Raw genomic sequence first — 45,873 nt, forward strand, 5'->3', positions numbered from 1 at the left:
CGTCACCGTTGTGGTCGGCGCGGTGGTCGTAGTCGTCGCTGCCGGACTATGCGCGGGCGAACCGGCCACCAGCTTGACCACCGCAAAGGCCACGAGCGCAAGCACGATCACCCCGATCGCGCCGGCCGCCACCAGCGCCGCGGGGCGGCGGTACCACGGAGTGGGCGGCTCGGGCTGGGGCGCCGGCTCGTCGTAATACCCGCCGCCATACCGCGCGGCCTGGGTGGGCTCGGAGTAGTAGTCGGGTTCCTCGGGATAAGGCGGCACGAACGGAGATGTTAGTGGATCAGCGCTGGCCCTCGATCATGCCCAGCGCGCGCTCGAACAGGTGCACCGTCGCGGCGTGCAGCTGGTCGCCGACCTCCTTTTCGGCCTTGCCCGCGCAGGCCCGGGCGAGTGTCCCCTCGATGACGATGCCCAGCTTGAAGCAGGCCAGCACCGTGTACCAGGTGATATTCGACAAGTCGCGGGTGGTGTTGGCCGCATAGCGCTGGAAGAGTTCGTCGGTGCTGGCCAAACCGTCCTGACCGCCCAGGGCGTGGCTGAACACAGTGGAACCGTCGGGCTGGCGCCAAGTGGCCAGCAGCCAGCCCAGATCCAGCAGCGGGTCGCCGATCGTGCACATCTCCCAGTCGACGATGGCGACCACGTCCGGCCCAGTTCGGGAGAACATCACGTTGGCGGCGTGGTAGTCGCCGTGCATGATGCCGGGCGTCCACGTCGCCGGCCGATGGCGCTCCAGCCAGGCCGACACTTCCTCGATGCCCGGGATGTCCGGTCCCGGGTAGCCGTCATAGTCGCTGTAGGACTCCAGCTCCGAGAGCCAGCGCGGCACCTGGCGTTCGAGGAAGCCTTCCGGCTTGCCGAAGTCGGCGAGCCCCACCGCGACGTGGTCGACGGCGGCCAGCTTGGCCAGCGCATCGGCCATCGACAGGCCCATGCCGTGCCGGACGGCGGCATCGCCCGCATGCAGCGGCAGCAGTCCCTCGCCGGCGTTGAACCCGTCGACTGGGTCCATCAGGTAGAAGACGGCGTCGCCCAGCACGGCGGGATCTTCGCAGGCGGCGATCAGGTGTGGGTGCGGAACGTCGGAACCGGCCAGTGCCGCAAGGACTTTCGTTTCCCGCAGGATGACGCTGTTGCTCCGCGGACGCAGGTGTCGCGGCCCCCGGCGCAGGACATAGGGCCGGCCGGCCCGGGTGAACCGGACCATGACGTTCTGCGTTCCACCGGTGACGGCGGAAACATCCTCCAACGGGCCTTCGCCGAGTCCCTGCTCGGACATCCACGCCGCGACGGCGTCCAGGTTCACCGCATCCACGCGGGGCCCGTGCCGATCGGGGCAAACACTTCCGTCATGCCAGCGCTCCTCTGCAACCCTGTGGGCCGTCTGGGAAAAAGCGTAGGCCACCCTCGCGAAGGGGCCCCGGGCGGCGGAGGCTGGAACAATAGTGTGCGGAACTAACTGACTCGCGCGTGAAGGGAACTGGCGATGCCGCGTACCGACAACGATTCCTGGGACATCACCCAAAGCGTGGGAGCCACCGCACTGGGCGTCGCGGCGGCGCGGGCCGCCGAGACCGAGAGCGCCAACCCGCTCATCAAAGACCCGTTCGCGCGCGTGTTCGTCGACGCCGCGGGCGAAGGCATGTGGAGCATCTACGCCGATCCCGCACTCCTGGCCAAGGCGGTGGAGCTTGAGCCGGAGGTGAGTACGCGCATCCAGCTGATGATCGACTTCATGGCCACGCGGACAGCCTTTTTCGACGAGTTCTTCCTGGGCGCGGCCGACTCCGGCGTGCGGCAGGTGGTGATCCTGGCCGCCGGATTGGACGCGCGCACCTGGCGGCTGCCGTGGCCCGACGGCACGGTCGTTTACGAGCTGGATCAGCCAAAGGTGCTGGACTTCAAATCCAACACGCTGCGCGAGCACGGTGCCCAACCGAAGGCACGCCTGGTGAACGTGCCGATCGATCTGCGGCAGGATTGGCCGAACGCGTTGCAGGAGGCAGGATTTGACCCGACCAAGCCCGCCGCCTGGTCGGCCGAGGGTCTGGTCCGTTACCTGCCCGCCCAGGCCCAGGACTTGTTGTTCGAGCGCATCCATTCCCTCAGCGCGGACGGCAGCTGGCTGGCTTCGAACGTGCCGGGCGCGGGATTCACCGATCCCGAGCTCGTCCGGCGCCAGCGCGAGGACATGCAGCGCATGCGAGCCGCGGCCGCCAAGCTGGTCGACTCCGAGATCACCGACTACGACGACCTCTGGTATCCCGAAGAGCGCACCGCCGTCGACGGCTGGCTGCGAGACCGGGGCTGGGACGTCGCCACGGCGACGTTTTCGGAGTTGATGGCTCGTTACGGCCGCAACGTTCCGCAGGAAGCGGAACACACGATGCCGCCCACGCTGTACGTGTCCGCGCAGCGACGCGGCTAGGGTGTCACGGCCGCTACCCTCGCCGGTGTGGCCGATCGACCCGCCCGAGTGAGCGACGTGCACAAGATCGCCGCGTCGATGCCGCACGTTCAGCGCCTGGAGGGTCCGAAGGGCAACGCCATCTATCAGGTGGGCGGTAAGTCGTTCGTGTTCTTCCGCACGCCCCAGCCCGACGCGATCGATCCGGCCACCGGCGAGCGCTATGCCGACGTGATCATGCTCTGGGTGGAGTCGGAGAGCGACAAGTTGGCGCTGACCCAGGATCCCGATTCGCCGTTCTTCACCACCGACCACTTTGCCGGACATCCATCGGTACTTGTGCGGGCCGCCCGGCTACCCGAAATCGGCAGGACCGAACTGGCCGAGCTCATCCAGGACGCGTGGCTTTCGCGGGCGTCGAAGAGGCGGGCCACGGCGTGGCTCGCCGACCGCACTTAGTCCCCGGGCTCCGCTGGCACACTGCCGAATTCACCCTCACGAAGGTTTAAACACAAGTCGAATGGGTAACTATGGTCCACGAGAAATTTTTCTCGACCACATTGGAGGTCACCATGCGTGGCAGCGGAATCATCGGCACCATTGCCCTGGTATGGCTGCTCATCGGGGTGTTTGCGGCATGGCAACGCGACTACTTCAAAGGTGACTCAACCAGTTGTGTAACGGCGGGAAACATTGCGTTGACCGTCATCGCGGGGCCTTTGAATTACGGGGGCGTCAACCCGAAAGTCAAGGACTGCCATGTTCCGCAGCCCAGTTCAATGCCTGGTGTCCTAGTGCCCCTCACCTAAAGGAGTCGTCATGATCGTCCTCGGCGTAGTCCTACTTATTCTCGGGTTTGTGTTCAGCGTCCCCCTGCTTTGGGAGATCGGCGTCGTCGTGCTCGTCATCGGCGCCGTGCTGTGGATTATGGGCTCGATCGGCCGCCCAGTCGCCGGCCGGCGCTACTGGTATTAGCCACTTCGCCGGGAAAACGGGATCGCGCGACTGCTCAGCGGTCGCGCGATCCCGTTCACAGGGTGTGCAAAGGTAGGCCATAGCGGCGGCTCAGGGCGGTGCGCATACTGGAACGTGTGACGCATCCCCGATCCTCCGTCGAGCGGGTCGTGATGTGTCGTGCCGATGGGAACCCGATCAACGTATTGGTCGTGGACGACGAGTCGGTGCTTGCCGAAATGGTGTCGATGGCGCTGCGCTACGAGGGCTGGAACATCGCGACCGCGAGCGATGGGGCATCCGCCATCGCCGCCGCCCGCGCCCAACGCCCCGACGTGGTCGTCCTCGATGTGATGCTGCCCGATATGAGCGGGCTCGATGTCTTGCACAAGCTGCGCGAAGAGACCCCGCAGCTGCCCGTGCTCTTACTGACGGCCAAGGACGCCGTGGAAGACCGCATCGCCGGGTTGACCGCGGGCGGCGACGACTACGTCACCAAGCCGTTCAGCATCGAAGAGGTGGTGCTGCGGCTGCGGGCGTTGCTGCGACGCACGGGAGTGACGACGGTGGACAGCGGCGCGCAGCTGGTGGTCGGTGATCTGGTGCTCGACGAGGACAGTCACGAGGTCACCCGGGCCGGCGAGCCAATTGCGTTGACCTCCACCGAGTTCGAGTTGCTTCGATTCATGATGCGCAACTCCAAGCGCGTGCTGAGCAAGGCCCAGATCCTCGACCGGGTATGGAGCTATGACTTCGGCGGCAGGTCCAACATCGTCGAGCTCTATATCTCGTATCTGCGCAAGAAAATCGACAACGGTCGCGACCCCATGATCCACACGCTGCGTGGCGCGGGTTATGTCCTCAAGCCGGCTCGCTAGAAGCGATCGCAAGCGCGGCGAAGCCGGGCGAAGCGGGTCGCGACCGTCGGCCAGAAGCGATCGCAAGCGCGGCGAAGCCGGGCGAAGCGGGTCGCGACCGTCGGCCAGGAGCGATCGCAAGCGCGGCGAAGCCGGGCGAAGCGGGTCGCGACCGTCGGCCAATGCGCGGCGGACCTGGTCCCTGCGGCTGCGGTTGCTGGTCGGGCAGATCGTCGTGCTGGCCATCGTGTGTGTCGGCATAACCGCGGTGACCGAGCTGGCGCTGAACCACCACCTGGTCAAGCAGCTCGACGGGCAACTCGCGGGCACGTCGTTCCGTTCGGCGCTGATGTACCCCGAACCGAACCGCCCGCGGCGCGAGCACTCGTACTATCCCCGCCCCGGTCCGGGCCCACGATTCCTTGACGCCCCCGGTCAGCCGGCGGGCATGGTGGCCGCGGTGGTCAACCATGGCAAGACTGTGGACGCCGGCTACCTCACCAGCAGCGGCACCCGGGCCGCGCTGACCCCGGCCGCCCAGGCGCAGCTCGAGCAAATCGCCGGCAGCCGTGCGCCGGTCACCCTGGACCTGGACGGGCTCGGCCGGTATCGGGTGGTCGCGGCCCCGAGTCGCAATGGAGGCGACACCATCGTCACGGGCCTGTCGATGGCCAACGTCGACGCCACCCTGATCCGGATGCTGGTCATTTTCGCGATCGTCACCGCGGTCGCGCTGGCCGCCGCGACGATCGCCGGGGTCGTCATCATCCGGCGGGCGCTGGCTCCGCTGCGCCGCGTCGCGCAGACCGCGAGCAGGGTGGCCGACCTGCCGCTGGATCGCGGTGAGGTCGAGCTGCCGCTGCGGGTGCGCGAATCCGACGCGAACCCCTCCACCGAGGTGGGCCAGCTGGGGTCGGCTCTTAACCGGATGCTCGATCACATCGCGGCCGCGCTGTCGGCCCGGCAGGCCAGCGAGACCCGTGTCCGCCAGTTCGTCGCCGACGCCAGTCACGAACTGCGCACGCCGTTGGCCGCGATCCGCGGATACACCGAACTGACCCAGCGCATGGGTGACGACCGGGAGGCGGTGGAGCACGCGATGAGCCGGGTGGCCTCCGAGACCGAACGGATGACGCGCCTGGTGGAGGACCTGCTGCTGCTTGCCCGGCTGGACTCCGGCCGGCCGCTGGAACGCGAGCCGGTCGATCTGTCGCGGGTGGCGGTCGACGCGGTCAACGATGCGCACGTCGCCGGGCCGGACCATCAGTGGGAGCTCGACCTGCCCGAGGAACCCGTGATCGTCACCGGTGATGCGGCCCGGCTGCACCAGGTGCTGGCCAACCTGCTCGCCAACGCCCGCCTGCACACCGGCGCGGGCACGGTCGTGACCACCCGGTTGAGCACCGAGCCGGCGAACACCGTGCTGCAGGTCATCGACAACGGCCCCGGCATCCCGGCGGCGCTTCAGTCGGAAGTGTTCGAGCGGTTCGCCCGTGGTGATACCTCGCGTTCCCGCAAGGGTGGGAGCACCGGGCTGGGTCTGGCGATCGTCTCAGCCGTCGTCAAGGCCCACGACGGAACGATCACCGTGGACAGTTCACCCGGCCACACCGAGTTCACGGTGCGGTTGCCACTCAACGGGTGGCAACCGCCCGCGTCCTCAGCTAGCTAGAGCAATTGACGTCGATTTCGAACGGCTTGTTCACCGGTTGCATCGGGTTGGCCATGTCGACCCCGGTGGCTGTCCCGGTGATCTTGTAGCTGTTGCCGTTCTTCTCGGCGGAGGCGTTACCCTGGCCGGTCCCAGAGGTGTAGCCCAGCGTCACACCGTTGACGTTGCCCAGCCCGACCGACTTCACCTGGGGCGGGTTGGCGTCGGTGACCACGGCGGCGATGCCGGTCGCGGCGCCACCGATCGCGATGTTGGTGTTACCGCCGGCCGTGGTGCAGACGACGGAGCCGCTCACGTTCTGGTCCTTGCCGTCGATGATGACCTTGGTTCCGCTGGCAGCGCCCGCCGAGGTGTTCACCGCGGAGCTGGTGCCCGAACCGCCCGAACTCGACTTATTGCTGGAACAGCCGGAAATACCGGCGGCCAGAACTGCCGCTCCGACCACCGCGACCATCAGTCCACGCTTCACATGTTCTCCTTTGCCCGAAAGTTGCGACCCTCGGCATTGAGGGCCGTCTGGGGCAGTATGCGGTTTAACTGAGCCGAACATCTAGGGTTCCGGATAATTGTTTGAGTCTTCGTTGGCCGGTCGACAATATGCGCCGCAACGCCTCGCGAAATGGTGCGTTGGTGGCACTGTATTGGCGTGGAGCGCACACCCCCCACCGCAGTCATCGAGGCGGCGCATCGCGCGCACACGCTGCCATTCGATGACGACGCGGATTTTCACAACGCCGATCGCGGATTCATCGCCGCCCTGTCCCCGTGCGTCATCAAGTCGGCCGACGGACGAGTGGTCTGGGACAACGACGCCTACTCCTTCCTCGGTGGTCCCGCCCCACCGTCGGTGCACCCCAGCCTGTGGCGGCAGTCCACGCTCGCCGCCAAACAGGGCCTCTACGAAGTGGTTCCGGGCATCTACCAGGTCCGTGGCTTCGACCTTTCGAATGTCACGTTCGTCGAGACCGACACCGGCATCATCGTCATCGACCCGCTGGTGTCCACGGAGGTCGCGGCGGCGGCACTGGCGCTGTATCGCGCGCACCGCGGGGGCGACCGGCCCGTCGTCGCGGTCATCTACACCCACAGCCACGTCGACCACTTCGGCGGCGTGTTGGGCGTCACCTCACAGGCGGATGTGGACGCGGGCGCGGTGGCCGTGCTCGCACCGGAAGGCTTCGTCGAACATGCGGTCCAGGAGAACGTCTACGCCGGTCCGGCCATGACGCGCCGGGCGACCTACATGTACGGCACCCTGCTGTCCCGCGGACCGCGGGACCAGGTGGGATGCGGGCTGGGCCAGGCGACCTCCACCGGCGAGGTGGCGATCATCGTCCCCACCCTCGATGTCCGCGAGACCGGCGAGAGACACACCATCGACGGTGTTGAGATCGAGTTCCAGATGGCGCCCGGCACCGAGGCGCCCGCCGAAATGCATTTCTACTTCCCGCGTTTCCGCGCGCTGTGCATGGCCGAGAACGCCACCCACAACCTGCACAACCTGCAGACCCTGCGCGGTGCCCTGGTGCGCGACCCACACGCCTGGTCTGGTTATCTGACCGAGGCCATCGACGTCTTCGCCGACCGCGCCGATGTGGTGTTCGCCTCCCATCATTGGCCGATCTGGGGGCGGGAGAGCATCGTCGAATTCCTGTCGCTGCAGCGCGACTTGTATGCCTACCTGCACGACCAGACGTTGCGACTGCTCAACCGCGGCCACACCGGGGTCGAGATCGCGGAGATGTTCCAGATGCCGCCCGCGCTCGAGCGCGCCTGGCACACCCACGGGTATTACGGGTCGGTCAGTCACAACGTGAAGGCCGTCTACCAGCGTTACATGGGCTGGTTCGACGGCAACCCGGCCCGATTGTGGCCGCATCCGCCCGAGACGCTCGCGCCGCGTTACGTCGAGGCGATGGGCGGAATCGACCGGGTTGTCGAACTGGCCCAGACCGCATTCGACACCGGTGACTTCCGTTGGGCGGCAACGCTGCTGGACCACGCCATCTTCACCGACAGCGCGCACACCGTCGCCCGCGCGCTGTACGCGGCCACGCTCGAGCAGCTGGCCTACGGCGCCGAGAATGCCACCTGGCGCAACTTCTTCCTCAGCGGCGCAACGGAATTGCGCGGTGGGAACTTCGGCACCGCGACTCAGGTCACCTCGCCCACCATGCTTTTGCAGCTGACCCCGGAGCAGATCTTCGACAGCCTCGCCATCCGTGTCGACGGGCCGCGCAGCTGGGATCTCGACCTCGCCATCGACATCGCCTTCGCCGATCTGACCGCCAACTACCGGCTCACCCTGCGCAACGGGGTGCTCGTGTACCGCAGGGTGGCGGCCGACCCCGCGACCGCGACGGTCACGGTCGAGCTGGCCGGCAAATCCCGGCTGCTGACGGCGGCGCTGGGCGACTTCGCCTCGCCCGGCCTACAGGTATCCGGCGACCAGGCGGCACTGCGGGCATTTCTGGATGCGCTCGATCAGCCGGACCCGAGCTTCGACATCGTCACGCCGTGACGTCGATGACGACCTTGCCCAACACCTTCCGGTCGGCCACATGCCGCAGCGCGGCGGCGGTTTCGGACAGCGGGAACCGCGCGCCGATGTACGGCCGGATCGTGCCGGCGGCGAACATCTCCGACAGCTCCCGCATGTCGCGGACGGCCTCGTCGGGGTGGTCGGTCATGAATGTGCGGATCTCCATGCCTCGCACGCAGATGTCCTTGAGCAGAACGAGATTGAGGGGGATCGCGGGTATCGTGCCCGCCGCGTAGCCCAGGGTGACGAAGGTGCCGCCGCGCGCCAACCCGCGCAGCGCCGGCTCCGCGTACGGCCCGCCGACCGGGTCGATGATCACTCGGGCGGCGTCGCCCGTGAGCTCGCGGATGCGCGACTTCAAGTCTTCACGGTCATAGTCGACTGTCGCCTCGGCGCCCCGCCGCCGGCACAGCTCGAGCTTCTCCGGGCTCGAAGCGGCCGCCAGCACCCGGGCCTTCATGGCGACGGCCAGGTCGACGGCGGCCAGCCCCACACCGCCGGCGGCGCCCAGCACCACGACCCAATCACCTTCTGCCACCGCGGCGGTCGAGCGCAGCGCGTGGTAGGCGGTGCGGTAGGTCACGCCGAAGGCGGCGGCCGACCCGAAGTCGGCGTCGTCGGGCACGAGCGCCGCCTGGCTCGCGTCCAGCAGCGCCAGTTCGGCGAACGCGCCGAAGGTGGTCCCGGAAACCCGCTGCCCCGGTTCGAACGGCGCGCCTGCGCCGGCGGCGATCACTTCACCGGCGATCTCGTTGCCCGGTATGAACGGCGGCGGAATCTTCACCTGATACTTGCCGGCGATGAACAGCACGTCGGGAAAATTGACCGCGGCGGCGTGCACCCGCACCAGCAGCTGCCCCGGTGCCGGAACCGGGTCATCGACGTCCTCGAGGACAAGGTCTTCCGGAGTGCCGTAGGAACGGCAGACGACGGCGCGCATCAACCGACCCCCAGGCCGCGCAGGCAAAAGCCCACCAGGTGTGCGATGTCGTCGGATTCAGGCCGGTCGGCCGACCCCACATATCGGCGCATGTTCGCGGCGGTGCAACTGAACACGGCCTCGACGTCGCGCTCGACATCGCTACTTCCCAGCGCCGCAACGGGTTCGACGAGCAGATCGCGTAGCGGTCGCAACATCTCCTGATCGGCCGCACGCCAATTCGCGCCGGCCGACATCTGTCCGACGGCCGCCCGGCTCAGGCTGCTCAGGTGCGGGTCGGCCACTTGCGCGAGCGCGCCCTCGATCCAGCGGGCGACCCGATCGCGCGGCTCGCGCTCCTTGGCCATCTGGTGCTCGAGGTAGGACACGACGATGGCCACACCGCGTTCCATGACGGCCAGGATGAGATCGTCCTTACCGGCGAAATACCGGTAGAACGCCTTGTTGGAGGAACCGGCCTCGGCGACGATATCGCTCACCCGAGGTGGCTCCGGCGCGACCCGTTCCATGACACGGACCGCCGCGGCCAGGATGCGCTCCACCTCCTCGGTAGCCTCCCGCTGGCGGTCGTCGAGCGCCCGTTCGACCGCCGCGGTCACCCTGCTGCTCACGGCGAATCAGGCAGCGCCGGCACACGGTTGACGAGGTCGCCGTACTTGGTGCGTGCGGCCTCCCGCCGGATGTCCAGCAGTTCGCTCGGCCACTCGGCGTCTTCGGACTCGTAGTGTTTGAGCAGCAGCCGGGCCAGGTTGACCTTGTGGGCCTCGGTCGGCCCGTCGGCCAGGCCGAGCGCCACCCCGCCGAGCAGCACGTTGACCAGCGGCAGCTGGTCGGTGGTGCCCAGCGCACCGTGCACCTGGATCGCCCGCAGCCCAATCGATTTCAGCACCTGGGAGGCCAGGATCTTGCAGGCGCCGATCTCGGCGCGGGCCGCATGCTCCCCGGCGGTGTCGATCAGCCACGCCGCGTGCAGCACCGCAAGCCGGAACGGCATCAGCTCGGTGTAGGAGTCGGCGATGAATGCCTGAACCAGCTGCTTATCGGCCAGCGAACTGCCCTGCGTGAAACGGCTTTTCGCGCGGCGCGCCATCATCTCCACCGCGCGCTGGGCCACCCCGATCGACCGCATCGCATGGTGCAGCCGCCCGCCGGCCAGCCTGGTCTGCAAGATCATGAAGCCTTGGCCCGGTTCACCCAACAGCGCGTCCGACGGCACCCGGACGCCCTCGTAATGCACCAGGGAGTGCCCGGGTTCGTGCGGCAGCGCGCCGACCAGGTGGTGGGTGGCCTCGATGGTCAGCCCGTCGGTACCGGCCGGCACCAGGAACGTCGAGGCGCCCCGATGGACGGGCACGTCCGGGTCGGTGATCGCGACGACGATGAAGAACGAGGCGACGGAGGCGTTGGAGGAGAAGTACTTTCGACCGGTGATCACCCAGTCGTCGCCGTCGCGGAAGGCGCGCGTCCGAAACACCCGCGGGTCGGCGCCACCCTGCGGCTCCGTCATCGAGAAGCACGAGAAGATCTCCCCGGACAGCAGGCCGGCGAGGTAGCGGTCCTTTTGTTCCTGCGTTCCGAAGCGCGCGATGATTTCGGCGTTGCCGGTGTCGGGCGCCTGCGTACCGAAAACGATTGGCGCCCAGGGACTGCGGCCCAGAATCTCGTTGATCAACGTCAGCTTGACCGCGCCGAAGCCCTGGCCCCCGAGTTCGGGGCCCAGATGCGGTGCCCACAAGCCTTGGTCGCGGACCTGCTGCTTGAGCGGATCGACGATGCGACGGCGTTCTTCATTCAGTGGCAGAAACTCGCAACCCGGGAACAGCACCTCGAGCGGCTCGACCTCTTCGCGGACGAAGTCGCGGACCCAGTCGATTTTCCGCTGGAAGTCCGGTTCGGTGGAGAAGTCCCAAGACATTCGAATGCTCCTACTCTTTTGTTGGCGGCGACCCGCCGCCCGGCTCGCCACGCTAGGGAATTCCACCGTCGGCGCGCAGGATCGAACCGGTGGTGAAACTGGAGGCGTCCGATGCCAGAAACAGTGCGGCCCCGACGATTTCGGCCGGTTCTCCGGCGCGCTGCAGTGCCAGGTGCTTGAACGGCGTGCCCTGGGCGGCGTCGAGATTCCACGCTTTGCTCACGTCGGTGAGGAAGGGGCCGGCCATCAGCGTGTTGACCCGCACCGACGGCCCGAACGCCTTCGCCAGCGCCTCGGTCATGGCATTGAGCCCGGCCTTGGCGGCGGCGTAGGGAACGATGTCGGGAGTGGGGCGCAACGACCCGGCCGTGCTCACGTTGATGATGGACCCGCGGCCGGCCGCCACCATCCGCTGGCCCACCAACGCCGACAACCGGAACGGCCCTTTGAGGTTGAGGTTGAGAACCGCGTCGAACAGTTTCTCGGTGACGTCGGTCAGCTTGTCGTACAGCGGTGACATGCCGGCGTTGTTGATCAGCGTGTCCACCTTGCCGAACCTGTCGTAGGTCGCGTCGACCAGGCCGTCGAGTTGGTCCCAGCGCCCGACGTGCACCTGGTACGGCATAGCGGAGCGCCCGGTTTCTGCCTCGATTTCTTTGGCCGTGCTCACGCAGTTGTCCATGTTGCGGCTGGCGATCACCACGTCGGCGCCGCAGCGCGCGGCGGCGAACGCCATCTCGCGGCCCAGTCCTCGGCTTCCGCCGGTGATCAGCACGACCCGGTCGGTCAGATCGAAAAGCCGGTCGGCATAACCCATCTCAATGGCCCCTGGTCAGTTCGGCCGCCGTGGCGATCAGCTGCGGGATCATCGTCCCGAAGGCGTCCTGGATCTTGGGGTCGACCTTCCCGGACTTCACTCCCGCAGCGTAGGTCTTTTCCAGCACGATGCCGAGCTTCCAATTCGCCAGCACCAGGTAGTAGTCGATGTTTTCGGTGGAAAGCCCGCTGACCGACTCGTAGTGCCGCAGCAGTTCGCTGCGGGTGGGCATGCCGGTCATGTCGAGATAGAACCCGTCGGCGCGCGGCTCTTCGCCGTCGTAGCCCAGCAGGCACCACCCCAGGTCCAGCAGCGGGTCGCCGACCGTCGTCATCTCCCAGTCCACGATCGCGGCGAGCCGCGCCGGCTCCCCATGGGCGAACATCACGTTGGCGAATTGGTAATCGCCGTGCATGATGCCCGGTCGGTAATGCGCGGGCCGATTGTTGCGCAGCCACTCCGAGGCCTCGTCGAGGCCCGGTAGGTCGCGCACCTTGTAGGCGTCGAGGAAGGTCAGCCAGCGGTCGACCTGTCGCTCGTGAAATCCGTCCGGGCGGCCGAAGCCGTCCAGACCTTGAGCCCGCCAGTCCACCCGCCCCAGCTTCGCCGCGCCCTCGACGAGCTGAAAGGCCAGCCCGCGCCGGGCGTTCAGGTCGGTGTCGAACGGTGGTTGCCACCCGCCGTCCATAGGGCTCCAGCCGTCGATGGCCTGCATGACGTAGAACGGCATGCCGAGCACGGTGCCGGTGTCGTCGGCGGCGATCAGCGCCGCGTGCGGGACGTCGGTGCCGGACAGGGCACGCACCAGCCGGATCTCGCGCAGCAAGCCGTCGATGCGCGCCGCATCGGCGCGGGGGCCGGGCATCCGCAGCACCATCCGCTCGCCGCCGCGGTCGAGCAGATACAGCGTGTTCTGCGAACCGCCCTTCAGCTGCTCCAGCCGCGGTTCCTCACCGGCGCCCGGCGCACCGTTCGCATCCAGCCAGCGGGCAAGAACCCCCGCGTCAAGCCGGTCCTGATCCATCGTCGTCATCCGCACACCCCGCTCTCTGTGTGGAGAATAGCATTCTCCACGCGGGCCGCTGCCCCTTTCGTTCAGTCCGGCTTGTGCGCGGTGAGCAGAAACCCGGGCGCCATGAAGTGGCCGTCGTCGTCGCGTTCCAGGTGTGCCAACGGACCATCGGAAACCGCGGGCGCGTTGCCGTACACCTTGGCCGGGCGCAGCTCGTCGACCCGCCAGAGCGCCGAGACGGCGTCGCGCAACTCGGTTTCGGTGAAGCCGCGCGGCCCACCGTGATCGACGTCGCCCAGCGCGCCGGCGGCGAAGGCAAGGATGTAGAGCGCCGCCCCGGGGGCGGCCGCCCGGAGGATCGACTGCAGATAGTCCTGGCGCTTCTCCGGCGGCAGCGCATGGAACAGCCCGCTGTCCATGATCGTGGCGAAGCGGCCGTCATAACCGCGGAAGTTTGTGACGTCCGCCTGCGCGAAAGTCACCGTCGTCAGTCCTTGTTCCGCGGCCGCCATGGCGGCGGCCTCGATCGCGGTGGCGCTGCTGTCCAGGCCCACCACGGTGTGCCCCCGCGCGGCCAGGGCCAGCGACAGCGCCGCATGGCCGCAGCCGGCGTCCAGCACATCGCTTCGGATACTGCCCGCGTCGATCAGCATGGCCAGCTCGGGCTGCGGCCGCCCGATGCTCCATGGCGGCGGCGTCTCCTGCCGGTACGCCACGTCCCAATCCCTGCTCGGCTCGGTCATTCGCCCTCCTCGCGGTCGGCCTCCTGCTGAGCCTCATTTTGCGCGGACCGGTCCGCATGCTTTGAATGAACACGTCGCGCTCAACCACAGACAGGGACACACCCATGCAATTGCTTCTGGTCCGGCACGCCCTGCCGCTGCGCAGCGAACACGGCGAGGGCTCCGACCCGGACCTGTCGGACGAGGGGCTGGCGCAGATCGAGCGACTTCCCAAGGCGCTGGACCGGTTTCCCATCTCCCGGGTGGTGAGCAGCCCCCAGCGGCGCGCCATCCAGACCGCCGAGCCGGTCGCGGCGGCGCGGGAGCTCACGGTCGAGATCGACGACCGATTCGCCGAATATGACCGGGATCTGCCGCTGTACATCCCGGTCGAGCAGATCCGCCAGGAAATGCCCGAGGAGTGGGCGCGCCTGGCCCAGGGGCACCTGCCCAGCGCGGTCGACGAGGACGCGTTTCTGGCCCGGGTGCGCGCGGCGGTCGACGACCTCGTCGCCTCCGTCGATCCCGAGGACACCGTCGCGGTGTTCAGCCACGGCGGGGTGATCAACGTCCTGCTGCACCAGATTTTGGGGACCTCCCGGCTGTTGTCGTTTCCCGTCGACTACGCGTCGGTCACCCGGTTGCTGTACTCGCGATCCGGTCAGGCGACCGTGGCGGGGGTCAATGGAGTCGAGCACGTGTGGGACCTGCTGCCGCGAAATCAGAGGTGGTAAACAAGTCCGGTGACTTCAGCTGACCAACTTGAGGGCCTCGACCTGGCCTCGCTGGATCGGTACCTGCGTTCACTGGGCATCGGACGCGACGGTGAGCTGCGCGCGGACTTCATTTCCGGTGGCCGTTCCAACCTGACGTTCCGCGTCTACGACGACGCCACCAGCTGGCTGGTCCGGCGCCCGCCGCTGCACGGCCTGACCCCGTCTGCGCACGACATGGCCCGTGAGTACCGGGTCGTCGCCGCGCTGCGGGACACGCCCGTCCCGGTGGCGCGCGCGATCGCGCTGTGCGAGGACGACTCGGTGCTGGGCGCGCCGTTCCAGATCGTCGAATTCGTGGCAGGCCAGGTGGTGCGCCGTCGCGCCCAGCTCGAAGCCTTCAGCCACACCGTCATCGAGGGCTGCGTCGACTCGCTGATCCGGGTCCTCGTCGACCTGCACAACGTCGACCCCGAGGCCGTGGGACTGGCCGATTTCGGCAAGCCCAGCGGTTACCTGGAGCGCCAGGTGCGGCGGTGGGGTTCCCAGTGGGCGTTGGTGCGGCTGCCCGACGACCGCCGCGACGCCGACGTCGAGCGCCTGCATTCCGGTCTGCAAGAGGCCATCCCGCAGCAGAGCCGCACGTCGATCGTGCACGGCGACTACCGGATCGACAACACCATCCTGGACGCCGACGACCCGACGAAAGTGCGCGCCGTGGTCGATTGGGAGCTGTCCACCCTCGGGGACCCGCTCAGCGATGCGGCCCTGATGTGCGTGTACCGCGACCCGGCGCTGGATTTGATCGTCAACGCGCAGGCGGCCTGGACGTCACCGCTGTTGCCGACGGCCGACGAGTTGGCCGACCGGTACTCGCTGGTCGCCGGCCTGCCGCTGGCGCATTGGGAGTTCTACATGGCCCTGGCTTACTTCAAGCTGGCCATCATCGCCGCCGGCATCGACTTCCGCCGGCGGATGTCGGACCAGGCTCGCGGGATGGACTCCGACCACATGCCGGAGGTCGTGGCCCCGCTGATCTCCCGCGGGCTGGCGGAGCTGGCCAAGCTCCCCGGTTAGGCCCTAGCGCGCCGCCGCGTGATGCTTCTTGGCCGCGCGGCGCAGTTGCAGGATTCGCGCGGTACCGACGGCCACCGTGATCAGCCCGCCGACCACCGCCGCCAGCAGGATGGCCACGCCCAGCGGCAGGCGCCAGTGCCAGCCCAAGAACGTAAAGGGCGTCTCCGCCGTGTTCTGGGTGATGAAGATCAGCAGCAGAATCAGAATCAGGAAGCCGCCGATCAGGGACGACCACAGCGCGCCGGCGCGGGTGAACCCGATCGCCGGCTCCTTGGGCGCCGCGCCCGGCTTGGGTGCCGCTGCGGGCTTGGGGGGCGGCTGGCTGGGCGAGGCAGGGGGATGGCTGCTCATAGGGTCATCTTTGTCCCATCCGGCACAGAATGAAACCAAACCGCGCAACCGGCCCGCTGGGTCCCGGCGCGCGGGCGACTCTGAGGTTAGTGTCGGCGGTATGGGGATGCCGTCGCGCGCGCACCGCGCGGTCATCCAAGCGGCCGTGTTGTTCACGGTGATCTCCGTTCTGGTGGCGTGCAGCAGCTCCGACCCGCTGGGCGCCCAGGTCCGCAGCCCCAAATCCATCGTCGTGGGGTCCGGCGACTTTCCGGAATCGCAGATCATCGCCGAGATATATGCACAAGCGTTGCAGGCCAACGGATTCGAGGTGGGCCGACGGATGGGGATCGGCAGCCGGGAGACCTATATCCCGGCGCTGAAAGACCATTCCATCGACCTGGTGCCGGAGTACATCGGCAACCTGCTGCTCTACTTCGCGCCCGAGTCGACGGCGACCATGCTCGACGCCGTCGAATTGGAACTCGACCGCAGGCTGCCCGGCGACCTGGCGGTCCTGACGCCCTCGCCGGCCACCGACACCGACACCGTGACGGTGACGGGCGGGACCGCTGATTCGTGGAAGCTGAAGACGATCGCCGACCTGGCAGCGCATTCGGCGGACGTGCGGTTCGGGGCGCCGTCGGCCTTCGCGAACCGGCCGTCCGGCCTGCCCGGGCTGCGGCAGAAGTACGGACTCGACATCAGGCCGGGCGACTTCGTCGCCATCAACGACGGCGGCGGCGCGGTGACGGTGCGGGCCCTGGTGGAGGGAAGGGTCAACGCCGCAAACGTTTTCACCACGTCCCCCGCGATCCCGCAGAACCATCTGGTGGTGCTCGAGGACCCGGAGCACAACTTCGTGGCCGGCAACATTGTGCCGCTGGTCAATTCGCAGAAGAAGTCGGACCGGCTCAAGCAGGTGCTGGACGCCGTGTCGGCGAAGCTGACCACCGCCGGGGTGGCCGGACTCAACGCCGCGGTTGCGGGAAACTCCGGTGTCGACCCCGACCAGGCCGCCCGGGACTGGCTGCGGGACAACGGTTTCAACCATCCGGTCGGCGCATGATCGTCTTCGACAAAGTCAGCAAGGCCTTCGCCGACGGGACCACCGCGGTGGACCAGTTGAGTCTGGTGATCCCGAACGGGAAGTTGACCGTCTTCGTCGGCTCGTCGGGAAGCGGCAAGACCACGGCCCTGCGCATGGTCAACCGCATGATCGAGCCCACGTCCGGCACCATCACCATCGACGGCGTGGACGTGTCCACCCTGGACCCGGTGCGGCTGCGCCTCGGGATCGGCTACGTCATCCAGCACGCCGGCCTGATGCCGCACCTGCGGGTAATCGACAACGTCGCAACGGTTCCGGTGCTCAAGGGGCAGTCCCGCCGGACGGCTCGTGCCGCCGCCTACGAGGTGCTCGAACGTGTCGGGCTGGACGCCAAGCTGGCCACCCGCTACCCCGCGCAGCTGTCCGGCGGTGAGCAACAACGCGTCGGTGTGGCGCGTGCGCTGGCGGCCGACCCGCCCGTCTTGTTGATGGACGAGCCGTTCTCGGCCGTCGACCCGGTGGTTCGGCTTGACCTGCAGAACGAAATCCTGCGTCTGCAGAGCGAATTGCACAAGACCATCGTCTTCGTCACCCACGACATCGACGAGGCGCTCAAACTCGCGGACAAAGTCGCGGTCTTCAGGGCCGGCACGTTGCAGCAGTACGACGAACCCGCACGGCTGCTGTCACGCCCTGCCAATGATTTCGTCTCGAGGTTCATCGGTCTCGGCCGCGGCTATCGATGGTTGCAACTCATCGACGCGGCCGGCTTGCCGGTGCATGACGTGCAACGCATCAGGGCGTACGACCTCGCCGACACCGGCCCGGCGGACGGCTGGGCGGTGGTGGTGGACGGCGATGGCGCTCCGCTGGGCTGGATCGATTCCGAAGGCCTGCGCCGGCATCGTGCGGGAATGCCGTTGTCGGACAGCATGAGTGGCCTCGGCTCGTTGTTTCGTCCGCGCGGGAACCTCAGCCAGGCGCTGGATGCGGCGCTGTCGTCGCCGTCGGGTGTGGGCCTCGCCGTCGACGAAGGCGGAAAAGTCGTCGGCGGTGTGCTGGCCGACGACGTGCTCGCCGCGGTGGAAACCCGAAGAAAGACCTGACCGGGGAACCGACATGCACTACCTGCTCACCCACCTCGACGACGCCTGGGCGCTGACCATCGTCCATCTGCGGTTGTCGTTGGTGCCGGTGCTGATCGGCTTGGCCCTCGCGATCCCGCTGGGCGCTGCGGTGCAACGCGCACCGGTTGCCCGCCGGCTGACGACGGCGACCGCGAGTGTCGTGTTCACCATTCCGTCGCTGGCGCTGTTCGTGGTCTTGCCGATGGTCATCGGGACCCGCATCCTCGACGAGGCCAACGTCATGGTCGCGCTTACGGCCTACACCGCGGCGCTGCTGGTGCGGGCGGTGCTCGAGGCACTGGACGCGGTGCCGGCCCAGGTGCGCGACGCCGCCACCGCCGTCGGCTACTCGCCGATCGCCCGCATGCTGAAAGTCGAATTGCCGCTGGCCATTCCGGTCCTGGTCGCCGGGTTGCGGGTGGTGGTTGTCACCAACATCGCGATGGTCTCGGTGGGGTCGGTGATCGGCATCGGCGGCCTGGGCACCTGGTTCACCGAGGGATACCAGACGAACAAGAGCGATCAGATCCTTGCCGGCATCATCGCGCTCTTCGTGCTGGCTGTCGTCATCGACGCGTTGATCGTGGTGGCCGGCCGCCTGGCCACGCCGTGGGAGCACGCCGGGCGTTCACCACGCCGGCGGTCGGTGGTGGCCCCGATAGTGGGTGGCGCGCGATGAACTTCGTCCAGGGGGCCATCTCCTACCTATTGACCGCCGACAACTGGACCGGCCCGGTCGGGCTCGCGGCGCGAGTCCTGGAGCATCTCGAGTACACGGCGGTCGCGGTGGGCGCCTCGGCGCTGATCGCGGTTCCGGCCGGGCTCATCATCGGGCATACCGGCCGCGGCACGGTGCTGGTGGTCGGCACGGTCAACGGGTTGCGCGCCCTGCCGACGCTGGGTGTGCTGTTGCTCGGGACGTTGCTGTTCGGGTTGGGGATGGGGCCGCCGCTGGTCGCCCTGATGCTGCTGGGCGTCCCGGCCCTGCTGGCCGGCACGTACGCGGGAATCGCCAACGTGGAGCCGACCGTGGTCGACGCGGCCAGGGCGATGGGCATGACGGAGGCGCAGGTACTGTGGGTGGAGGCGCGCAACGCGCTGCCGTTGATCCTCGGTGGGCTGCGCAGCGCGACGCTTCAGGTGGTCGCCACCGCCACGGTGGCGGCCTATGCCAGCCTCGGCGGGCTGGGCCGATACCTGATCGACGGAATCAAGGAACGCGAGTTCCACCTTGCCCTGGTCGGTGCCTTGATGGTGGCCGCGCTGGCGCTGGCGCTGGACGGGCTGCTCGCGTTGGTGGTGTGGGCGTCGGTGCCGGGCACCGGACGACTTCGCCACACTTACCCGACAGGCCTGCCGCGGTTCGCCCGCACGTCTTACGGTAGGTGAGTGAACGCAGACCCCTCTGATGGCCCTCGGCGCGTGTGGCAGGCAATGTTGACCTGGCGTGCCCAGGACGTCTCCCGGATGGAATCGGTACGAATCCAGGTGTCCGGCAAGAGGATCAAGGCGAACGGCCGTATCGTCGCCGCCGCCACCGCCACCAACCCCGCGTTCGGCGCGTACTACGACCTGCAGACCGACGAGACCGGCGCCACCAAGCGGCTGGGAATGACGGTCACCCTCGCCGAACGGGAACGCGTGCTGTCCATCGCCCGGGACGAAGAGAACATGTGGCTGGTCACCGACCACCAGGGCGAGCGGCGAGCCGGGTACAACGGCGCGCTTGACTGCGATGTGGTCTTCAGCCCGTTCTTCAACGCGTTGCCCATCCGGCGGCTCGGCCTGCACGAGCGGGCGGACTCGGTCACCTTGCCGGTCGTCTACGTCAACCTGCCCGACATGGCGATCACCGCGGACCTCGTGAGTTACACCAGCACGGGCGGCCACGACGGGATCAAGCTGCACTCCCCGGTCGCCGACACCGTCGTGAGCGTGGACGACGAGGGCTTCATCGTCGACTATCCAGGCTTGGCAGAGCGGATCTGATCACGCCGCCCGCCCGGCCCGCGGCGGCCAATTCCTCGCGCCAGTTCTCGTCGCCGATGATGACGTGGAAGATGTCGGAACGCGGAAAGCTGTCGTAACGCGTGCGGGCGGCGTGGCCGGCCTCGACGAGTTCGGCCACCGAATCGTTCGCGACCAGCGACTCGCGGGCCCGGCTGAGCAACTGGATCACCCGGTCGACCGTCGGCACCAGCTGGTCGGAGTTGCCCTCACACATCGCCCGCACCAGGTCGGGGGCGGTGCCGGCCACCCGCGTCCCATCGCGGAACGACCCGGCGGCCAGCGCGAACGCCAGCGGCACGTCCCCGGCGATGACCGCCAGCGCCTCGGCGAGCAGGTGCGGCAGGTGCGAGATCGCGGCCGCCGCCGCGTCGTGGTCGTCGGACTTGGCCGGGACCAATACCGCACCGCAGTCCAGGGCCAGCGTCATGACCATCGACCACACCACCGGGTCGACGTGGTCGTCCACGCTGATCACCCACGGCGCCCGGGTGAACAGGCCCGGGTGGCCGGCGGCCCAGCCCGAATGGGCGGTGCCCGCCATCGGGTGGCCGCCGACAAATTTTTCCTGGAGGCCGGCCGCGACAACCTCGTCGAGCACCGCCCGTTTGACGCTGGTGACGTCGGTCAACGGGCAGGTCGGGGCCAGTTCGGCGATGTGGGCGAGCATGCCGGCCAGCGCCGGCATGGGCACGGCCAGAACGATCAATGCGCCGGCGTCGGCGGCGCGGGTGAGCGTCGCCGTCAGGTCGGTGGTCGCGTCGAAGCCGTCGGCGGCGGCTCCATGCGCGCCTTCGACCGACCGGTTGTAGCCGAACACTTCCCGGCCCGCTGCCGTCGCGGCCCGCATTATCGACCCCCCGATCAGCCCCAGCCCGAGCACGCACACCGGTGGTTGAGAAACAGGGCTAGCCACAGACCTAAGGTTGGCACAATCCGGCGTCGGCGGTGCGTCAAGATGTCGCCGCGGTTCGCTCCATCTGGTCAGGGGGCCTGGTCTGCGACTACCGTAAGCGGCCATGGGAGCACAACGGGCCCCAGCCCAAGGCCTGTCCGCGGATACGCCGGACGGTTTCGGCGTAGCGGTCGTGCGTGAAGAAGGCCAGTGGCGGTGTTCCCCAATGGCCCGCAAATCGCTGATGAGCCTCAAGGCCGCCGAGACGGAGCTGCGGGAATTGCGCAGCGCGGGCGCCGTGTTCGGGCTGCTCGACGTCGATGACGAGTTCTTCGTGATCGTGCGCCCCGCGCCGTCAGGTACCCGGCTGCTGCTCTCCGACGCCACCGCCGCCCTGGACTACGACATCGCCGCCGAAGTGCTGGACAAGCTGGACGCCGACATCGACCCCGAGGACCTGGAGGATTCCGACCCGTTCGAGGAGGGCGACCTGGGATTGCTCTCCGACATCGGGCTGCCCGAGGCGGTGCTGGGCGTCATTCTCGACGAGGCCGACCTGTACGCGGACGAGCAGCTCGGCCGCATCGCCCGGGAGATGGGCTTCGCCGACCAGCTTTCGGCCGTGATCGACCGCATCGGTCGGTGATCGCTGACGAAGAGCTGATCCGCGCCGCCTTGTCTGTCGCCGCGACGGCGGGTCCGCGCGACGTGCCCATCGGTGCGGTGGTCGTCGGGCCCGACGGAACCGAGCTGGCCCGCGCGGTCAACGCCCGGGAAGCCTTGGGTGATCCGACCGCGCATGCCGAGATCCTGGCGCTGCGGGCCGCGGCGGGCGCGCTCGGCGACGGCTGGCGGCTGGAGGGTGCCACGCTGGCGGTCACCGTCGAACCGTGCACGATGTGTGCCGGTGCGCTGGTCCTGGCGCGCGTGGGCCGTCTGGTGTTCGGGGCGTGGGAACCCAAGACCGGGGCGGTCGGATCGCTGTGGGACGTGGTCCGCGACCGGCGGCTCAACCATCGCCCGGAAGTGCGGGGCGGGGTGCTCGCCGACGAGTGTGCCGCGCCGCTGGAGGAGTTCTTCGCCCGCCAGCGATTGGGGTAAGGGGCCCGCGGTTCGGTAAGCTGCTCGGCGGTGGCGTGTCCGAGCGGCCTAAGGAGCACGCCTCGAAAGCGTGTGACGGCTAAAACCGTCCGAGGGTTCAAATCCCTCCGCCACCGCCAACGGCGTTCTCCGCACGGGAGACCGCCTCACGCCTTGACGAAGCAGTACATCCGGTATTCCGTCGGTCCCCCACTTCGGAAGCCCTGGTACGTGTTCCACACGAATCGGTAGCCACGGGTTACGGCAAAGCTGCGCGCGAACGCGGGCACGAGTGCATTGACCGCCGCCATCCACCACTGTGAATTGTTCTCCATCCCGCGCATGACCTCTGAATTGATCACTCGTTGCGAGAGGGCCCGCAGCGGCACGTCGGCTAATTGCGCCTCCCATGCGGCAAGCCCCTCGGTGAGACGGAAATCGGCGTAGAGGAAATGACCGCCCGGGCGCAGCACACGCACAACCTCGCAGAGGAAGCGGGGAAACTGCGCGTAAAGGTGCGACGATTCGATATTGATCACCGCGTCGAACGATTCGTCCGGGAAAGACAGGTTCTCCGCGTCGCCTTCCATGAACTTCAGGCCGGCCACATGGTGTCTCTTCCGGCAAAAGGCGATACCGGCCGAGTTCAAGTCCAGCGCGGTGTATGAGGCCGGGTGCAGGGTTCGGGTGAGGTATGAGCTCCCACCGCCGTGGCCGCAACCGACCTCGAGTACCCGCTTACCGCTGAGGTCTACTTGCGTCGCCGTGCGGTGATAGAGCTGGATGAAATACCGGTTCGGCTCGTCGGACGGCGAAAGCGGAATGCCCATCGGTGGGTCTTCTTCGTAGCCATAGTTGAGGAATAACACGTCTCTGGCGGACAGCTTGCGGGTCATGTAGCGGTAGAAGAACTTCTGATAGAAATACTCGTGGATATATTGCGCATACTTCACATTGACTTTGTCCAGGAGTATGCGACCAAAGCCGCGCTGTTGACCCTGCAGCGCCATCGGCGCAGCATAGCAATTGCCGGCGTGGTTTTGATCACATTCGACGCGGTCCCCGGCCGGGTTGTCCGCGTAGTCGGCGACCGTCCTCCGTTGTGAGTGCACCGTTATCCTCGTGATTCTCGGCCATGCCGGGCCGAAAATGGATAGCATTGCCTCACGGAGAACTGCAAGGCGCGCGGCAAGAGGCCACATGACGAAGAAAGTCGAAATCGTCGCCATCCTCGCGTCTTGCTGTGTCCTCTTCGGGATTCCGGTTTCCGGTGCCGAATTCGCCGCGCGTGCAGACGATTCGGGCACGGTGCTGTACAGCGGTGTCAATGGGCTTCGTCAGCCATGCGGGCCACTGCGAGACGACCCACGGTTGAGGGCGGCGGCGCAGCGGCACGCCGACGACATGCTGCGCACCGGTTTGAGCGGCCATATCGGCTCCGACGGCTCTTCGCCGCGGATGCGCATCGCAGAAGCCGGCTACAGCGGAACGGCTGCCACGGGTGAGATCGTGTTTTGGGGAACTGGATCTGCCGCTAATCCCGGCCAGGCCCTCGACTCGTGGATGCAAAGCCCTCCGCATCGAGGGATCATCGGAAACTGCGCTTTCACCGCGGGTGGTTTCGCCACCGCCTGGGACGGCACCAAAATGACCGCCGTGGGGGACTTCGCGGCCGCCTAACTCCCTTGGCATGCAAGCTCTTTCGGTGGTCAACGCCACGGCCGAGACCGGTGACGTAGAGTCGCCCCGTGGCGCCGGTTGGTCGGGGTTTCGTTCGTGCCCTCGCAGGGGTTGCCGTTGTCGCGGGGCTCGTGATGACTGGCGGCGCCTGCACAACCCACAAGCATGGATCGACGTCGAGTCCCGCGGCGCTCACGGCCGCGCCGACCGAGAGCGGGGATTGCGCGCCCGATCGATTGCCACGCTGTGTACCCGGGCTGGCCGGCGGCGAGAACCTCTTCAACGGCGTCAGCGTTTATGAGCCTCATCCAGACTTCGGCGCCGGGCCACCCTTTTCGGGTCAAACGGCCGCTCCCGAAGACTGCCAACGCCTGCCGAGGTTCGGAGCGACGGATAAACCGGAACTGGATGTGGAGTACACCCCCGCTACCGGGGTGCCGGCTGGCAATCGATTCGCCCGTGGCGAACCCGTCCGGGTCCGGTTCACCGTCGCGGGCGACGGAGACGACGTGGCGGGCGCGGTGGCCGCATGGTCTCGCCGGTGTCCTGGGTGGGCGATTGCCCACTCCAGGGACAGCGACGGCATTCAAGGTTGGCTGGTCGGTGAATCCAGCGAAAAGCTGACGCAGTATCAGTCAGGCGACACTGGCGGGCAATGGTTCTCGGTCGTCAACATGGCGGCGAAGGTGCTTCCCAACAGGGTGGCCGTGCAGGCCTGGTATCGCACACCCGATCCGTCGTCGGCTTCGCGTAACCAAGTTCTGTCCCAATTGATCGGCGCTGCAGGACGCTCGCTGACACGTTCGGCGCTGCCGCCGATGCTCGCCGACTGGAGCCAGGCTCAGATCTCTTCGCTGCTTCCGGCGCTCTCGGTGAACACCAGCATCGAGACCGCCTCCGGTGACAACAACACCCTAGCCGGCGAGCCCGGTAGCGCGTCGTGGTCTCTTTGCCCATCCGCTGGCCAGGTCCCCGCACCGCGCTACGAACCCCTGGCGGTTTGGCAGGACTTCGACCAGTCGAAGTCGGGCCGGCCCGGGAAGCCACCAATGCCCAAAGTGATGATCGGCCGGGCGCATGTTGGCGACGATTTCCTGGCCGACCTCCGGCGCGAAATCGGTACTTGCACCAAGCATTTGGCAGATAAGCCGGCGGTATGCGGGGACCGAGAGAATCGCCAGTTCCTCCAGACGGATTCGGCTGTCGCCGAGGGCGAGGACACGGTGCGAATCACGCACCGGTGGATGCGCGAGGTTGATGTCCGCGGTCACACCGTGTGCGGTGAAGGCGTCGAGGCGTTGCGAGTCAGCCAGGTGCGGGGACTGATCGTCATCAGCAGCGCAAGCGACGGCGGGTGGTTGTTCAAGGGCGACACGCCGCCCCTGCCGCTGAGTACTCTCGACGAGCTTCTCGCCGAGACGGTACGCCGGATCAAGACCGCATGAAGGATCGTTCACACATGTGGCAGCCATGCAGAACCATGGGGTGACAGCACAAATCCACGGCCTTGCGGGTCTTTACAGGCGGTCACGCCTGAGTCATCGACGCCGCAGATCACACCGTCCACCGTGATGGAATGCTTCGGGGGCAACGTTTTTAGAGAACGCCCGTACACCTGCCCGTTCGGGGCGATGGGATTGCCGGATTGTGTTAAGCCGGAGGCGGTGCCGATCACATTCACCGTGCCGGGCCCAGCTGCCGGCGGGACAGCGGGAAAGTTATTGCCGGTGCACTGGGCCTGACCGGAAAAGAAATCACAAGTGATGCCGTCTGGTGTAAGGAAGTACACCGTATTCAGCGGAGTGCGCCCGGTGTTAGGAAGTCCAATCGTGTAGTCTGCCACATTCACTGGCGTGTAGCTCTTGATGTCCGGGAACACGGGTGCGTCGGCGCGCGCACTGCAGCTCACGACGACCGCGCTGACGATTCCGGCGGTGATCGTAAGAGTCTTGCTAGTCATTCTGGTCCTATCATTGAACGGTTACCGGTTTGCATCAACGTGGAATTCTCGAGTGTTGTACGGAGTATTGTTGTTCGTATCCCACTGACTTACCAGAAGATTCAGATTGCTAAGTGTGGACTGGGGCAGTATGAAGCCGCCGTAATTCTGTGGCAAGAAGTTTGGTGCGTGTGGATCGCTCTGCTGTACAACAACTGTCGGTCCAACAGTCATTACCTTCGTGGGGTCATCTGCGACCCGGACTTCAACGTTTCCAGTGCCCTGGTTGAATGCCGAAAGTACGGGCTTGCCGTCGACTTCCCTGAAACTGAGTTCTCCGAAGGGAGTCTGGCTGACTGGCACCGTCGCAGGGTCTCCCGCGTTACCCCAACCACTGCCGTTCCACGGTTGCCACTTACTGCGGTCGGTGACTTGGTCGGGATCGACACGGTACATGGTGACGCCTTGGCTGCGGTCGAATGAGTCTGCGGCGATGTACACCTTGCCGTCTTTAGCCTGAAACCCGCTGATCTGGGTGGGTTGGCTCCCAGGGGCTGTGCCCGGATGGGTGCCCGGGGGAATCGGGTCGTTCGGATGGGGCAGATTAGGCGTCCAAGGACGCCAAGACTTGTCAATCGGTTTCCAACCTTGTCCCGGGTCGCCGGTGACTTTGACGAGCCATGTTCCTCCCGTGGGGTTCAGGTTGTCGGTGCCCGCCACCATCATGTACGTGGTGCCGTCGCTCATCCGGATGCTCCCGGCAGGCAGAGTATTGGTTTTCCCTGCTTCAGGCGGCGGGGGGAACAGGATATTGTTGCTCTTGTCGTCCCCCGTCAGCGGCGCGCCGAAGTGTGGACGCCCCTGCGCATCGAAGGTGACTGGCACAGCAACAGACGGATAGTGCTTGCCGTCGTAGGCCTTATCACCCGTGAAGGAATCTCCGAAGATGGCAAAGAATTTCGTGGGTTGCCCGTTCTCTCCGGGCACCTCAACGATCTCACCAAGATCCGCCGCCCCGATGCCCGGAATGCCAGGAACGGCTCCGGTCCCGGCGATCGGGCCGAGATCTCTCACCTCACCCCGTAACGGCTGTTCCAACGTGTCGTCGACGTTCGCGGGTGGGTCGTAGCCCTCGGTGTGCAACGAGCCAAGTGCTTTGTGCAGCGTGTCGGAGTAGGCGTTGCGGATCGAATGCATCTGCTTCACCGCGTCACGGACGTCATCCACGGCGTCGGCGTGGGCTGCGTCCATGATCATGTGCAGCTTTGCTACCTCCTTCGGCGGAAGGCTCGGATCCCGCAGATCCGCTTGCGCGGCACCATAAAGCTTGTCGAGAAACTGCAGCTGACGGTCCAAGTTGGCGATCTCGGCGGCACCCTGCTTCTGCGCGTCGGCCAGCGCGGCCGCGATGTTCTCCAAGTCGGCCCCGATCTTTGGCAGCTGCTCCGATTGCGCGCCAAGGGATTTCGTCAATCGCTGAACTTCGGCGGAGTCGTTGATCGGGTTGTCGCCGTTCTGATGGTTCCACGACTCGCCGAAGCGCTTCTGGGCTATCTGGAAGGCATGGTCGGCTTCGGCGGTGTGCCGGCCCGCGGCGTAAAACGCCTCGGCCAGGCGTGAGATTTGAAATGGGCGACCCGCCTGCACGGTCTGGTTGATCGCCCACGGGTCGCCCCCGCCCGAGGCGATCAGCTCTGGTTCGCTCAGATGATTCAGAGTCACCGCCGCCCCCTTCTGCGGCTCAACCCTACTACCGCAAAAAGGGCGGTCAACGGCAAATTCGCCTAACCCAACGGCTCAGGCTTGGCTGCCGGCCAGCTTCCGGGTCGTCAGCGCTTCGGTGTCCTGGAAGGGCCGGCCGTCGGGCCGGAGGAGGTCGTGGAACCACACTTTGGGGATCGCGGTGTACGGGTGGTCCCACGAATCCCAGGGAAAGTAGGTCTGGGTCTTTCCGGCGACCAGACCCCAGTTGATGGCACCGACGTTGTGGCGCTTGGCCACCGGGAGGATTCCCTCCACGGTGCTGCCGCGGGGCCGCGCCATGTACTCCGTGCACAGGATCGGCCTCCCCAGTGGCGCGAGCTCGCCGATCCGGGACTCGAAGCCCGCGGGCTCGGCGTAGGAATGGAACGTGATGACGTCGGCGTTGGCGAGCTGGATGTCGCTGATTGCGCTGCGGCCCTGGGGTTGTCCCCAGTCGCCGCGCCACACGCCGCTCGTGAGCGGCTGGCTGGGGTCAACCGCGCGCGCCCAGCGGAACACCTGGGGAAGCAGGTTGGCGACCAGCTGATCCTTGTCGCTGCGCTCGGCGCTCTTGTACTGCCGCGCGGGGTTGTCCGGCTCGTTCCACAAGTCCCAGCCCAGAATCCGGTCGTCGCTGCGGAATTGGGTCAACACCGCGGTGACGTAATCGCGCATTACGCCGGCGTAGCGGGGGTCGCCGAGCCGTTCGGCGCCCGGGCTCTGCACCCAGCCGGAATTGTGCACGCCCGGCCTCGGCGCGCGTTGTCGACCCGCCCTGGGCGCCGGGTCCCAGCACGAGTCGAAGAAGACGAACAGCGGTTTGATGCGATGGCGCGCGGCGATGTCGACGAACTGCGCAAGGCGCGTCTGGAAGCCGCGTTGGTCCTGCGCCCACAGCTGATCGTGGAGGAACACCCGGGCGGTGTTGTGCCCGTAGAACCTGGCCCAGCCGAGCTCGGTGTCGATGCGCCGCGGGTCATACGTGTCGGCCTGAAACATCTCGAGCTGATTGATGGCGTTGGAGGTGATGTAATTCGATCCGACGAGGAAGCCTTGCGCCTGATACCAGCGGTTGGCGCGGTCGGCGGGCCACCGGCCCGGTTCCTCTGCGGAGGCGCGTGGCGCTCGCGCCAGCGCGGTGCCTGCTGCCAGCAGAAGTGGCAGCTTGAGGGCCATTCTTCGTTGCACGATGTGACGATAAATTTTCCCGGCGATTTCCCCGGGATTTGCTCAGCGCGTCGCGCCAGGTTGACGTGGGAATTGTTATCGGTTCGTCACTAGCGCCCGCACGCACGCCACCCCCACCCGTACAGGAGCCGGACAAATTTGCCCCGGCGGAGACGGCAAAGTTACTTCAAACTTCACCCCAGAGAGCGCGATACTGAACCCGTGCCCGATCGAAACGTGTTAGGCGGCCCGCTGGAACCGTGCGGCACAGAACCCGTGACCGGTTACTACCGTGACGGTTGCTGCTCCACCGGCCCCGAGGACCTCGGCCGCCACACGATCTGTGCGGTCATGACCGCCGAATTCCTGGAGCACCAGCGTTCCATCGGCAACGACCTTCAGACACCCGTGCCCGAATATCGGTTCCCGGGCCTGTTGCCCGGCGACCGCTGGTGCGTCACGGCGCTGAACTGGCTTCGGGCGCACCAAGACGGCTGCGCGGCACCCGTGGTGCTGGCCTCCACGCACGAACGCACCCTCGAGGTGGTGCCCCTGGAGGTGCTGCAGGAACACAAGGTCGACGTGCCCGACGACTTGGCGAACCTGTAGGACCACAGCGGATCGACGCCCGACGTCTGTGTCATATTTCTCTTCGACGACACGTCGAAAAGAGGATCCGGTGGGCTCTGCCGTTGACGAGATCGACTTCGACGACCTGACCGCGCCCAAGTTGACCGACGTCCAACGCCAGATCCTTGACTTCACCGAGGCCAGAGTCGTTGACTTCGACATCGACCGGATGCTCGCGGAAGCGGCCGAGGAGGCAGGACTCGACGACCTCGACGACGTCGACGGCTTCGGTGATCGGCTCGCCGCCCACGTCGCCGCGATCGAAGCCGACGAGGGTCTGCGCCAGCTCACGCGCGCGTCGTTGCGGCAACGCGTCGTACGGCTGCTGCGCAACCGGCTGTCCCTGACCGAGCTTCTCAAGCGGTATCCCGAGATCGAGGCAATCCCGATCGAGCGCCCGTTCATCGTCGTCGGGATGCCGCGTTCAGGGACCACCCACCTGGTGAATCTCATTGCCGCCGACCCGCGCCGGCGGGCCTTGCCGTACTGGGAGAGCCAGGAACCGATTCCCGCGCGCGGCCAGGGCCCCGGCATCTCCGGGGTCGATCCGCGTTACGCGCGAGCTAAATCCGAGCACGACGCGCTGATGGCCAGCGCCCCGGTGGTCGCCGCCATGCACGACCGATTCCCCGAGGCGATCGAGGAAGAGGTCGAACTCCTCGACCTCGATGTGGCGGCCTACGTCCTGGAATGGCACGCGCGCGTGCCGGATTGGCGCGACTACTACCTGGGCCTCGACCAAACCCGGCACTACGCATATTTGCGGAAAGTGCTGCAGGCGTTGACCTTCCTTCGGGGCCCGCGGACCTGGGTTCTGAAAAGCCCGCAACACTGCGAGCAGCTCGGCCCGCTCATGGCGACGTTCCCCGACGCGACAGTGGCTTTCACCCACCGCGATCCCGTCGCGGTGATCCAGTCGGCGATCACGATGATGGCCTACTCCGATCGGCTGCGCCGCACGAGCATCGAGCCAGACTGGCTGCTGGACTATTGGAGCGATCGGGTACACCGGTTGCTCGGCGCGTGCGTGCGCGACCGCGATCTCGTCCCGGCCGAACGCAGCATCGATGTCAGCTTCCACCAGCTGAACGGCAACGAAATGCCGGTGCTCGAACAGCTTTACCAACGCGGCGGCGTTGAACTGCCACCGAAGGTGCGGGCGCGCTTCCAGCAGTATCTGGACGGCAATCCGCGCGGCAAACACGGCCGCATCCACTATGACCTGCGGCGGCACTTCGGCGTCACGGCCGACGAGCTGCGCGGACGATTCGACTTCTACTTCGACCGGTTCGATGTCCATGCCGAGAGCTAGCCGGAAGGTGGCACATCGATGAGTTTCGAACCGGTCTACCGCGGCAGGCCCGGCGCCGACGCCATGCGTCCCGCGGCCGCCGAACGGGCCGAGGAGATCGCGCCCGGGCTGTGGGTCTCACCGGGGCTGTCGAATTCCTACCTGCTCACCACGCGTGAGGGCCGGGTGATCATCAACACCGGCATGGGTTTCGAGGGCCCCGTGCATCGCGCGAACTTCGACGCCGTCGACCCCTCGCCGGTGCGCTATATCGTCTTCACGCAGGGCCACGTCGACCACGTCGGTGGTCTGGACAGCGTGCGCGACCCCGACACCACCGTGATCGCGCAGGCCAACTGGACGCTGTGGCGCGACGACAACGAACGCCTCATCCCGTATCGCGCCAGCCGTAGCGCCTTTGCATTCAAGGACACCCTGGCGTCCGGCATCCAAGCCATCCAGCGGCGGCTGGGGAGTAGCCGGCTCGCCGGCCAGAGCGTTCCCGTCGTCGATCTCGACTTCGAAGACACCTTGGCCCTGGAGGTTGGCGGCCGGCGGATGGAGCTGATCTCCGTGCCCGGGGGCGAAACCACCGATTCGCTGGTGGTGTGGCTGCCGGACGAGCGGATTTGCCTGTGCGGGAACGTCTTCGGCCCGCTGTTCGGGCACATACCCAACCTGGTCACCATCCGTGGCGACCGGTATCGCGACGCGCTCACAACCATCGCGTCCGTGGAGCGGGTGCGCGACCTGCGGCCCGACCTCCTGGTGACCGGTCATTTCGAACCGATAGCGGGGGCCGAGCTGATATACGCCGAACTGACCCGGCTGCGCGACGCGATCCGGTACGTCCACGATCAGACCGTCGAGGGGATGAACGCAGGCAAGGACGTCCGGACCCTGATGCGCGAGATCGCTTTGCCTGCGGAATACGAAGTGGGACAAGGCTATGGAAAGGTGGCCTGGGACGTGCGGGCCGTCTGGGAGAACTACTCCGGCTGGTTTCACCACGAGTCGACCACCGAGCTCTATCCGGTCGGGTTCGACAGCGTCGCACCGGACGTGGTCGAGCTGGCCGGGGCCGACGCATTGGTCAGGCGGGCGCGCGCACACCTCGCCGACGGCCGCCCGCTACAGGCCATCCACCTGGCCGAGCTTCTTCCGTCGGACCATGCCGGCGCTCGGGACGTGCTTCGGGACGCCCATGAAGAACTTCTGGCCGCCAGCACGAACTTCTGGGAAACCGCCTGGCTACGCAACCAGATAGCGAGGAACTCATGACGGCGCGCGTCAGCTTCGACTTCACCGGAACCACCGCTCTGATCACGGGCGCCACCAGCGGGATCGGACACGCCACCGCGGTGTTGTTCCGCGACGCCGGCGCCCGCGTCGCGGTCACCGGGACCAAACCGACGTCGGACGACTACGACGTCGACCTGTCCGGCATGGATTATCACCAGCTCCAGATCAGCGACCCGCGTTCGGTTGACGCCCTGGTGGACAAGTTCGACCGGCTCGACGTACTGATCAACAACGCGGGCGCCAATTTCCCTGGCGGCCTTGATGAATCCAAGCCCGACGGGTTCGACGCGTCGGTGGCGCTGAACCTCACCGGGCCGTACCGCTTGACGGTCGGGCTCTACCGTGCCCTGAAGGTGTCGACGGCCGCGGGCGGCGCCAGCGTGGTGAACCTGGCGTCGATGTCCGCGCTGCGGGCCGTTCCTCTGGTACCCGGATACGGCGCGGCGAAGGCGGGGATCGTTTGCATCACAAGGAACCTCGCCGTCAAATGGGCCGGTAAGGGGATCCGGGTGAACGCTGTGGCGCCGGGGGCGATCGACACTCCGATGACCGCGCCCATGCAGGGCTCGGCCGAATTGGTGGACTCGGAGCTGGCGCATATCCCGCTGCGCCGGTTCGGCACCGTCGGGGAGATCGCCCCGACCATCGCCTTCCTTTGTACCGAGCAGAGTAGCTACACCAGCGGCGCAGTTTTCGTCGTCGACGCGGCGTCGGACTGCGTCTGAGACACGAGGAAAGACATGTCAATTGCGTTGCGGCCCGAGGACTTCTACCATACCGGCATCATCGTGCCCGACCTCGATGCGGCCATGGGCCGACTCAGCGCTCTGGCCGGCTACCGGTGGATCACCCCGATGAGCTATACCCTACCGTTCCGCACCCCGACGGGTGTCCGCGAATTGACCTCGACGATCGTCTACTCCATGCAGAGTCCGCACGTCGAACTCGTACAGGAGGTACCTGGGAGTCCGTGGACGGCCGCGCCGGGCAACGCGGTTCACCACCTCGGCTATTTCAGCGACGACCTGGCCGACAGTGCGCGCGCGCTGGAGGCCAACGGCTTCACGCTCGAGATGACGGCGGACGTTCCCGGTTCCGATCTCGGGCTATTCGCCTACTACACGGACGCTTTCGGCGCCCGCATCGAGATCGTCGACCGCGCGCTGTTTCCCGACTTTCCCGCGTTCCTGCGGTCGATGGCAGCCCCCGACGAGGCATGACGTGTTGCTGACGGTACTGCGCTTCAACTTCGCCTCCCCGCACGGCGAACCACGCACGCAGAGCCGGCTGTTGTCGGCCGCCCTCGAACTGGCGCAGTGGGGCGAGACGCACGGCATCACCTCCATCAGTGTCGACGAGCACCACGCGACCGGACACGGCTGGAGCTGCAATCCCATCATGGCGGCGGCAATGTTCTTAGCCCGGACGTCCACGCTGATCGCCAGCGTGGACTGTGCGCTCGGCCCGTTGTGGAATCCGGTGCGGCTCGCCGAGGACATCGCGCTCGTCGACAACATGAGCCGGGGCCGGCTGCACACCACTGTCGGCCTCGGCTACCGCACAGCCGAATATGCCGCCATGGGAGCCGATTTCGCGCGGCGGGGCGCTCTGATGGATGGCCTGCTCGAGCGGATGCTGTCGGTATGGTCCGGCACCGGCGCCGACGAGGGAATCTGCACCGGCACCTGGACCCGTCCGCATCCGCCGCTGTACGTCGGGGGTGGCGCCCGTGCCACGGCGCGACGCGCGGCGCGATTTAGGTTGCCCCTCAGCCTGGCCGACCACCTGCCCGACATCGCCGCCTACTACCGCGAGCTTTGTGCCGAGGCCGGCATGACGCCGCTCATTCTCATGCCGGGGCCCGTTAACCGCGGAATGATCTTCCTGCACGAGGACCCCGACCGGGCCTGGGCGGAACTCGGCGACCACATCCTCTGGGAGGCGGTTACTTACGGGGGATGGTCAACCGATCAACGGTCGCTGATGCATTTGCCCGGCGTGCAGACGCTGGACGAGGTCAAGGCGTCGGGTCGCTATCGCTTCCTGACTCCCGACGAGCTGATCGCGGAGGTGCGCGACGCCGACAACTACGGCCCGCTCGTGATGCACCCACTGGTTGGCGGCATGCCTGTCGACGAAGCGTGGAAGTCCGTTCAGTTGCTCACCGACAAGGTCCTGCCCGCGTTCGGCTGAGTCGCCAAACCCGTGATTGTGCAAGCCGATATCGGGTATGCGGCCGGTCATGAAGTTTGGAGCTAAGAAGACGCTGGCGCTCGCCGGTGGCACCGCCGCACTCGGTTTGGCGGTCGCCTTCGGCGGCGGTGCCGGCGCAAGCGCATTGGCAAGCAATCCTCCCGCGGCGCCGGTGCCCACGTCGTCCAGCCAGGCGCCACCGCCGCCCCCACCGCCCGCTCCTGGAGGAACCTACGGTGGCAGCGGCACCACCGGCACGGGTGGTGGCGGCGCCGCCGGGGGTGCCGGTGGGGGAGGCGGAGGCGCGGGTGGCGGCGGCGGCTGAGCCGTCGCGATCACCCGCCGAGCCCGCTCAGGTCCGGCCGCCCGCCGAGGCGCTGCACCGTGGCGCTGGCGGCCGTTGACGCGCGCCTACCCGCTTGGAATGGTGAGGCGCCGTCGCGCAGGGCGGAGATGAGCCCGGCCACGAAGGCGTCGCCGGCGCCGGTGGGATCCACCACGTCCACGTCCGCGAATTCGAACAGCTCACTGCCGCCTTTCCACGCCACCAGGTCACCGACACCGGGCACCGCCAGGGCGACCAGTTCAGGGCCGGCCGTAAGCAGGTTGTCGGCTAGTGCATACGCCTGCTCGACGGTGGCGACCTCCTCGCCCGCGATCAGCGCGGCCTCCGTGGCGTCGGCCCGCATCACGTCCAACGACGCAAGCAGTTCGGCCCGGATATGCGGAGCGGGCGCGCCATCCGCCACCACGCGCAGTCCGCGTTCCCGTGCACGCTGAGCCGCCTCCAGCGCGGTGACCGGCGGTTGCTGCAACTGAATCGAGACGGTGTCGGCGCCGTCCCAGAAAGCGGCCGAGTGGCCCAGGTCCGCCACCCGAACCAGCGAGGTCTCCGGCACCTCTTCCAGTAGCATTCGCTCCGGTGGTCGCCCCACGATGTCGATCAAGAGCGCCGTCGTCCCGCGGCGGACGACACCGCCGACGTCGATGCCGTCCCGCTGAGCCTGCCGCAGCACCGCCGTCCCGGCGTGATCGTCACCGACCACGCCGATGAGCGCGACCGGCACACCGAGCTGAGCCAGACCGACCGCCTGATTGGCGCCTTTTCCGCCGAGCAACTCGTTGCGCTGCACGATCGCGGTCGACCCACCAACTGTCGGCGGCCCGTCGGTACGGAGCACCAGGTCGCGCGCGATCTGGCCGATGACTACAACACTCATGAGTACAACGTGCCCATTTTTCGCCGAATGGCACGTTTGGCGATCGATGTTCGATGCGCCGTTTCGAGCGGCCGTCCGCGGTAACCCTCCCTGAGCGCACTACGGACTCACAACGAACGGGAGGCGACCCATGCTTGCGGCGGTATTGGAGGCGGCGGGCGAGACCCCGAAGGTTCGCGACTTCGATGAGCCGCAAGGTGACACCCACAACGACATCGTGGAAGTCGTTCTGGCCGGCTGCAATCCGGTGGACCTGCTGTTGGCCTCCGGAAAAATGGGCCGGCCGACCATACCGTCGGTGGTCGGCCGGGAGGGTATCGGCATGCTGGACGGTCGACGGGTGTACTTCAACGCGCCCCCGGACCCGTTCGGGTCATGGGCGCAGCGCTGCCGCATCGATCCGGCGAAAACCTTCCCCGTTCCCGACGGACTCGATGACGACGTCGCGGTCGCTTGCGGCATAGCCGGTTTGGCCGCATGGTTGCCGCTGACGCGGCATGCCGACGTGTCACACGGAGAGACAGTCCTGGTCCTCGGCGCGACCGGAGTGGTTGGCCGCATCGCCGTGCAAGTGGCCAGACTCCTCGGCGCGGGGCGGGTCGTGGGCGCGGGCCGCAACCCCGACGCGCTCGAGACGGCGCGAGAGTTGGGCGCTGACGCCACGGTGCAGCTGGGTGGCGACGACGACGCAGACGCGCTCCGAAAAGCGGCCGGTGACGGCTACGACGTCGTCATCGATCTCGTTTACGGCAAGCCCTTCCTCGCCGCATTGGACGCCACCGCCAACGGCGCGACGCTGATCACCATCGGTGAGGGCGCCGGACCGACGGCCGAGGTGCCGTTCCGATCGTTGACGGGCCGCACCCACGTCGGCCATCTCAACGACGCGATGGCGCCCGACACATTGCGCGCGGGGTACGCGGAGATCACCAAACATGCGGCGGAGGGCCGGATTCGGGTCGACACCCGCCGCTACCCACTGGAGGAGGCGCCGACGGCCTGGCGCGAGCAGCAAGAGGGGCCGCACGTCAAGGTCGCCGTGGCGCCATGACCGGCCGCTACGCACCGTTCAACACCATGCCGATCGGTGCCCGCTGGCGAGCCGGATCGGCGGGCAAGAGCCGCCCGGACACCGACCCCTGGAGCGGGCAAACGCTGGTCGAAATTCCCCAGGCCAACGCCGACGACCTCAATGAGGCATACGACGCCGCGGAGCAAGCGCAGCCGAAGTGGGCGGCCCAGCCACCGGTGGAGCGCGCCGGCGTCATGCGGTCGGCCGCCGAGGTGATGACGCGACGCAAAGACGAGATCACCGACTGGCTGATCCACGAGACGGGCGGCACCGTGGCGAAAGCCGAATTAGAGTGGGGCCTCGCGCGATCCGTGCTGTGGGAGGCTGCGGCGATGCCGCACCACGTCGAAGGCAAGATCATGCCGTCCGACATCCCCGGCAAGGAAAGCCGTGTCTACCGCGAGGCCGTCGGCGTGGTCGCCGTCATCTCGCCGTGGAACTTTCCCATGCAGCTGTCGAACCGCTCGGTCGCGCCCGCCTTGGCGGTGGGAAATGCGGTGGTGCTCAAGCCCGCCGGCGACACTCCTGTCACCGGGGGGCTGCTGCTGGCCCGGATCTTTCAGGAGGCAGGGCTGCCACCGGGGTTGCTGTCGGTGATGGTCGGCTCTGGCTCCGAAATCGGCGACGCGATCGTGGAACATCCCATTCCCAAGGTGGTTTCGTTCACCGGCTCCACCAAGGTGGGTCGGGGGATCGCCGAGAAGGCGGCCCTCAAGCGCACGGCGCTGGAGCTCGGCGGCAACGGGCCGGTCGTGATCCTCGATGATGCCGACCTCGACTGGGCGATTGACGCGTCGATCTTCGGATCATTCTTCCATCAGGGACAGATCTGCATGATCGCCAACCGCATCATCGCCGATGCAAGCATCTACGACCAGTTCGTCGATCGCTTTGTGGCACGAGCGAAAACATTGCGCGTCGGCGACCCGTCCGACCCCTCGACCCAATTGGGACCGATCATCAACGAGTCACAGCTGGAATCCATTCAGGACAAACTCAAGCGGGCCGCCAACGACGGCGCCGAATTGCTGTGTGGTGGTGACCCCTTCGGCCCCACCGGGCTCGCCCTGCCGCCGCACGTCCTCGCTGCCGGCAACGACGTCGCCACCGCGCGAGAAGAGGTGTTCGGTCCCGTGATGACCATCATCCGTGCCGACGACGAGTCCGATGCCCTGCGCCTGGCCAACGACACCCGGTACGGCCTGTCCTCGGCAGTGTTCAGCGGCGACCTGGAGCGTGCCGTCCGCTTCGCCCGGCGCATCGACGCGGGAATGACCCACGTCAACGATTCACCGGTCAACGACGACGCCAACACGGCCTTCGGCGGTGAAAAGGCCTCGGGCGTCGGCCGGTTCGGCGGCCGGTGGGCTATCGACGAATTCACCACTGAGCACTGGATATCCGTGCAACACCGGCCACGCGAGTACGCGATCTAGCGCCGAGCCCGGCGGCAAGGCCGAGTCCGACCACGCTCGAAACTCCTCCGCGCTGCCGCTGTGCGAAAGTCGAGTGGTGGCGGGTTGAAGGCCGTCAGTGCGCCACCGATCGTCCATATCGCCGCGATCAGGATCAGGTCGAGCCGACGCATCACCAGACCAAGGGTCGGGTGCTTCAATGGGGAGATGGGTGACCTCACGCCCCAGGTGGCGATCCTGGACGATTACGCCGGCGCGGCCCTGCGGCTTGCGGACTGGTCACCGGTGCAAAACCGGTCCCGCATCACAGTTTTCGACCGGCACCTGTCCGAGGACGAGGCGGCGGAAGAGCTGCGGCCGTTCGATGTGATCTGCACCCTGCGCGAACGGATGGCGCTACCACGAACGCTGCTCGCGCGGCTTCCGAACCTGAGACTGATCACGATCGTCGGAAGAAGCCTGCCCAACCTGGACCTGGGTGCGGCGACAGAGCGGGGCATCCTCGTCGCCCATACCGACTTCGCCCATCCGCGATTCCGATCCGTGCACGACGCCACCCCCGAATTCGCCTGGGGATTGCTGATCGCCACGGTACGCAACCTGGCCGAGGAACACCGGCGGATGCGAGGCGGCGGCTGGCAGGTGACGACGGGTCTCACGCTGTCCGGCAAGACGCTCGGCTTGCTGGGCCTCGGCCGAGTGGGCAAGCGGATGGCCGAATACGCGAAAGTCTTTGGCATGGAGGTCATCGCGTGGAGCCAGAACCTCACCGCCGACGCCGCCGCGGCGGCCGGCGCGCGCCGGGTCGAGAAGAAGACGCTGTTCGAGGAGTCCGACGTGGTCTCCATCCACGTCGTCCTGTCGGAACGCACCCGTGGTCTGGTGGGTGAAGCCGAGCTGGCCCTGATGAAGCCGCAGGCATACTTGATCAACACGTCGCGGGGCCCGATCGTCGACGAGGCCGCGATGATCGCCGCCCTCGAAACCGGGCGGATTGCCGGCGCGGGGCTGGATGTCTATGACGTCGAACCGCTGCCGTCCGATCACCGATTGAGGCTGCTGCCGAATGTGACGCTGTCTCCACACCTGGGGTACGTCACTCGTGAGATGCTCGGTGCCTTCTACTCCGACACCGTGGAGGCGGTGGCCGCCTGGTTGGACGGGGCCCCCATCCGGATCGCGAACCCTGAGGCGTTTCGGGGTTGATCAGGTGCGTCTCCGTTTCCAGTGCGGGCTCTTGACCGCTTCGAGCGCTTCGGTGACGTAGCGATCCAGCGGCCACGGGCGACCGGACTGGCGTACCCATTGCTGGAAGCCGAAATCGGCTGCGGCGAAGGCGAGTTGGACCAGCAAGCCGGGGCGTAGGTCGACATCGGAGTTCACGCCCATGCGTTCGGCGATCAGCTTGGCCGCCCGCTCCTTGTCGGCGGGCGTGTGAACGGTCACCTTACGCAGCAGGTCGGGCGCCACCAGCAGCGCTTCTCGCCACTCGTCGGTGTCCGCCTGCTCGAACGATCGGGTCCGCGTGATGATGGCGTTGATCAGCGCGACATCGGGTGGCTCACTGGCGGGCCGCTGCTCGAGCAGGTTGACGATCGCCGCGCCGCCATGGCGAACGGGTGCGAGCAGCAGCTCTTCCTTCGTCGGCACGTGCCGGAAGAAGGTCCGCGGCGAAACGCCTGCGGCGGCGGCGATTTCTTCCGTCGTCACGGCGTCGTAACCGCGCTCGACGAAGAGCCGGAACGCCGCGCGCCTGATGTCGGCCCGGATCTGCGCGCGCTGCCGATCGCGCAGCGACTCTCCTCTGGGCAATGTCACCGGAAGCAGCCGATTCCGCCGTCGACGTGAATGGTCTGGCCGGTGATGAATGTCGCGTCGCTGCCCAGCAGGAAGGCGACCAGCGCGCCCACGTCGGTTCGGACATCCCCGATCCGCTTCATCGGCACGCGTCCCACGGCTTTCTCGTACTCCTTGGGCGCAAACGACTTCCAGAATTTGACCCCGTCCGATTCGGCGAACGGGCAGATGACGTTGACCCGGATGTTGTCGCGTCCCCACTCCAGAGCGGCGACCTTCGACAAGCCCCGGATGGCCTCCTTGGCGGCGGCATATCCGCCCCATTTTGGTTCGCCGCCGGTGCCCGTCCCGGATCCGAGATTGACGATCGACCCGCCGCCCGCCTCGACCATAACGGGATGAACGGCCTGCATGAGCAGGAACGTCGCCCGCGGGCCGACGTCGTGACCGAGCGCGAAGTCCTCGGTGGTGATATCGACGAACGCCTTGGGTTCGTTGGTGGCGATCGCATTGTTGACCAGGCCGTGCACCGTGCCGAAGGCGTTGACCGCGGCCGTCACAATCCGTCGGGCGCTGTCCGGGTCGCGCAAGTCGGCGGTCAGCTTCTCGACGCGTCCCAACGATGACAGCTCGTCGGTTGTCTTGCCCAGCAACTCCTCTTGGATGTCGACCAGCAGCACCGCCGCCCCGCGTTCCAGCAGCGCGGCCGCGGTGCCCTTGCCCACGCCCTGGGCGGCGCCGGTGACGATCGCGACGTGGTCGCGCAGCGAGGAGGGATGGCTGTAGGTCATGAGGAGGCGAGCGCGGGTGCCGGGCGGCCCGCGAACATGGGCAGGTCGAGGTAAGTCTTGATGCCGGGCTCGGCGGCGCAGACGTCGGGAATGGCGTTGACGCAGTGATTGGCCGTGGCCACCACGCCCGGATTCTTCACCAGCCCTTCGGCGATCGTCTCGGGCTGTAGACCCTTGAAGGTGAGGCTCACGGTGGGGTCACCGGTGATCTCGACCTCGAAGCGTTCACCCTTGCCGCCGAAATTCCAGGCCGGCTCCAAGTTCTCCTCACCCATCAGCCAGTTGACCGCCGCGGTGATGACCGGCTCGCCGTCGACCAGGGCCTGCCAACGGAACCGGCGCGCGGCCACGGTTCCGGTGGTGATCGGAAACGGCGCATAGTCGATGTCGGCGGTCGCGACGGCGACGTCCTGAATGGTCCTGATGTTCGGTTCGATACGAAACCCCATGTGGTCTGCGATCATTCGCACCGACTGCTTGAAGCCGGCGTCGAGCAGGCCGGCCATGGGCCCTTGCATTGCTTCCTCGGGGGTGCCGCCGAAGCCCATGATGTGGCGCACGACGTCCGGGGCGTTGTAGGTGCGGATGTCGGAGAATTCCTCGGCCCGGATGTGGGTGACCGCCGACGAGAGGGACGACAGCATGAGCGGGAATCGTTCGGTGATGCCGCCGGGGTGGATCCCGGAACCGTGCAGAGTTACGCCACCTTCCACCGCGGCGTCCGCGACGGCCTGGTGCCTGGGGTTACCCGGATCGGGGTACACCCAGCCGACCGGGGTGACGACGTTCTTGCCGGATCGCAGGATCGCGATCACCTCTTCGTCGTCGGGAATCAGCGGGCTGTACATGACGCAGTCGGCGTCCAGCGCCAGGATCTCGTCGATGCTGGAAGTGGCCGTGACACCGAGGTCCTGAATTCCGAGGATTCGCCCTACGTCGACCCCGTTCTTGTCGGCGCTGTGCACCCAGCAGCCCGCCAGCTCCAGCCGTGGATGGTTCAGGACGCACGCGATGGCCGCCTTGCCGACGCCTCCGGTCGCCCACTGAATGACACGAAGCTTGGACGGACTACTCATCTGCTGACCTCCGAATTGCATGCTTTACACGCCCACGACCGGACTGGCACAGTATGACCGGTTGACAGTGACTGTCAACATCCGACTGGAGTGGGAAGGCCTGTCATGAGCATCCTCGACGGCAAGGTCGCGATCGTCACCGGAACGAGCCGCGGCGTGGGCGTCGGCATCGCCCACGAATTGCTCCGTGCCGGCGCCACCGTCATCGGCTGTTCGCGTTCACCGCTGGACGCCATCCCCGGTTGCGAAACCGACTGGGCCGCAAGGGCCTTCCAGAAGGTTTGTGACCAAGGGGACTACCGCGCGATCGACTCCTTCGTTGCCGAGGTCGTCGCCGAGCACGGCCGGATCGACATTCTGGTGAACAACGCCGGCGGGACCGTGCCGGCGCCGCACGTCGACAGCATTCCCGAGTTGGTGCAACGCATCCAGGGGGCGCCGGCCAGCGACGACGAGTACGAGCGAACGGCGCTGTTCCACGCGTACGCGGTGCAGATGAACCTGATCAGCCCGCTCTGGTTCGCCATCCGCGCCTACCGGCAGATGCGCACCCAAGAGGGCGTGGGCTGCATCATCAACATCTCCAGCGGCGCCGGGCATCCGGCGGGGTCGCCGACGTTGGTTTCCTACGGCGCGGCCAAGAGCGGGCTCAACCATCTCACCCGCTCGCTGGCCGAGGAGTGGGGACCCAAGGTGCGGGTCAATTGCATCGCGCTGGGACCGACGATGACCGAGAACTTCCGATCGTTCGTGCTGCCCAAGGACGACCCAACCGGCGCGAAGTATTTCGCCGCCGTCCCGCTGCGGCGTGCGGGTGATCCCGCGGAGGTGGGCAGGGTCTGCGTGTTCCTGGCCGGCGGCGAGGCCGACTTCGTCAACGGCACCACCATCGAGCACGACGGGGGCATGCTGCCCGGCGTGCTGTACGAAGCGGGCCTGAAGACCATCACCGATCTGCTCTAATCGTCAACATGAGCAGTTCCTTGGAGCCCACCCGCGAGCAGTTCACGGCCCTGGCCACCCGGCCGGCCGACGCACCGGTGGTGATGGTCAACTTGTTGAAGTTCAAGACGCCGGGTGGTCTGGAGTCCTACCAGCGCTACGGGCAGGAGGTCGCACCGCACCTGCAGCGGGTGGGTGCCACCGTCCGCTACGCGGGAACCGCGCCGGCCTTCGTCATCGGCGATGGCGAAAAGCCTTGGTGGGACGCCATTCTCATCGTCGAGTACCCGACGCCGCAGGCGTTCATCGACATGGTGACCACCGCCGAGTACGCGGCAGTGCACGAACATCGCGCCGCCGGTTTGGACCGCGGTGACCTCATCGCGACGTCAGCGTGGTCACTCGCGGCCGACTGACTCAGAGCTTGTAACCGATGGCGCGCAGCAAGTCGTGGCGTTCGGCCGCGTCGCTGTCGCCTTCCACTCCGAGGGGAGTCTGTCCGTCGATGACGCCCACGATGCCGCGACCGTGCGGGGACACCGCAACAATGACTTCCACTGAATTGGCTGTGGCGCAGTAGATCCCGCAGACTTCGGGCACCGCTTTCACCGGGTTGAGGACATTGACCGGAAAGCCCTCACGCAAGAAGATCACGAAGCTGTGTCCGGCCGCGATGGCCAGCGCGGCGCGAGTTGCCAGTTCGACCAGGTCCGCGTCGTTGCCGCTGCGGCGAACCAACCGCGGCCCGGACGCCTCGCAGAAGGCCACTCCGAACCGCAGCGACGGGCTCACTCCGGCCAGGGTCTCGTGCAGGTCTTCGACCGTTTTGATGAAATGCGCCTGGCCGATGATCACGTTGACATCCGCTGGCTTGTCAACGGCCACCACATCCCAGGTCAACGATCGCGTCGCCACCAACCCATGCTGCCACTCGGCGGCTGCCAGCCGGCTACGGGCTTTGGTCATTTATGCGCGGCCGAAAGACCGCGATGTTCGAAGAGCGCCTTCGCCCCGGCGTCCGTCGAGGTCTAATTGATGGATGGAATTGATGATGCCCACCGACGCGATATTTCTGCTGGGAGAGTCGCGGGAACATCCCATGCATGTGGGCGGTCTGCAGTTGTTCGAGTTGCCGGAGGGCGCCGGCCGCGGCTTCGTCCGTGACCTCTACGACCGCTTGGTGGCGCAGGATGATTTCCAGCCCACGTTCCGCAAGCATCCGGCGACGTTCGTCGGCGGAATCGCGAACCTGGGCTGGTCCTACGACAAAGATGTCGACATCGACTACCACGTCCGGCGCTCGGCGGTGCCCTCGCCCGGGCGTATCCGTGAACTGCTCGAGTTGACCTCGCGGTGGCACAGCAGCCTGCTCGATCGTCATCGCCCGCTGTGGGAAACGCACATCATCGAGGGACTCAAGGACGGCCGGTTCGCCGTCTACACGAAGATCCACCACGCACTGATCGACGGCGTCTCCGCGCAGAAGCTGATGCAGCGCGCGTTGTCGACCGACCCCGACGATCGCGAGATCCGCGCCCCGTGGAGCCTGCCCAAGAGCAAGCGCAAGAGGAACCCGGTGAGCCCCCTGACTTCGGCGCTGCATGCGGCGGGATCCCTTGCGGCGCTTGCCCCGTCGACGCTCTCGCTGGCCCGCGCGGCGCTGTTCGAGCAGCAGCTGACCCTGCCGTTCGGGGCCCCGCGCACCATGCTGAACGTCAAGATCGGCGGCGCGCGCCGCTGCGCGGCACAGTCATGGTCGTTGGACCGCATCAAGAGCGTCAAGAAGGCCGCCGGCGTGACCGTCAACGATGTCGTGCTGGCGATGTGCTCGGGCGCCCTGCGCTACTACCTGCTCGAGCAGAACGCGTTGCCGGACACCCCGCTGATCGCGATGGTCCCCGTGAGCCTGCGCACCGAGGAGGAGGCCGACGCCGGGGGCAACCTCGTCGGCGCCATCCTGTGCAACCTCGCCACCGATACCGACGATCCCGCACAGCGATTGCAGACCATCAGCGATTCGATGCGCAGCAACAAGAAGGTGTTCTCGCAGTTGCCTCGTTTCCAAGCGCTGGCGCTGTCCGCCGCCAATACGTCAGCGCTCGCTTTGGCGGCGGTCCCCGGTTGGGTGGCGTCGACGTCGCCGCCGTTCAACATCATCATTTCGAACGTGCCGGGGCCCACCCAGCCGATCTACTACGGGGGCGCTCGCCTCGACGGAAACTATCCGCTGTCCATCGCGCTCGACGGACAGGCGCTGAACATCACGCTGGCCAACAACGCCGGAAACCTGGACTTCGGTCTGGTGGGATGTCGGCGCAGCGTGCCGCACCTGCAGCGGCTGCTCGCGCACCTCGAGTCATCGCTCAAGGACCTGGAACGCTCGGTCGGGTCCTGAGGGAATGCCGAAGCTCAGTGCGGGCGTGCTGTTGTACCGGACCCGCGACGGCGTCGTCGAAGTCCTGATCGCCCATCCGGGAGGCCCTTTCTGGGCGCGAAAAGACGACGGGGCGTGGTCGATTCCCAAAGGGGAGTACGCCGAGAGCGACGATCCGTGGACCGCCGCGCGACGCGAGTTCTCCGAAGAACTCGGGCTTTCGGCGCCGGGCGGGGAACGGCTGGACCTCGGCCAGCTCAAACAGTCCGGCGGCAAGGTAGTCACCGCCTTCGCCGTTTGCGGCGACCTGGACGTGACCGAAGCGCGCAGCAACACCTTCGAATTGGAATGGCCGAAGGGTTCGGGCAAGTTGCGCGAGTTCCCGGAAGTCGATCGGGTGGGCTGGTTTTCGGTGGCGCAGGCGCGCGTCAAGCTGCTGAAGGGGCAACTCGGATTTCTGGACCGGTTGATGGCGCATCCAGATTTGGCAGGGTTACACGAAGGGACCTGACATGCAGACGTTACGCACACCCGACGAGTCGTTCGACCGCGTACCCGACTTTCCGTATGCGCCCAGGTATTGCGAAATATCGGACGGCGAAGGCGGGACGCTGCGGGTCGCCTGGGTGCAAGACGGTCCCGAGCGAGCCGACCCGATCCTCATGCTGCACGGCGAACCGTCGTGGTCTTTCCTGTACCGCAAGATGATTCCGGTACTTGTCGCCGCCGGACACCGGGTTATCTGCCCCGATCTGGTCGGGTTCGGTCGCTCGGACAAACCCACCCGCCGCGAGGATCACAGCTACGCGCGCCACGTCGAATGGATGCGCGCGGTGGCCTTCGATGTCCTCGACCTTCGAGACGTGACCCTCGTCGGCCAGGACTGGGGCGGGCTGATCGGTTTGCGCCTCGCCGCCGAACACCCCGACCGATTCTCCCAGCTGGTCGTGGCCAACACCGGTCTGCCGACCGGGGAGCAGCCGATGCCCGACGTCTGGTGGCGATTTCGCGAAGCGATCACCACCGCGCCGGAGCTACACGTCGGCGCGTTCGTGCAGGGCGGATGCCGCAAACCGATGAGCGACGACGTACGCGCAAGCTATGACGCGCCGTTTCC

The 45,873-nt window shown here is 66.9% G+C and carries 50 protein-coding genes, 1 tRNA gene and 3 pseudogenes; 34 read left to right on the forward strand and 20 right to left on the reverse strand.

The annotated features are described in order from the left end of the window. Window positions 1-267: pseudogene (locus A5709_RS11425) on the reverse strand (hypothetical protein); the annotation flags it as partial. 19 nt (window positions 268-286) lie between these two features. Next, window positions 287-1,285 carry a phosphotransferase family protein gene (locus tag A5709_RS11430; protein WP_231972050.1) on the reverse strand — a complete coding sequence of 333 codons (999 nt, stop codon included), beginning with the start codon at window positions 1,283-1,285 and terminating at the stop codon, window positions 287-289. Window positions 1,286-1,492: 207 nt separating this feature from the next. Between A5709_RS11430 and A5709_RS11435 the strand changes: the two genes are divergently transcribed. The 6 genes from A5709_RS11435 (at window position 1,493) to A5709_RS11455 (ending at window position 5,896) form a co-directional block, all read left to right on the forward strand. Further along, window positions 1,493-2,434 (forward strand): class I SAM-dependent methyltransferase, encoded by a 942-nt coding sequence (locus A5709_RS11435; protein ID WP_068119942.1) that lies wholly within the window; start codon window positions 1,493-1,495, stop codon window positions 2,432-2,434. A gap of 27 nt (window positions 2,435-2,461) precedes the next feature. Continuing rightward, the gene (locus tag A5709_RS11440) at window positions 2,462-2,872 is read left to right on the forward strand and encodes an MmcQ/YjbR family DNA-binding protein (protein WP_068007544.1); all 411 of its coding nucleotides are present in this window, start codon (window positions 2,462-2,464) and stop codon (window positions 2,870-2,872) included. Window positions 2,873-2,973: 101 nt separating this feature from the next. Continuing rightward, complete coding sequence (locus tag A5709_RS11445; RefSeq protein WP_046182738.1) at window positions 2,974-3,222, forward strand: hypothetical protein; 249 nt, start codon at window positions 2,974-2,976, stop codon at window positions 3,220-3,222. A 10-nt stretch (window positions 3,223-3,232) separates the two neighbouring features. After that, entirely contained in the window at window positions 3,233-3,388 is a 156-nt protein-coding gene (locus A5709_RS28410; protein ID WP_090419013.1) for a DUF6131 family protein, read from the forward strand. Between the two features lie 152 nt (window positions 3,389-3,540). Beyond that, complete coding sequence (locus A5709_RS11450) at window positions 3,541-4,245, forward strand: response regulator transcription factor (RefSeq protein WP_066954966.1); 705 nt, start codon at window positions 3,541-3,543, stop codon at window positions 4,243-4,245. A 187-nt stretch (window positions 4,246-4,432) separates the two neighbouring features. Continuing rightward, window positions 4,433-5,896: a sensor histidine kinase gene (locus A5709_RS11455; RefSeq protein WP_369827312.1), complete on the forward strand. Its 1,464-nt coding sequence runs from the start codon at window positions 4,433-4,435 to the stop codon at window positions 5,894-5,896. On the opposite strand, the gene A5709_RS11460 is transcribed toward A5709_RS11455, so the two are convergent. Beyond that, window positions 5,889-6,365 carry a lipoprotein LpqH gene (locus tag A5709_RS11460; protein WP_068119944.1) on the reverse strand — a complete coding sequence of 159 codons (477 nt, stop codon included), beginning with the start codon at window positions 6,363-6,365 and terminating at the stop codon, window positions 5,889-5,891. The two genes, A5709_RS11455 and A5709_RS11460, sit on opposite strands and share 8 nt — an antisense overlap. Window positions 6,366-6,515: 150 nt before the next feature. On the opposite strand from A5709_RS11460, the gene A5709_RS11465 reads away from it, so the two are divergent. After that, window positions 6,516-8,417, forward strand: a complete 1,902-nt coding sequence (locus A5709_RS11465; protein WP_068119946.1) for an alkyl/aryl-sulfatase — start codon at window positions 6,516-6,518, stop codon at window positions 8,415-8,417. Here the strand turns inward: A5709_RS11465 and A5709_RS11470 are convergent. From A5709_RS11470 to A5709_RS11495, 6 genes are all read right to left on the reverse strand, one after another. Continuing rightward, a complete protein-coding gene (locus A5709_RS11470; protein WP_068119949.1) occupies window positions 8,407-9,378 on the reverse strand; it encodes an NADPH:quinone oxidoreductase family protein in 972 nt (323 codons plus the stop codon). The genes A5709_RS11465 and A5709_RS11470 overlap by 11 nt on opposite strands. Next, entirely contained in the window at window positions 9,378-9,989 is a 612-nt protein-coding gene (locus A5709_RS11475) for a TetR/AcrR family transcriptional regulator (protein ID WP_067944534.1), read from the reverse strand. The genes A5709_RS11470 and A5709_RS11475 overlap by 1 nt, the downstream gene beginning before the upstream one ends. Then, window positions 9,986-11,293: an acyl-CoA dehydrogenase family protein gene (locus tag A5709_RS11480; RefSeq protein ID WP_067944533.1), complete on the reverse strand. Its 1,308-nt coding sequence runs from the start codon at window positions 11,291-11,293 to the stop codon at window positions 9,986-9,988. Before A5709_RS11480 ends, A5709_RS11475 begins: the two co-directional genes overlap by 4 nt. Window positions 11,294-11,345: 52 nt before the next feature. Further along, the gene (locus A5709_RS11485) at window positions 11,346-12,110 is read right to left on the reverse strand and encodes an SDR family NAD(P)-dependent oxidoreductase (protein ID WP_068119951.1); all 765 of its coding nucleotides are present in this window, start codon (window positions 12,108-12,110) and stop codon (window positions 11,346-11,348) included. A 1-nt stretch (window position 12,111) separates the two neighbouring features. Then, window positions 12,112-13,143 carry a phosphotransferase family protein gene (locus A5709_RS11490; RefSeq protein ID WP_068119954.1) on the reverse strand — a complete coding sequence of 344 codons (1,032 nt, stop codon included), beginning with the start codon at window positions 13,141-13,143 and terminating at the stop codon, window positions 12,112-12,114. A 62-nt stretch (window positions 13,144-13,205) separates the two neighbouring features. Beyond that, entirely contained in the window at window positions 13,206-13,865 is a 660-nt protein-coding gene (locus A5709_RS11495; protein WP_068119955.1) for a class I SAM-dependent methyltransferase, read from the reverse strand. Window positions 13,866-13,969: 104 nt separating this feature from the next. On the opposite strand from A5709_RS11495, the gene A5709_RS11500 reads away from it, so the two are divergent. Together A5709_RS11500 and A5709_RS11505 are read left to right on the forward strand one after the other, a co-directional pair. Then, window positions 13,970-14,578 (forward strand): histidine phosphatase family protein, encoded by a 609-nt coding sequence (locus tag A5709_RS11500; protein WP_068119957.1) that lies wholly within the window; start codon window positions 13,970-13,972, stop codon window positions 14,576-14,578. Between the two features lie 9 nt (window positions 14,579-14,587). After that, entirely contained in the window at window positions 14,588-15,634 is a 1,047-nt protein-coding gene (locus A5709_RS11505) for a phosphotransferase family protein (protein ID WP_068007526.1), read from the forward strand. Window positions 15,635-15,637: 3 nt separating this feature from the next. Here A5709_RS11505 and A5709_RS11510 read toward each other — a convergent pair whose 3' ends face one another. Then, window positions 15,638-15,985: a lipopolysaccharide assembly LapA domain-containing protein gene (locus A5709_RS11510; protein ID WP_067943306.1), complete on the reverse strand. Its 348-nt coding sequence runs from the start codon at window positions 15,983-15,985 to the stop codon at window positions 15,638-15,640. Between the two features lie 100 nt (window positions 15,986-16,085). On the opposite strand from A5709_RS11510, the gene A5709_RS11515 reads away from it, so the two are divergent. From A5709_RS11515 to A5709_RS11535, 5 genes and pseudogenes are all read left to right on the forward strand, one after another. Continuing rightward, entirely contained in the window at window positions 16,086-17,033 is a 948-nt protein-coding gene (locus tag A5709_RS11515) for an ABC transporter substrate-binding protein (protein WP_067943308.1), read from the forward strand. Continuing rightward, window positions 17,030-18,177 (forward strand): annotated as a pseudogene (locus A5709_RS11520) (ABC transporter ATP-binding protein). The gene A5709_RS11515 and the pseudogene A5709_RS11520 overlap by 4 nt, the downstream one beginning before the upstream one ends. Continuing rightward, a complete protein-coding gene (locus A5709_RS11525) occupies window positions 18,135-18,821 on the forward strand; it encodes an ABC transporter permease (RefSeq protein ID WP_067943312.1) in 687 nt (228 codons plus the stop codon). The pseudogene A5709_RS11520 and the gene A5709_RS11525 overlap by 43 nt, the downstream one beginning before the upstream one ends. After that, window positions 18,818-19,527 (forward strand): annotated as a pseudogene (locus A5709_RS11530) (ABC transporter permease). The gene A5709_RS11525 and the pseudogene A5709_RS11530 overlap by 4 nt, the downstream one beginning before the upstream one ends. Window positions 19,528-19,531: 4 nt before the next feature. Next, window positions 19,532-20,131 carry a putative glycolipid-binding domain-containing protein gene (locus tag A5709_RS11535; protein ID WP_156673061.1) on the forward strand — a complete coding sequence of 200 codons (600 nt, stop codon included), beginning with the start codon at window positions 19,532-19,534 and terminating at the stop codon, window positions 20,129-20,131. On the opposite strand, the gene A5709_RS11540 is transcribed toward A5709_RS11535, so the two are convergent. Then, window positions 20,094-21,038, reverse strand: a complete 945-nt coding sequence (locus tag A5709_RS11540; protein WP_197520123.1) for a prephenate dehydrogenase — start codon at window positions 21,036-21,038, stop codon at window positions 20,094-20,096. The genes A5709_RS11535 and A5709_RS11540 overlap by 38 nt on opposite strands. Window positions 21,039-21,168: 130 nt before the next feature. Here A5709_RS11540 and A5709_RS11545 point away from each other — a divergent pair, with 130 nt between their 5' ends. The 3 genes from A5709_RS11545 (at window position 21,169) to A5709_RS11555 (ending at window position 22,264) form a co-directional block, all read left to right on the forward strand. Beyond that, complete coding sequence (locus tag A5709_RS11545; protein ID WP_067748783.1) at window positions 21,169-21,690, forward strand: tRNA adenosine deaminase-associated protein; 522 nt, start codon at window positions 21,169-21,171, stop codon at window positions 21,688-21,690. Then, window positions 21,687-22,145, forward strand: coding sequence for a nucleoside deaminase (locus A5709_RS11550; RefSeq protein ID WP_067943321.1), 459 nt, complete (start codon window positions 21,687-21,689; stop codon window positions 22,143-22,145). Before A5709_RS11545 ends, A5709_RS11550 begins: the two co-directional genes overlap by 4 nt. 29 nt (window positions 22,146-22,174) lie before the next feature. Further along, window positions 22,175-22,264 (forward strand) — tRNA-Ser (locus A5709_RS11555). 27 nt (window positions 22,265-22,291) lie between these two features. On the opposite strand, the gene mtf2 is transcribed toward A5709_RS11555, so the two are convergent. Further along, window positions 22,292-23,020 (reverse strand): fatty-acid O-methyltransferase Mtf2, encoded by a 729-nt coding sequence (gene mtf2 / locus A5709_RS11560; RefSeq protein ID WP_231986960.1) that lies wholly within the window; start codon window positions 23,018-23,020, stop codon window positions 22,292-22,294. Window positions 23,021-23,324: 304 nt separating this feature from the next. Here mtf2 and A5709_RS11565 point away from each other — a divergent pair, with 304 nt between their 5' ends. Further along, entirely contained in the window at window positions 23,325-23,804 is a 480-nt protein-coding gene (locus A5709_RS11565) for a CAP domain-containing protein (protein WP_197520124.1), read from the forward strand. Window positions 23,805-24,313: 509 nt separating this feature from the next. Beyond that, window positions 24,314-25,249 carry a hypothetical protein gene (locus tag A5709_RS11570; RefSeq protein WP_231986959.1) on the forward strand — a complete coding sequence of 312 codons (936 nt, stop codon included), beginning with the start codon at window positions 24,314-24,316 and terminating at the stop codon, window positions 25,247-25,249. 8 nt (window positions 25,250-25,257) lie between these two features. Here the strand turns inward: A5709_RS11570 and A5709_RS27445 are convergent, their stop codons facing one another. The 3 genes from A5709_RS27445 to A5709_RS11580 form a co-directional block, all read right to left on the reverse strand. Further along, window positions 25,258-25,764, reverse strand: coding sequence for a hypothetical protein (locus tag A5709_RS27445; protein WP_082953198.1), 507 nt, complete (start codon window positions 25,762-25,764; stop codon window positions 25,258-25,260). Between the two features lie 21 nt (window positions 25,765-25,785). Then, on the reverse strand, window positions 25,786-27,465 hold the full coding sequence (locus A5709_RS11575; protein ID WP_068119959.1) for a DUF4185 domain-containing protein: 1,680 nt from the start codon (window positions 27,463-27,465) through the stop codon (window positions 25,786-25,788). Window positions 27,466-27,540: 75 nt separating this feature from the next. After that, complete coding sequence (locus tag A5709_RS11580) at window positions 27,541-28,674, reverse strand: 1,4-beta-xylanase (protein ID WP_067943328.1); 1,134 nt, start codon at window positions 28,672-28,674, stop codon at window positions 27,541-27,543. A 201-nt stretch (window positions 28,675-28,875) separates the two neighbouring features. Between A5709_RS11580 and A5709_RS11585 the strand changes: the two genes are divergently transcribed. From A5709_RS11585 to A5709_RS28010, 7 genes are all read left to right on the forward strand, one after another. After that, window positions 28,876-29,262 carry a DUF2237 family protein gene (locus tag A5709_RS11585; RefSeq protein WP_067943329.1) on the forward strand — a complete coding sequence of 129 codons (387 nt, stop codon included), beginning with the start codon at window positions 28,876-28,878 and terminating at the stop codon, window positions 29,260-29,262. A 70-nt stretch (window positions 29,263-29,332) separates the two neighbouring features. After that, window positions 29,333-30,595: a sulfotransferase gene (locus A5709_RS11590; protein ID WP_068119961.1), complete on the forward strand. Its 1,263-nt coding sequence runs from the start codon at window positions 29,333-29,335 to the stop codon at window positions 30,593-30,595. Window positions 30,596-30,613: 18 nt separating this feature from the next. Next, the gene (locus tag A5709_RS11595) at window positions 30,614-31,855 is read left to right on the forward strand and encodes an MBL fold metallo-hydrolase (protein ID WP_068007507.1); all 1,242 of its coding nucleotides are present in this window, start codon (window positions 30,614-30,616) and stop codon (window positions 31,853-31,855) included. Then, a complete protein-coding gene (locus tag A5709_RS11600; RefSeq protein WP_068119963.1) occupies window positions 31,852-32,601 on the forward strand; it encodes an SDR family NAD(P)-dependent oxidoreductase in 750 nt (249 codons plus the stop codon). The genes A5709_RS11595 and A5709_RS11600 overlap by 4 nt, the downstream gene beginning before the upstream one ends. 15 nt (window positions 32,602-32,616) lie before the next feature. Beyond that, window positions 32,617-33,096, forward strand: a complete 480-nt coding sequence (locus tag A5709_RS11605; RefSeq protein WP_068119964.1) for a VOC family protein — start codon at window positions 32,617-32,619, stop codon at window positions 33,094-33,096. A 1-nt stretch (window position 33,097) separates the two neighbouring features. Further along, window positions 33,098-34,069, forward strand: coding sequence for an LLM class flavin-dependent oxidoreductase (locus tag A5709_RS11610; protein ID WP_068119966.1), 972 nt, complete (start codon window positions 33,098-33,100; stop codon window positions 34,067-34,069). A 49-nt stretch (window positions 34,070-34,118) separates the two neighbouring features. Continuing rightward, on the forward strand, window positions 34,119-34,394 hold the full coding sequence (locus A5709_RS28010) for a hypothetical protein (RefSeq protein WP_156768017.1): 276 nt from the start codon (window positions 34,119-34,121) through the stop codon (window positions 34,392-34,394). A gap of 10 nt (window positions 34,395-34,404) precedes the next feature. On the opposite strand, the gene A5709_RS11615 is transcribed toward A5709_RS28010, so the two are convergent. Continuing rightward, window positions 34,405-35,289, reverse strand: a complete 885-nt coding sequence (locus A5709_RS11615; protein WP_068119968.1) for a ribokinase — start codon at window positions 35,287-35,289, stop codon at window positions 34,405-34,407. Window positions 35,290-35,419: 130 nt separating this feature from the next. Here A5709_RS11615 and A5709_RS11620 point away from each other — a divergent pair, with 130 nt between their 5' ends. The 3 genes from A5709_RS11620 (at window position 35,420) to A5709_RS11630 (ending at window position 38,982) form a co-directional block, all read left to right on the forward strand. Next, complete coding sequence (locus tag A5709_RS11620) at window positions 35,420-36,340, forward strand: zinc-binding alcohol dehydrogenase family protein (RefSeq protein ID WP_068119970.1); 921 nt, start codon at window positions 35,420-35,422, stop codon at window positions 36,338-36,340. Beyond that, on the forward strand, window positions 36,337-37,797 hold the full coding sequence (locus A5709_RS11625) for an aldehyde dehydrogenase family protein (RefSeq protein WP_068119972.1): 1,461 nt from the start codon (window positions 36,337-36,339) through the stop codon (window positions 37,795-37,797). Before A5709_RS11620 ends, A5709_RS11625 begins: the two co-directional genes overlap by 4 nt. A 186-nt stretch (window positions 37,798-37,983) precedes the next feature. Next, complete coding sequence (locus A5709_RS11630; protein ID WP_068119974.1) at window positions 37,984-38,982, forward strand: D-2-hydroxyacid dehydrogenase family protein; 999 nt, start codon at window positions 37,984-37,986, stop codon at window positions 38,980-38,982. On the opposite strand, the gene A5709_RS11635 is transcribed toward A5709_RS11630, so the two are convergent. Genes A5709_RS11635 through A5709_RS11645 form a run of 3 tightly spaced genes read right to left on the reverse strand, consistent with a single transcriptional unit; the run spans window position 38,983 to window position 41,440 of the window. Then, window positions 38,983-39,594 carry a TetR/AcrR family transcriptional regulator gene (locus A5709_RS11635; RefSeq protein ID WP_068119975.1) on the reverse strand — a complete coding sequence of 204 codons (612 nt, stop codon included), beginning with the start codon at window positions 39,592-39,594 and terminating at the stop codon, window positions 38,983-38,985. Further along, window positions 39,591-40,364 carry an SDR family NAD(P)-dependent oxidoreductase gene (locus tag A5709_RS11640; protein WP_068119978.1) on the reverse strand — a complete coding sequence of 258 codons (774 nt, stop codon included), beginning with the start codon at window positions 40,362-40,364 and terminating at the stop codon, window positions 39,591-39,593. The genes A5709_RS11635 and A5709_RS11640 overlap by 4 nt, the downstream gene beginning before the upstream one ends. After that, window positions 40,361-41,440 (reverse strand): dihydrodipicolinate reductase, encoded by a 1,080-nt coding sequence (locus A5709_RS11645; protein ID WP_068119992.1) that lies wholly within the window; start codon window positions 41,438-41,440, stop codon window positions 40,361-40,363. Before A5709_RS11645 ends, A5709_RS11640 begins: the two co-directional genes overlap by 4 nt. 105 nt (window positions 41,441-41,545) lie before the next feature. On the opposite strand from A5709_RS11645, the gene A5709_RS11650 reads away from it, so the two are divergent. Together A5709_RS11650 and A5709_RS11655 are read left to right on the forward strand one after the other, a co-directional pair. Then, window positions 41,546-42,403 (forward strand): SDR family NAD(P)-dependent oxidoreductase, encoded by an 858-nt coding sequence (locus A5709_RS11650; protein WP_068119980.1) that lies wholly within the window; start codon window positions 41,546-41,548, stop codon window positions 42,401-42,403. A gap of 8 nt (window positions 42,404-42,411) precedes the next feature. Next, window positions 42,412-42,798, forward strand: a complete 387-nt coding sequence (locus A5709_RS11655; protein ID WP_068119982.1) for a DUF1330 domain-containing protein — start codon at window positions 42,412-42,414, stop codon at window positions 42,796-42,798. A gap of 1 nt (window position 42,799) precedes the next feature. Here the strand turns inward: A5709_RS11655 and A5709_RS11660 are convergent, their stop codons facing one another. Beyond that, window positions 42,800-43,348, reverse strand: a complete 549-nt coding sequence (locus A5709_RS11660; protein ID WP_369827311.1) for an adenosine-specific kinase — start codon at window positions 43,346-43,348, stop codon at window positions 42,800-42,802. A 73-nt stretch (window positions 43,349-43,421) separates the two neighbouring features. Between A5709_RS11660 and A5709_RS11665 the strand changes: the two genes are divergently transcribed. From A5709_RS11665 to A5709_RS11675, 3 genes are all read left to right on the forward strand, one after another. After that, window positions 43,422-44,777 (forward strand): wax ester/triacylglycerol synthase family O-acyltransferase, encoded by a 1,356-nt coding sequence (locus tag A5709_RS11665; protein WP_068119983.1) that lies wholly within the window; start codon window positions 43,422-43,424, stop codon window positions 44,775-44,777. 4 nt (window positions 44,778-44,781) lie between these two features. After that, entirely contained in the window at window positions 44,782-45,267 is a 486-nt protein-coding gene (locus A5709_RS11670) for an NUDIX domain-containing protein (protein ID WP_068119985.1), read from the forward strand. A gap of 1 nt (window position 45,268) precedes the next feature. Continuing rightward, a partial coding sequence (locus A5709_RS11675; protein WP_068119986.1) for a haloalkane dehalogenase occupies window positions 45,269-45,873 on the forward strand: 605 nt, incomplete at its 3' end.

The organism is Mycobacterium sp. E1386, from assembly GCF_001672745.1.
Taxonomy (GTDB): Bacteria; Actinomycetota; Actinomycetes; order Mycobacteriales; family Mycobacteriaceae; genus Mycobacterium.

Bases quoted from the DNA above. Each gene is read 5' to 3' on its own strand.
- A5709_RS11595 (WP_068007507.1), top strand. From the start codon at position 30,614: ATGAGTTTCGAACCGGTCTACCGCGGCAGGCCCGGCGCCGACGCCATG.
- mtf2 (WP_231986960.1), bottom strand. From the start codon at position 23,020: ATGACCCGCAAGCTGTCCGCCAGAGACGTGTTATTCCTCAACTATGGC.
- A5709_RS11490 (WP_068119954.1), bottom strand. From the start codon at position 13,143: ATGACGACGATGGATCAGGACCGGCTTGACGCGGGGGTTCTTGCCCGC.
- A5709_RS11480 (WP_067944533.1), bottom strand. From the start codon at position 11,293: ATGTCTTGGGACTTCTCCACCGAACCGGACTTCCAGCGGAAAATCGAC.
- A5709_RS11600 (WP_068119963.1), top strand. From the start codon at position 31,852: ATGACGGCGCGCGTCAGCTTCGACTTCACCGGAACCACCGCTCTGATC.
- A5709_RS11630 (WP_068119974.1), top strand. From the start codon at position 37,984: ATGGGTGACCTCACGCCCCAGGTGGCGATCCTGGACGATTACGCCGGC.
- A5709_RS11645 (WP_068119992.1), bottom strand. From the start codon at position 41,440: ATGAGTAGTCCGTCCAAGCTTCGTGTCATTCAGTGGGCGACCGGAGGC.
- A5709_RS11495 (WP_068119955.1), bottom strand. From the start codon at position 13,865: ATGACCGAGCCGAGCAGGGATTGGGACGTGGCGTACCGGCAGGAGACG.
- A5709_RS11470 (WP_068119949.1), bottom strand. From the start codon at position 9,378: ATGCGCGCCGTCGTCTGCCGTTCCTACGGCACTCCGGAAGACCTTGTC.
- A5709_RS11515 (WP_067943308.1), top strand. From the start codon at position 16,086: ATGGGGATGCCGTCGCGCGCGCACCGCGCGGTCATCCAAGCGGCCGTG.
- A5709_RS11450 (WP_066954966.1), top strand. From the start codon at position 3,541: ATGTGTCGTGCCGATGGGAACCCGATCAACGTATTGGTCGTGGACGAC.
- A5709_RS11670 (WP_068119985.1), top strand. From the start codon at position 44,782: ATGCCGAAGCTCAGTGCGGGCGTGCTGTTGTACCGGACCCGCGACGGC.
- A5709_RS11485 (WP_068119951.1), bottom strand. From the start codon at position 12,110: ATGGGTTATGCCGACCGGCTTTTCGATCTGACCGACCGGGTCGTGCTG.
- A5709_RS11435 (WP_068119942.1), top strand. From the start codon at position 1,493: ATGCCGCGTACCGACAACGATTCCTGGGACATCACCCAAAGCGTGGGA.
- A5709_RS11620 (WP_068119970.1), top strand. From the start codon at position 35,420: ATGCTTGCGGCGGTATTGGAGGCGGCGGGCGAGACCCCGAAGGTTCGC.
- A5709_RS11665 (WP_068119983.1), top strand. From the start codon at position 43,422: ATGGAATTGATGATGCCCACCGACGCGATATTTCTGCTGGGAGAGTCG.
- A5709_RS11625 (WP_068119972.1), top strand. From the start codon at position 36,337: ATGACCGGCCGCTACGCACCGTTCAACACCATGCCGATCGGTGCCCGC.
- A5709_RS28010 (WP_156768017.1), top strand. From the start codon at position 34,119: ATGAAGTTTGGAGCTAAGAAGACGCTGGCGCTCGCCGGTGGCACCGCC.
- A5709_RS11510 (WP_067943306.1), bottom strand. From the start codon at position 15,985: ATGAGCAGCCATCCCCCTGCCTCGCCCAGCCAGCCGCCCCCCAAGCCC.
- A5709_RS11640 (WP_068119978.1), bottom strand. From the start codon at position 40,364: ATGACCTACAGCCATCCCTCCTCGCTGCGCGACCACGTCGCGATCGTC.
- A5709_RS11465 (WP_068119946.1), top strand. From the start codon at position 6,516: ATGGTGCGTTGGTGGCACTGTATTGGCGTGGAGCGCACACCCCCCACC.
- A5709_RS11525 (WP_067943312.1), top strand. From the start codon at position 18,135: ATGCACTACCTGCTCACCCACCTCGACGACGCCTGGGCGCTGACCATC.
- A5709_RS11605 (WP_068119964.1), top strand. From the start codon at position 32,617: ATGTCAATTGCGTTGCGGCCCGAGGACTTCTACCATACCGGCATCATC.
- A5709_RS11650 (WP_068119980.1), top strand. From the start codon at position 41,546: ATGAGCATCCTCGACGGCAAGGTCGCGATCGTCACCGGAACGAGCCGC.
- A5709_RS11430 (WP_231972050.1), bottom strand. From the start codon at position 1,285: ATGTCCGAGCAGGGACTCGGCGAAGGCCCGTTGGAGGATGTTTCCGCC.
- A5709_RS11655 (WP_068119982.1), top strand. From the start codon at position 42,412: ATGAGCAGTTCCTTGGAGCCCACCCGCGAGCAGTTCACGGCCCTGGCC.
- A5709_RS11500 (WP_068119957.1), top strand. From the start codon at position 13,970: ATGCAATTGCTTCTGGTCCGGCACGCCCTGCCGCTGCGCAGCGAACAC.
- A5709_RS28410 (WP_090419013.1), top strand. From the start codon at position 3,233: ATGATCGTCCTCGGCGTAGTCCTACTTATTCTCGGGTTTGTGTTCAGC.
- A5709_RS11545 (WP_067748783.1), top strand. From the start codon at position 21,169: ATGGGAGCACAACGGGCCCCAGCCCAAGGCCTGTCCGCGGATACGCCG.
- A5709_RS11615 (WP_068119968.1), bottom strand. From the start codon at position 35,289: ATGAGTGTTGTAGTCATCGGCCAGATCGCGCGCGACCTGGTGCTCCGT.
- A5709_RS11565 (WP_197520124.1), top strand. From the start codon at position 23,325: ATGACGAAGAAAGTCGAAATCGTCGCCATCCTCGCGTCTTGCTGTGTC.
- A5709_RS11660 (WP_369827311.1), bottom strand. From the start codon at position 43,348: ATGACCAAAGCCCGTAGCCGGCTGGCAGCCGCCGAGTGGCAGCATGGG.
- A5709_RS27445 (WP_082953198.1), bottom strand. From the start codon at position 25,764: ATGACTAGCAAGACTCTTACGATCACCGCCGGAATCGTCAGCGCGGTC.